Below are 57,671 nucleotides of genomic sequence, written 5' to 3' on the forward strand. Positions count from 1 at the left end.
TTTATGGTAAGATGTGTATAGAGATTCATTGCCTCATTCCTTTCAATAGTTGTCTTCGTAAACACTATTTTACAAGGTTTGAAGTGATGAGTCTCTTTTTGTGTTGCACTTAAAGTGTAAATCTAAGATATATAAAAACCATTCGTTGCTAAAGTTACAGTAGAGAGAGAATAATGGGGGTAGATGAAATGACAACTGAAAACAAGCGTTCAACGTTAAGTGGAAAAGGTGTAGAGGTGTATTTAGAAGGAGCTTATACAAGGGTAAAAGCGAATGGTACGTTAGGTGTGAATGTGATTCCACGTAAGCGTAGAGATATTAACCCAGACGCTCCATATGCGGGTTCTTACATTCGGACAGTCGCATTTGAACTTCTCCTGACTAAAGTTAGGAGATTCTTAGGAACAGAGCATACTTATGAGCGTATGTCTTTACTCACAGCGGTTTCTCTTATTAACTAAGCTAACTCCGTAGTCCCTACGGTTAAAAGTCGTAAACCTTCGGTTAAAATGTTTCTGCTTGCATTTATATCTCTATCGAGATTTGCATGGCAATGAGGGCATGTCCACGTCCGAATATGCAGTCCTTTTTTACCGTCACGCTTGCCACATTCAGAACAGATTTGACTAGATGGAAACCATCTATCGACTTTGACGATTTCTTTGCCATACCAATTCGCTTTATATGTTAATTTAGCGACAAATTCAGACCAAGAAACATCGGAAATGTTTTTCGCTAATGTATGATTTTTCAACAGACCTTTTACGTTCAAGTTTTCAATACAGATCACATCGTGGTTTTTGATGATTTCTGTACTTAGTTTATTTAAGAAATCAGTCCGTTGGTTCATTACTTTTTCGTGAAGTCTTGTGACTTTACGCTTTTGTTTTTGGTAGTTGTTCGCCTCAAACAGACGTACATTATTCTTTTTAGCGTTTAATGCACGTTTGGATAACTTACGCTGTTCACGTTTCAACTTCTTCTCCATTTTAGAGGTAAAGCGGTTATTACTTATTTTCTGTCCATTAGAAAGAATCGCAAAATCAGTAATACCTAAGTCAATACCGATGGAAACATTCGTTTTAGCGTGTTCATAGATTTCTTCTTCACACAATAATGAAACAAAGTATTTGCCACTTGGTCTAAATAAAATCGTTGCATTGATAATGCGTCCTTTCAACACTCTACTTTGTGCGAACGAAACAAGTCCCAATTTAGGTAACTTTAATTTTTTATCAACAATCGCAATATTATTGTTTGTGAATTGTGTTGTATAACTTTGAACAGGACTCTTTTTACTTTTGAATGTTGGTTTCGCATTTTGTTTCTTAAAGAAACGAGTATAAGCATCAGCTAAATGTTTTAAAGAAGATTGAATCGCAATGCTATCCACTTCTTTTAGCCATATTGTCGATTCTTCTTTTTTCATTTTCGGTAGCATAGCAGAGCAACTGTTATAGGATAATCCTTTACCTGTTTGAGCGTAGGTTTCGTTCCATAACCCTAGAAAATGATTATAGATGAAACGAGAACAACCAATGGTTTTCGCAATTAATACCTGTTGTTCTTTATTTGGGTAAATTCTAAATTTATAGGCTTTGTGGCGTAGCATTGTATTCACCTCACTTTTCAATTAATTATTTTAATATAATTATATCATATTTTCTTACAAAATATCAATTATTTGTTATTAAAACAGCAAAACAAAAGAAAATGCCGATTCATCTACACGACTAAAGTCGCGAGTGTTCTCGGTACAAAGAATAAATAAGGTTTATTTTAAAAAACATAGAATTATTCTATGTTTTTTATTTTTTATGTTAAAATATCTAGTGTTGGGGAATAGATAGTGTGACTAATAATATAAAAGGAAGTGTTTTCGTGATAGGAAGTCGTTTATATGCAGGGCATAGTTCAAATAAAGTATTTGCGAATCAAATTGAATCAATTCATGTGAAAGATGAACCGATTGAAGAATACCTAAATGTAAGTGAAGGAATTTATAGTGTGCGTGATGTGAAGTTCGCAACAATGAATAATACGAATTTTTTAAGAGGGCTACCAAAGGTTTATATGACCGTAGACGTATCTTTATTAGCATACAACGACAATCGAACTGATTCGGAATTTAAAATCGTCACAATGGATTCAGCTGGCGAAATAGTCGTAGACGTAAATCGAGAAACAACAAGCCAATTTCGATACGAATTAAATGATAATGATTTAAAGGAAGTCATAAGTGGTGGCTTTTATCGTGATGGTGCGAACTATGAGCGCAAGTTAAACGAAGAATTACGTTCAAGTGTATTTTCGGATGAAACCAGTCCAATCAATGTATCTGTTTATAAGTTAGATGATGTAAATTCGATTCGTGTTGTAAATGAACAATCTTTTTCAACGCCAATAAGTAATGTTCGAGAAAGTGAATTGAAAAACTTACTTCAAAATGGGTTCCTGTCGGTAAAAGATAAATCATTAGATGAAACACACATGAAAGCTCCAGAGCCGATAGTTGCAACGAACCCTATCGAACGTGAAGCAAATCAAGAAATTGAAATCAACGAACATGATTTATTACAAACAGATAAATCGCAACAAATAGAAACAGTTGAATTGGAACCGATTAGTGAATTAGCTGTTTTTGAAATTGAAGCAGATGAACAGTTGGAACTTGCTAATCAATCAGCTGAAGAAGAAATGATGGCGATTGAGCGTGAACGAGCACGATTAGAAAGAGAAGCCGAGCAAGAGTTGGAACGAGAAAGTAAATTAGCTGCTGAACGTAAGCAAGCGTATCGAGAAGAACGTGAGCGTGAACGTAGAAGGAAAGAAACGTTCCAGTCGATTGAACAAGCCGTTAATCCAGTCCAATTCGTGCCACCTAACGAGATGAATACGGTACATGAACAAGTGGATGATGGTGGATTAGATAGATAATATGCGAGCTACTGTTGAATCTCAACTGTAGCTTTTTTTATAGGAGTGATATAGATGGGGTTATCGAGTCAAATCGTGATAAGAAATGAATTTACAAATACACAAAATGCGAGTCGCGGTGCTTCACCAGGTAATTACATCGTGAATTATACGGCTCGTGATGACGCTGCTGAAAAATTAGCTCCTGTTGGAGTAAATAATGCGTCACTTGATCAATATATAGCGTTCTATTCAACACGCCACAAATTAACGAATCAAGCAAAGTCTGAATTTACTGGTAAAAATGAATTGAAAAAGGCACTGTTTTTGCTAGACGGTCGTGATGGTCGAGGGTTCGGTTCACTGGGTTTATCGTACCGATATGAAGAATTAGAAGAAGAAGCCGAGCAAATTCAAGATTGTTTCGATAAGGGGCATACGATTCAAAAAACGATAATTTCGTTTACTACCGATTATTTAATCAAGCTGAAAGTATTACCAGCTGATTTTAAGCATAAAGAAAAAGGTGATTTTGCAGGAAAGTTAGATCAATTGAAACTAAGACGAGCCATTATAAAGGGTGTAAACAAATTTACCGAGCTTGCGAAGTTCGCAAAGCCAATATGGGTAGGTACGATTCAAACAGACACACATCATGTTCATGCACATTTAACGATAGCTGACAAAGTGTTTAGTAAGGCGAGAAAGTTCATAGATGGTACAGAAAAAGGGAAAATCACAAAACATGAGCGTGAAGGGATGCGGAGAGGAATTCATCGAAGTTTACAAAGTGATAAAGGGTTCGCACATTACCATTCAGGTATAGAAAATGCGAAACAAGAATCGGTAGCGAATGTACGAAGTTTAACGGTTCAGCAGATGAATACGAGTGTACAGTTACAACAATTAATCGCTGCTTTACCTGTCGATGAAGAAGAATGGGTATATAATTCCGACTCAAAATCTATGACAAGGGCAAATCATTTAATGAACACGTACTTAACATCATTAGATACCGAGCATGGGGATATTACAGGGGTGAAGAAATTAGAAGCAGAACTTGAAAAGTTTGCAGAAGATTCACTTGGAGCAGAAGAAGGAACGGAAACCACCAAAGTACAATTCGTTGAATTTGGACGACAAATAGCGATGGAGCGAATGGGGAACGGTGTATATACAGAGATTAAAGAGCATTTTATGAAAGAAAGGCGAAAAAAACGCAATCCAACACCAGTTAAAACACCGTTACTTGAAATCGGAGCAAAAGATACCAGCGAGTTAATCGGATTGGCTAAAAAGAATCCAGACGATCTAACGTTGGTGCAATTGCGATTTCAAATGTTTTCGGAGCGAAAGATGAAGCATTTAAGTGAAGGATTAAAGTTTCATGGAGCTTATCGAGAGTTCGGTGAAGCCTTGTTAAATAAGCAAGTAGCAGAAGAATCGTTACCAATCGGGCGATTTTACAAGAATGAAATGGTGACGCATTTTGAATTAGTTGATAAATATAGAGCCTATTTACCCGTAAGAACGGAATCGAGTGGAGAAGAAACACATGAATTAAGTGGATTACGCGAGCATTTGGAGATTCAACAAAAGAATCTAAATGAAATCTTAATGAAAAAGTCGGAAACGCCTCAATTATCGTTAAATAAAGCAATTGAAGAATTCCAAAACGATGCAAACGTTCAGACCTTATTGATGGCTGCTGGAGAAACGAAAGATAGTGAAGGGCATTGCCGAACAGTGAGCGAAGTTTTAGATGATTTGAAGAAAGATGGGACAATGCCGATACCACTTAACACGCAACTGGTTCTAAATAAACTGAAGCAGACAAAATATGCTGATTTGGGGGCGAATATAGAGATTTGGCAAAACAATCTGAATGGCGATAAAGAGCTACCTCCAAAATTTCAAAAAGATTTGAATTCGCACATGAAAGAAGTCGATACCTATACGTTGAAAGGCTTTTTATTGGGTAAATTTCATGCTACGGATATACAACCGATTCAAAAGCAGTTCGTACATCAGCAAAATACTGGTGAACTGCTTCCGTTACCAGAAGAAAAACCGGTCGATAATTTAATGAAAAGTAATACGGCATATCAAAAACGGATTAACGCATTGGATATAGATGAAGTTGTAAATGATTTTAACCCACTAACGGTTCGTTCAGTAGGTTCAAAAGCGAGAGGTGTGTACAAGGAACGGTTGAATGAGCGTGAAGAATCATTAATAGACGCATTGGAATATATCCAAAAAACGAATCAACCAGTAGCCCCTTTGTTACAAATTCAACAACAAATTCAGCAAAAGCAACGGTTCGCAAGGAAGTTGGAAGAAGATAAAAAATTACCTATATCTATAGATGAAGCAGTAATTGAAGATAAATTGAACGCTTCAATTCATTTGGATTATAGTCGTGAACTGACTGAAAAGAATTTGATGGATATTCGCAAAATTCGTGAAGAAACGCTAATTGAAATTAAGACGAATATAGCCCCTGTTACTGTTGAAAATGAAGTAGAAAAAGATGAATCAAATTCACAATTATATAGATGATTAAATAAAAACATAGAATTATTCTATGTTTTTTCTTTTTAATTTCATTGATATAAGGGTTTAAATGGTGCATACTGTTATTATTAAAACAGAAATCAGTAATTGGGTGAAAAGCTGTTTAAAAAAGGAGATAAAACAATGACATTAATAAATTCGCGTGATTTATTTGAAAACATGAATAAGGTTATTGCACAAATCGAGATTTTAACGGAAGTACAACGTTACGGAGGTCATTCAGAAAGCCAAACAAAAGGCTTGGAAATCTGTATCGCAAACTTAAAAAAAGAAGTAAGTACAATCACTGAAAAACTTGACTTGGTGAATGGTTTCTCGAAACCAGAGGAAAAAATCGTGGGTTACTTAGCACCGAAAAAATCACCATTTCCAATGAGTCCAGCACGACAAATGCTTGAAACAACAAAAGAAATAAAAACTTCAGCGAATGAGGAATTAAAAGTTAATTTTTTAAAGGAATTCGATCCATCTAAGATTAACGTGGAAACACTAACGACTGAAGAAGTGATAAAAGCTGAACAAATTGAAGCTGAACATCGTGAGCCTAATTTAGAGGAAGCAGCTGAAGTAATCGTTGAAAACCATGAAGATACATTTGAAACGGGTGAATTTGAAGGTACAGAAGAATTTATTAATGTTGTCACAGATGAAGAAGTAGCAGACGAACCATTAGAAGAAGTAGAAAATGAGCTAGAAGAATTTGAAGATGAAAAAGAATTTGAAACAGAAGAATTTACAGATGATGTGAATGATATGGCGAATAAGAAAATTGACTTTTCAAGTAATTCACTTGCGATGAACCCATTTACAACAGAGGTAATGGAAGGAATACAAGAAAACGAAGAAGTAGCAGACGAAACAGAAAGAGAATCGCACGAAACTTTTGATGAAAATTCGGTTGATGCAGATAACGATGACGAATATGTGCATCCAGATACAGAAGGTATGGTCGGCGCACCAGAGCCGAAAATTCAATTTTAAATCGTATGATAAATACGTGGCGACGTTTGTCGCCTTTTCTGTTCCGAAAAGGAGCACCAACAATAATAACGATTCGCATATATGCGTATATACATATATGCGTATATGCGAAAAGACCAGTAACGAAAGGGCGATTAGAGATGGATAAAATAGTTTTTGATGAAAGTGAATATCCGAATTTAGCGAATTATGCGGTTCAAATGTTCCCTTCAAAACGTCCGATTTTAAATAGAGAACGAGAGATACGTTCAATAAAAGCAAATTTAATGCGACCAGAAATATCTAATGTCATTTTATTAGGTCCAGCAGGGATTGGTAAAACGTCAATCGTAGCTGAAATGTCACGAGATGATAATAAAAATATTTATTTAGAAATCGACTTAGCACGAATGGGGTCTGATGGAGCTAATAAAATGGCTGCAAGATTAAAAGGATTAGCCGATGAAGTCGCAACGTATCAAATGATTGCAAGTGAAAGTTCGGATCAATCGAAAGGACTCGTATTATTTATGGACGAGTTTCACCAGTTGATTCAACTATCGGCTCCAGCAGTCGAATCCATTAAGCCATTACTAGCTATGTCGGGTGCGAGAAATATTCGAATCATAACAGCAACTACGTTTGAAGAATATCAACAGTTTGTACAGTCGAATGAAGCGTTGAATCAACGTCTGCAACGAATTAATATCGCTCCACCCAACCGAGATACGATTCTAAGTATATTAAATTCACTATTGGAACGGTCTATACCGAATAGCTTTATGTTCGATAAAACGATTTTTGAACACATTATCGACTATTCAGAGCGTTATATCCCCTCACAAAGTCAACCACGAAAATCTATTTTTATGTTGGACGCAATGATTGGGTGGCACTTAGCGTTTGGTGACACAATAGACCGTAAATTGCTAAATAAAGTCGTGTACGAAAGTACGGGGATTAACGCCAATTTTGAAGCGAATGTGCATCAAATTACAACCAATTTAAACAAGCGTGTCATTAATCAAAAACTTGCCGTAGATAGCGTTGTGAATCGTTTAAATATCTCTTTAGCAGATATGACAGATGATTCAAAACCACAAGGTTCATTCTTATTTATGGGGCCTACTGGGGTAGGTAAAACGGAACTAGCAAAGGCGATGGCAATGAATTTGTTTGGTTCGGAACGTTCATTAATCCGTTTTGATATGTCTGAATATGCTTTAGAGGAAAGTTTGGACTTATTTAGAAATCAATTAACTGACAGAGTGTGGGAAAACCCGTATTCGATTATTTTACTAGATGAAATCGAGAAAGCCGACAGAACGATTACAAGACTACTCTTACAAGTCTTAGATGACGCTCGCTTATCAAGTCGTCATGGGCGAGAAGTCGTCTTTAATAACGCTTATATAATCGCTACAACGAATGTCGGTGAAGCTGCTTATGCAAATGCGGCTAACTACAATGAAAAAGAAGATTTAAGTGACTACATGGATTTGCTATTAAACGCATTAATCGCTTCGGATAATTTTCCATCGGAGCTGGTGAACCGTTTTGACGCTCTTGTACCGTTCAACTCGTTAAAAGAGGATGCAATTCGTGAAATCGCCAAAATTCAGTTGCAACGGGTAGTGAAGATGGCGAAAAAGAAACATAACGTTGATTTGTTTTATCACAAAAACGTCATTCAGCATTTGGTCGATGAGAAATACGATGAAAATACGCGTGGCGGTGGTGGTCGTGGAATGAAACGTAATGTGGAAAATGACATCATCACAAAAGTGGCACGATTCATCAATGAATATCCTGAAATTAAAAAAATCGCGATTAAATCAGAGGGCGAAAAACGTTCTGAAGATAAATTCCGACTAGAAAGTAAATCGGTGATTGTGGTCGGTGCGTATGAAACGAAGAAAACAATCGGTTCAGAAAAGGGTGGTGGCACATATGCGTAGCCGTTTTAAATTACCGTTTAGTTTGAATGTAAGTACCTTTGATTTACCCGTAACATTCGTTACGCAAGGCGGAAATACACTTTTCAAACGACAAATTACTGTTCGTACATTGGTTTTAGTTATGGTTGGTGTCCTCTTGTACTTCTTATTAGTGACACAAACACCTCTCGCAGGTGGTGGGTTCATCGGTATTATCACTTGGTCGATAGGTTACTTCTGGTTAATTTACTTATTAGCTGCTCCAACGAAAACAAAATTGATAGGAGCGTCCAATTTAAAAGCGATGTACAACTATGTCGCTAAAAGTAACCGAGAATTTAATACAACAGATGATGGCTTTTATGAGCCAATTGAAAAGATGATTGATATTCACGAAATTTCCGAAGCGGATAGCATGGTGATATTTAGTAACGGTGATGTGGGGTACATTTACGAGCTAATCGGTAATGCGTCTATTCTAATGTTTGAAGAAGATCAAGCTCATGTATTAGGAGCTTCACGAAACTTCCACCGTAAATTAACGCCAAACGTGAGTATTTATTATGATTCAGCAACCGAGCCACAAAAAACAGAAACGCAAGTAGTGAATTTATTAGATAAGCAAGAGAATCTAATCAATAAACACCCTGGTCTAATGCAATTGATGGACACGCAAATAGACGTATTGATGAATTATGTGGGGAGCGAATTTAAGTCACTACATCAGTACATGATTGTAAGAGCAAAAAATCCAGTTGCTTTACGAGATTTCGAAAATTGGTTGAACCTACAAATGGATAAGAGCAGTGGGTTCTTAACGGATTTCAGAGTATTAGATTATGAAGAAACGTGTCAATACTATAAAGAATTGCTATCTGCTGAACGAGTGGAAGCCTTAAAAACAAAAGAAGATAAAGCGGAATAGATGATATTCCCCCGCGTGGCCAACGAAACGTTAGGCTGCGTGGCTAATTATGATACATCGGTATCGCCAACATTTTAAATAAAGGATTGTGATATAGATGGCAAACGTAAGTATGAACACAAGACGGTCAATGAAGAAGAAAAAAGATACAAAAACAAAGAAGGACAAATTAAAAGATATTTTAATGAGTAATCATTTCTTAAAGAAAATCACACCCGAAGTCGGTTATCATTTTTCGAGTGATTATTTTATGATTGATGACAATTACGCAACGATTTTAACCGTTTTTAACACAGAAGGTTCGGACGATAATCTAGGAGCAATGTGGGGAATTAATATGATTCCTCGTAATCTTGGTGAAGGTGTTGTGACACGCCAATTAACGTATGTGAATCAAGCGGAACAAAAATGGGTGGAGAAATATCAAGGTAAGGCTGACGATAATGTGAAATCAGAAGTAGGCGATTCACAAAGCTCAAATCAATCGAAAACAAAACTGCTAACCGAGAAGAAATCAAGAGATTTAACAATAATTGCAGAAGATTTAGCGAGTGGCGATTCGTATTTATATGTGTCTTTCAAGCTATTAATCAAAGCAACTAAACTGAAAAATTTAGAGGAAGCCGTTGACCGAATCACGCGTGAATTTGATACAAATTTCGGTGGTGTTTATTTAGCACCATTCGAGGGACGACAACAGGAAGATTTTAAGAATCTAACAAAACGTGCTGAAGATCAAATCGGACGAAACTATATGTTTACGGCTACGGAATTTGCGGGCTTTTATAATATTGTGACACATGGTATCGAGGATGTACGAGGTGAATATGTGGGGCAAATGCGAGCTGACGTAAATAATGCTGCAGTGCTGTGGGATATGAATGATTATGATTCACACGTAATTGTAGCTGCTGATAACAAAGCTGTTACGCTAGGTCATAATGAATCGTATTTTGGTTCATCAACAAAGGCTTCGACTTTATGGGGCGTGAAATTGTCGCAAAGTGCCTTGTTAAATAATAAACGAGTCGTACACTTTGTACTGAATGGTGCGGACGTAACCAAAATCGGTGTAAACCTAAGCTCACTTACTTCGATGGTTTCGATGTCGAATGGTGATATTAACCCGTTTGAAATGTTTGGTGATTCAAAAGACGAGTTAGGTATATACGCGGCACATTTAGAGAAGATTCGACTAATGACACAACAAATGAGCCGAGATATTGATGATATAGCATTGAACATTCTAGTCGAGCAATTAAATTTGTTTTATATCGGGCATAAAATGTGGGTGCGTAATGCGATGGAGAACCGAGAAAAAATTCGTATCGTTGGAATTCCACATAATAATGTTCCGAGGTTACGTAAGTTTTCTGGTTACTTAGATAATGCGTATTCTTCATATTTAAGTATGAAAAATGTCGACCCCAACGTAACAAGGTCATTAGCTGGTTTGTCAGGATTATTCAAATCAATGCTAGAGTCGAATGGTGATTTATTCGATACAATTACTTCAAATAACGTTGATTCAGCTTCGATTAAACCGCGTGTCATTTATGATTTTTCATCGTTAATGATGCGTGGGACAGGTGTTGTAATGGCTCAATTTATCAATGCACTTGGTTTCGCTACATCGAGTTTAAAAGAAGGGGATGTCGTTATTATTCATGGAGCAGATAGAATTGACGAGGGCATTTTACAATACACGAAACGAGCGATGGACGATTTAAGAGCCAAGAAGGTGCGTGTAGCATACTTATATGACGATACAGATAAAATGTTGGAGAACACGAAATTAAACAGTATGGCGAAAGCGGACTGGATTTTAACAGGCTATATGTCAGTGCCAGCTGTTCAATCGTATCAAGAAGCCTTATCAGCTCGAATTCCAGAAACATTACGCTCGGCAATTCTATCTAAAAATGATACACAATATTACCTTCGTCGAGGGTTAGATAACATCATTTTCGATTCAGATTTATTATTCGATTAATATGAATTAAATATAAAAACCTACATTTATTCTATGTTTTTAAAAATAAACATAATCTATTTTTGGGTTTCTTTTTATTTAAAGTTAATTTATTTTTGTTTTTTCTCTTTAGGTTATGAATCGTATGTGTTATCATTTATTCATTGATAGCGTTGAGTTTTTTCGGCAATCAAGCGTTCTTTGATAATAAAATAACAAGAAAGGTGGTATCATTTTTGACTAACTTTTTTCAAGAAAGAAGTGAGCTAAATTTACGAGTTCACTCTAAGTTTCTCCTTCTCTTTTTAGTGTTTATTATCGTGTTTACATTGTCATTTTTATTCACGCCAAAAGCGACTGAATATTTACCAGGCGATTTTACTTCGATTGCAAATGCAAAAGACAGTGAAGATGAAAATAAACTTGATTCCATGCAAGATATATCGAAAGAAGTTTCGAAAGATGGATTAAGTGAAGATACAGAAGATGGAAAAATTGCGGGGAATCAATGGTCTGCGTTAGGTTCAGATTCATCATTCTTTGCAGAGTTTACAAAAGCCACTAAAAAAGTGAGTTATAGTGATTTGAAATCAGAAGGAAAAGATAGTGCATTATCAACTGCGGGTGCATATGGATTCGTTTTACACTCGTCTGGATTAGACCATTCGTTTGTAGAAGGCGATCCCTCTGCCGTATTTGCCAAATTAGGGCGAATCGTTGCGGGTGCTATAATGTTCGTTGCTTTTTTTACACAATCAGCAGTGAATTATTTATTTTCATTCTTAATTACAGTGGCAGATTATATAAATGTGTTCAGATGGTTCAGTAGTGAAGCAATAGATCCAACTTCACCGTTTTCTTCTGTACAAGAGATTGTAGGGGGCGTTTTAAACCCGATTAAAGATTTAGGGATTATTGTACTTAGTATCATCTTTGTATTTTCTTTAGGTTTAGCGTTTCTTGGTTGGAAAGCGAGTGGGAAGAACCCTCGAACGAGCGCTGCTTCTGGAATGACGCAAGCGTTGATGAAATTCTTTTTACGCGTATTTATTATCTTAGTCGGTCCATTATTCATTAGTGTGATTTTTTCATTCATTTTGACCGAAACAAAAGAAGCCTATAAAGGGACATCAGCTTCAGATTATGCGATTTATTCTAACTTAATTGATTTCGATAAATGGGCGAAACATTCACGTCTAGCATTACCTGGTGGTGAATCAAATAATTTAGAGAAAACATTAAGTAGTGGCGAAGTATCGTATGTATCACATAAAGAAATTTTAGATATTAACGCGGACGGTGCTGGTCTTAAAAACGCAAGAGATACACGAACTGCTTATGAAAATCATAAAGAAACAACAATAAGTGGTACGCAAGACGTAGATTTAGACGAAGCAAAAAATGGGTTAATTAATAACTACGCAATGGCGATTTTATCGAAATGGATGACATTAGATGAAGTTACCTCTGCTTCTTATGAATCTTTTGCGAAAAATAATTATATAAACTCTGGTGGCAAGTTAGACAATAAAACCTATTCGGAGTTAATTTCGACAGATGGTAGTTTGTCGGTGAAGCCAAACGGCAAATTCACGACAATGAAGCCACAACCAGCTGAAGGGAATACGAGTAATAACGCACAAACAGGAGCTAAAAACTCTGGTGGATTAAGTTCATTAGGTATGTATAACTTCTTATCAACAACATTCGGTTCGGATGCTTTCACTTTTACACGAACTGATTTGATGATTGGTAAAGCATTTACACCGTATCATGCGTCAGTAGGGTTAGCGGGACGAGGGTTTATCGCTTTCGGGAACTTCTTACTTATGCTATCTACCGTAGCTTCGATTGCGATTTTAGGGTTCATTTTCGCATATAGAGCTGTGGTATGTGTATTTACATCAATTCCACAAGCAATCGCTTCAATGGGAGCTGCTTCATTCGGTTCAATTAAATACTTCGTCAAAATGCTAGTGATTGTGTTTACAGTTGGGCTTGAATTAATTGGTGGAGCCGTATTTTATATGATTTTCCAAAAGTTAATCGTGGGTGTAACACAATTAGGTGATAAATTAGCTGGAAAGGAACAAACTATCTTTTCACTGGTTACAGATAATGTTGCTTTAGCGGGTTCTTTAGGAAATACGGCTTACGGAACAATTAATATCGTGATCGCGGTATTATTACTGTTTTTATCAATCCGTTTAATTTCAATTCGAGCTTCGATTTTCAAAGGAATGGGTTCAGCATTTGAAGGTGTATTATCAAATTTATTTGGAATTTTAGATAGTAGCAAACAACCTGCAATGGCAGGGGGCATGGGGAATAAATCATCGAACTTATTAGGAAATTCACCAAATGGGGGTACAGGATTGGCTCGTACATCAAATGATAACGGTCCAACTTCTGATTTTTCTAAACAGAAAGCTCAATTAGGTGAAGGTGAGGGTGAAGATGGTACAAGAGGTGCGATTGGGTCACGAAACCCGTCACCAAATGGACCTCGTTCCAACGGACGAGCGAAAAAATCGAAAGCTGATTTGCAAAATGCAATAAGGGCAAAAGAAGCTGAACTTGGTCGTCCATTAACCAATGCAGAAAAGCGTAAAGAATTAGCCAAACAACAAGCTGCTAAACAAGGAGCGAAAGCACTTGGTATGGTTGGAGCATTAGCTGATTCAGAAACACTTAGAAATGCGGGCAAAGGTATCGAAAGTAAGCGACAAGATAAAATCAATGAAGGATTAGACCTTGAAGCGAAACACAATGCCGATGCAAATGATTTATCAAAAGGTGCGATTAACGGTGACTCTGGTAAAACAAAAGAGCTACAAGACCTTGAAGATTACTCAAATGCAGAATCGAATCTACATGGAAATGGTTCGGAAGTTGAAAGTGATTCAATAAACCATGTAGGTGCTGCTGAAAATAACGAGAACGCGTCAGTCGTTGATTCAAGTGGAATGAATACTGAATCTAGTGATGTGACAGGTATTGAAGCAGAGAACGGAGAACATACATCAGCAATTGATTCAGCTCAACGTGACGGTGATGTAAATGATACGTCTACAGGTAACGTTCAAAGTAGTAATAACGCTGTAATTCCAGCATTTAAACCAACAGGTGATAAAAACCATGACAATGAAGGTGCGAGTGTTGTAAGTAAAGCGAAAGAGCATGAACAAGCGAAGAAATCACTCGCTACTGCTGAAAAAGATTTAGCGAAAGCGAAACAAAGTGGTGATCCACAAGCTATCGAGTCGGCTCAACAAAGAGTTGATAGTGCGAAACAACGTGTGGCTCAAACAGGGAAAGCGAGTGCGAGCGCAAGTAAGGAATTTGCAAATAAAGCAAAAGAAAAATATGCAACTGCAAAAGCAGATGAAAAAACGGCTACAGATAAGCTACAACACGCTTTAGCCAATCCGAATACAACAACACCTGAACAGTTAGACGCGTTGAAACAAGACGTTACAAACAAGCAACAAGCAACGAAATCAGCAAAAGCGAACTTACAACAAGCGAATGGATTGATTGCTCGTTCTAAATCAGTACCAAAAGCGAGTGGAACAAGTTCAACAAGTAAGTCTGGAACAACTTCAAGCTCAACTGGTAAGGGGAATGTTCAAAGCAAGCAACAAGCGAAGAATTCGATACCGAAATTTGCAAGTGTTGGCTACTCAAATAATGCAGTCAAACAATCTTCCGCTAGATTAAATCAACTGAAACAACTTGCAAGTGTCGCTCCAGTCGGTGAAAAAGCTCAATACGATAAAAAAATTCAACAAGCGAGCAGACAATTGAAACAAGTTCAAGCGGGTGCGAGTAACTTATACAATTCGCAACCAGCTAAACAAATGGCTCGTTCGTCAAATGCTCGTGCAAATGTTAGTAAAGTGGCGAAGCAGTATAATGTCGCATACGACAAAAACAATCCGAATCAAAACTTAAACAATCCGAGCAACCTTACAAACGGTGCTGCTCGTAAACATTTAGTAGCGATTCGTGACGCAGAAGTGAATTATCGTAATGTCGCACAAATGAAGAACCCTTCTCCAAACGCTTTATTAAAAGCGAAAAAAGAATTAGGTTCAGTAAAATTTGAAGCATATCGTGATGGATTAGACGAACGTACTTATGAAAATCCGAGTGCAATCAAACAAAGTTTAGAAACATTAAATCGTTCACAAACAGAATATGTTAGAGGAACAGGTAAGGAAAGTTAGTATTAAGCTGATTTAATAACCTATAATAAAATAAATGTAGAACTATTCTACATTTATTTTTTATTTTACTTCTAAATATAGCGTTAAGCTATTGAATAGGTTGTTTTTATATGTTATCGTTTAGATACGTTATCGGTTCTGATATTTGAGTCATGCCGAAATCTAAAAAGGGAAGGAGTTTTTCATGTGATTGATTTATTACACCAGACACTTCCACATATGAACTTCGATGTCATGTGGTCTGTAGACGATTTCTTAGAAAATGGTAAGAACAAGTTCCAGCAATGGGTGTCAGTTGCGATTCTTTTCATTGGTATCGCTATGATGTTCTTCGGAGTATTCCAATTATTTAAAGCTGTAACAGCTCAACAAGGTTCTGGGGGGCATTGGGTTAAAGCAATTATTGGTATCTTCTTAGGCGGAGCAATTACATTCGGTGGTTGGGCGTTAATCGAAAAAATCGCTAAAGGCGGTCAAGAAACAATTAACGACTTAGGTACTGGTTCAGCTTTAATCGACCATAGTACGATTAAACATATTCACGATTATCAGCTTGATCCTTATAAAGTTGATTTGAAAGATAAATAGTTAAGTAAAAGGCACTGACAAATGTCAGTGCCTTTTACTTGTTGTTAATCATATTCAATTAAAGGCATTGAGTATATTTTTATTTCTAGCATTTTTTGAAAGCTCTACATACATAAAAGAATCAACAAAGTTTTCGGTATTTATTAACTCCTCTAGCGATATTTTGGACATCTGATATGCTTTTAGTTTCAGTTCAATATTCTTTGAAATTTTAGTGGGGTATCTTACATATTTTAGGCGTTTTTTAATAGTGTGACTTTGGAAAAGAGATTATTTATTAGCCGTTTTAAAGTGATAGTAATTTCCCAAATGAAAGTTTGGTAAAGTATCTGAATAAATCTGATTTAAGGGTTAATTAAATCTTCTTTTAATGGGTAAATTAGTGATATGTGTTATTAAAAGGGGGAAGGGAACGGATGAAGAAAGTAATAATCCTATTCGTCTTTATGATGAGTTTTGGAGGCATAGTAACTTTAGAATCTCAAGCAGCTTCAACGAATACTTATGCGATAAAGGAACTGAAGAAAATTAAAGCATTAGCAAAGGAAGGAAAAACATTAAATAGTGGCTCACTAAAATTAAATGATCCTTATGAAAAGTTCTTTAAGAAATTTGGAAAGCCCATTTATACATTTACACCACAGGGAGCTGCTTTTAGAGATCATTTTACGAATGGAATACAGATTTATACAAATGGAAAGTATAAAAATTGGGATGTAACCCGTATTAAAAAAGATCCTGTCTATAGTATTACGATGAACTATCTTATTGACTATAAACATATCAAAAAGGTATTCGGCACGAAAAAATCCCTTTCGTATGCTTCAGGGGAATATTTCATTACTTATAAAGTGGGTAAAAACACAGTTAGTTTTAGTATTGGAAGTCCGCATGCGTATGATTTGCCGAATTTGAAATTATATAATAATACATTATTTTATGAATATGGAGTAAGTAAAGGTTGGTAGCGTTTAAAATAGGCATTTTTATGGAGAAGTTAGGTATGAAGAAATGGGTGTTACTAATACTATTAATTTTTATAGGAAGTTACTTTTCAGCAATAATTAGTCCTCAAATGAATGTACAAGCTTCATCAGCGTTTACTAAATCAGAAGTAAAGGCTATTAAAAAGGGGACCTTTGTTCATGCGAAAGCTAAAGGGGTTACTTTGTTCATCTAATGTTGTGCGCCATGAACGTTTCATTTTTGGACCGTATTTCAGTGATTTGGAATTGGATCGACGCTGTAAACTTTGAAGAAAGTTAAGCGGTTATTCATCATTATTTTTATATTTGATATGTTTTCTTGGTCTGGGTTAACTTATTTTTCGGATTTATAAATTGTTGGTCTAGCGTGATGGGTTCTATTAAATTCAACTATTATACATTTACTTTGAATGAAAGTATTATCTAACTCCATTCTATTATGCGATATTTCATTTACCAATTTATTTTTTTGGATATTACTTGCATTTTGAAACAAAATTTAAATTGATAAGATATAAGTTATAAAAAAGATTAATTCACAAAAAAATGATATAATTTACAAGAACGTAAGTTCTGTGTTATTTAATGTTTTTAGCATATTAATATAAAGTTAGTATGGTATGATGGATGAGGTGATATTAAATGAGATTAAGAGAAAACGCTACCGAACAAAAATTAGCAGGTAGGTATTATACCCCAATAGATTTGGCGAATTTTATTGTTAGATGGGGGATGGATGGGACAGTAAATACAATCCTTGAGCCAAGTTGTGGAGATGGTGTATTTTTAGAAGCTTTACGACAGTACGATGGTGATTTTGAATGTTTAGGCATTGAAATTTCTTCCGAAGAGGCTGCACTTGCTTCTGAACGATTATTACTTGATGAACGCTTTAATATTTTGGTGTCCGACTTCTATAAATATTATAATGGTAATCATAATCGTGAAAAAAAATACGATTTCGTTGTAGGAAATCCTCCTTATATAAGGTATCAGTATTTAACAGAAGAGCAACGAGATATACAGAGTAATTTATTGATAGAAAATCAAATGAAATCAAATAAATTAATTAATGCTTGGGTTGCCTTTACTACTGCAGCTGTTAGTTTATTAAAAAATAATTCTAAAATAGCTTTTGTAATTCCAGCAGAATTATTTCAAGTAAAATATGCTGAACAATTACGCAGTTATTTAATGCAAAACTTAAATGAAATTACTATTCTAACTTTTGATGAATTAATATTTGAAGGTATTGACCAAGAAGTTGTTGTATTATTAGGACGTAAAAATACGGATTTTGTTGGAACCCATCAAATGAAAATATTAGAGTTTGTAAATATAAATGATTTAAATCAAAACTTTGATGAACGTAATGATCAGCAGGGTTTTCAGGATATAGATACAACGAACGTGAAATGGACAAAATATTTTTTAAACCCTCATGAGAATAATGTTATTAGTCTACTTAGAGAATCAGAGAGTTGTATTAGCTTTGGGGATATAGCGCAAGTAGATGTAGGTATTACAACTGGGAATAACAGCTATTTTTGTGTGGACAAGGAAACGGCTACGAGCTATGATTTATTAACTATTTCAAGACCGTTAATTGCTAGAAGTGTAAATATTCCGGGTGTTACATTTGAAGAAACAGATTGGCAATGGAATGTTGAACAAGGAGCAAAAACATTTTTATTAGACTTTAATCAATTAACAGATACACAATTAACTGAAAGACAAAGATCTTATATAGAAATTGGCGAACAAAATGAAGAAAATACGGGTTATAAATGTCGTATTAGAGAAAGATGGTATGCAATTCCATCAATTTGGGAACCGGATGCGTTCTTTTTAAGAAGAAATTATCAATATCCTAAGTTTGTTTTAAATAATTATCATGCAGTAAGTACAGATACTATGCATAGAGTGTCATTTCTAGTGGGAACAGACAGAAAAAAAGCTATAATTTCTTATTATAATAGTATTGCTTTTGCATTTACAGAATTAGAAGCTAGAAGTTATGGTGGAGGCGTATTAGAAATCTTGCCTAGGGAGTTAGAAAATGTAACTATCCCAAATATAAATGATTTAGTAATAGAAGAAGAAATCGTGGATGAGTTGTTTGACAGTTTGAATACAGCAATTCGAGAAAATAATGACATAGAAGAAGTATTAGATTTGATTGACAGAACACTACTTGTAGGAAGACTAAATATGTCAGCTGATGTTGTTAGTCAGTGTAGAAAAATTTGGCATAAATTAAAAAATAGAAGAATAAATCGTGGTATTACAGGTAATTAGTATTTTATCTCTTTCATTTGTTTTATACATTTGAAAGGGGTTTTTTGTTTTAAATTAACAATTCTTCCCCATTTAGATGTAAAATTAGTGAAAAATGTATTTAGGAGAGAGATAAAATGGAATTAGAGCAGTTGGTAAGGAATTTCAAAAAAAATTATCTTTTTATGAAAGATAATAAAAAAAAATATAATGAACATTCTACACGAGTTGAATATATAGATCCTTTTTTTCAATTACTAGGTTGGGATGTATCTAATACAAACGGAAAACAACCTTCATTAAGAGATGTAATTCCAGAAAGTTATACAACTGCGACGCTTAGACCTGATTATAAATTTTCAGTTAATGGAATTTCTAAATTTTTCTTAGAGGCTAAGAAACCATCAGTGAACATTACAACCGATTTAAATGCAATTTTCCAAACAAGAAGTTATGGTTGGTCCAAAAAACATTATATATCAGTTTTAACAAATTTCGAATATTTATTGATTTTTGATGCTACTGTAGCGCCTACGGTTTCTGATAATGAAAAGACAGGTTTGTTGAAAGTCTATCATTATGAAGAATATATTTCAAAGTGGGATGAAATTAAAGAGTTACTATCTTATGAAAATGTAAGGAATGGAAATATTGAAAATGAGTTTTCACATTTAATTGAACAGGCATCGGCTTCTCCGATTGATGAACATTTTTTACACTTAATTAATAGTTGGCGAATCAGTATTGCTAATGATATTTATGCTAAAGATAAAAGTTTAAGCGAAACATATCTTAACGAAATTATTCAACGCTTTATAAATCAAATGATTTTCTTAAGAATTTGTGAGGATAAAAACCTACCATTATATCATAGTTTAGAGGGCAGTTTGGATAAGAATGTTAAAAGTAAATTGATGGATATTATTAAAGATGCGGATAAAAAATACAATTCAGGTATTTTTGAAGATAGTGAAATATTGGAGTTAATAGAAGGTGATACTTTAACAGAGATTATCAAAAGTTTGTATTACCCTGTTAGTCCATATGCTTTTTCAATATTGGAACCAAATATCTTAGGAGAAATTTATGAGTTATTTTTAACAGAAAAAATAACAATTAAAGAAAATAGTATTTGTTTGACTAAAAAACATTCAAGTATAAATCGTGATATAGTTACTACACCGTATGAAATTGTAAAATTAATGGTTGATAAAGCGCTGTCACCTTATTGTGAAAATAAAAGTGCAGAGGAAATATTAAACTTAAAAATTGCAGATATTTCTTGTGGGTCGGGAATATTTTTGATTGAAGTATTTGATTATCTATTAATCAAAGTACAACAATGGTATATAGAACATAATCCCAATCAGTTAGTAGAGGCAGCAAATGGAGAAAAGGTCTTAAGTATAGACTTAAAGATTAATGTATTAAATGAGTGTATTTATGGAATAGATATAGATGCTTATGCAGTAGAAGTTTCTAAATTCAGTTTAATGTTAAAATTATTGGATGGTGAAGATGTACATTCTTTAGAAAATCGTAATTATATATTGCCAGTTTTAGATGAAAATATTAAAGTAGGAAATGCTTTAATTGATTCAGATATGTATGGAACTGACGAAGAAATGGAAAAACGCTTGAATATTTACCCTTTTGATTGGAATTTTAGTAATAGTGATGTGGAAGAATTTGATCTAATTATAGGAAATCCACCTTATGTAACAACAGAAGATATGAAAGGACAATTATTAAAAGAAGAATACGAGCTTTATAAGTCTTATTATAGTTCTGCATACAAACAATTTGATAAATATTTCATTTTTATTGAACGTGCGATTGAGCATCTAAAAGAAGACGGTTCATTAGTTTATATTATTCCAAATAAATTTACGAAGATTGAATCTGGGAAGAAATTACGTGAACTTATAACAAATAAAAAGTTATTAAAAGAGTATATTGACTTCGGTTCATTACAGTTATTTAGAGGAACTAGTAAAAATACAAAGCATCTTACTACGTATAGCTCTATTATCCATTTAAAAAAAGACAGTGAAAGTCATTTTAACTATGAGAAAGTAAGTAATAAACAAAACTGGCTTAATGAATATTTTGAAAAAGTAATAGATAATTCCTATAAAATTGCATTAGATAGTTTAGGAGAAAAGCCATGGGTTCTCCCCACAAGTGAATCAGAACAAGTTTTACTTGAAAAAATCTTAAAAAAATCCCTAGCATTAAATGAAGTAGCTGATATATTTAACGGTATCCAAACAAGTGCAGAAAGACCACCAGTATATTGGTTTGCTGATAATGAGATAGTTAAAGAGACTCCAACACACTATTCAATAAGTAAAATGGATAAAATATTTGAAATTGAGAAAAATATAGTACGTCCTTTTTATAAACCTACAAAGAAAAGTGAAAAAAATTTAGGGTCATATGATGTAGTTGAAACCAATAAACATATGATCTTTCCTTACGATATAAGTGGAAAAATTTATTCTCAAGAGAAGATGCAGTCCGATTTTAATGGGACATGGGAATATCTTGAATCTAATTATGAAAAGCTAGTTCCTAAGCAAGTATCTCCAAACGGTAAAAGAGATGTACCTCATGCTACTAGCGAAAGCTGGTATCATTATGGGCGTATTCAAGCTCTTACAAGATTTATTGATAGACCTAAACTGATAGTAGGGGTACTATCAAGCAAGCCTTTTTACTATTTAGACAATGAAGATATGTTAATTGCCTCTGGAGGTACAGCAGGTTACTGTGCCATTTCTCAAAAGGAAAATTCTGATTATGCAATTGAATTTTTACAAGCAGTTCTTAGTCATCCTTTAATAGAATGGGTTATTTCTATGACAGCAAGTGAGTTTGATAACGGTTTTTACGCTAGAGGTACAGCGTTGTTGAGGAATTTACCAATAGTGAAGATTGATTTTGAGAATAAAGATGATTTAGAAAAGTATACTAATATAGTGAATTTAAGTAGAGAAATTTATACTTTAAATAATAAATTATCAAATAAATTAGATAGTAAAACTAAAAAGATTTTGGAAGGTGATAAATTCTCAAAAATAAAAAAAATCCAAGCAATAGTCTGGAAACTTTATGAAGTAACTGAAGATGAAATTTAATAGATGAAAAGGTAACGGTAAATGCTTAAACATTTACTGTTACCTTTTCAGTTTGCTAAATAGCTTTCATCAAGTGCTGCGTCAATAATCATATCTTTGAAAGTTTCCATTAGTGTGAGTATATCATCATATAATATTAAAAAATTAGATTTAGTTTGTTTTTCCATATCTAAATTATAGTTAGTTGTATCTAAATAGCTATAATATTCACCATGAGCTATTTTATTTCGAATATTAAGTAAGTTTGCATCTATAAGATTATCTTTTGTTTGAAACTGTGTAATATCAAGACTAAGACTTAATAATATTTCTTCTAATACTTCATAGTTCAAATTACTTTGAGTATTAATAAGGTGATTACCTTTAGTGTTTACAAGGAAAATTTCTTCATTTTCTTTTGAAAAAGTTTCATAAAGCTCTAAGAATTTACTTTTTTTTGTAGAATGCTTTATTTCTAATATGTTTTTAGTAAAATGTAAAATCTTAAAACAATTTTTAAAATCGGACAAAATATATTTTTTTTTGTTTAAATAATCCAAATAACTGATAGAAGAAGTTTTGATAAAACCCTCCCAATGTGAATATAAAGTAGTAGTTGCTACCTTTAAATTAAAGTTTAATGTTTCTCCAGTAGAACCATCAATATTTGACCTAGCAATCGTTAATTCTTTCTTACGCCAAGTAAAATCTTTATCTAATCTTTTTTGTAATTTTTCAAGGGGATTTTTAGTATTTTCAGAGCTCATCTAGAAAATACTCCTGACTAAGTTGGGCAAATATTTTAAGGCGGGAAAGAGAACGAATTCCTAATTGACTAGTAGTGTCTTTATACACGTCTAGATTATAAATGTTTTTTATGAATTTAATTAGTTCTTCTTTATCTAATGCATTATATGCGTTTAAATTTTCACTTAAACCTATTGTTAATAATTCAAATGAAGAAACAGAAAATCCGCCAGTAAATTTATCTTTAGAGGTATCAAATTTTTTAAAGCTATTTTCGTCTAAAGTAGTATTAAGTAAATTAAAGGTTTCTCTGAAAATTCTTCCTTCTTCCTCATAATTAAAATTTTCTAATTTCATCAACTCAATCATTGAATCTGTAAGGAATTCCCTCATATCGTCAGAACCCTTAACTGTACTAAGATTAATATTTCTATATACAAAGAATCTTAGGGCTATTTCCATGTCATCACGTTCATTTAGTTGTCTAGTTGTTAAAGGTAAAGTTGCTAGGAAGTTAGGATCAGTACTTAACTCAGATATCCAAGTATAAAAATCTTTATTTGTCATAATCATTAGACAATTTCGAATTTCTTGATCAGAAAGTGCAGAACCACCAGTATTTAATCTTTGAAACAATTCATATTTGGCATCTTCATCGCTACCTTTTTTAATAATTTTAACATCCATTTTCGAACGTTTAAAATCTATTCTTTGTTCGGAAGTGAATGAATTTTCTAAATCAGTTTCATCATCCCATTTCTTCCCTTGTAGTGAGGGTAAAAATTTAGTTCCTTGTAATGATGAAGGAGTTTTTATTTCATCATTTGAATCTTCTAATATTCCAATGAATTCAAAGATAGTTGATAGACGTTGTAAACCATCGATGACATCCCATATTCCCTTATCACTTCGTGCAACGAAAATAGAAGGAACTGGTATGCCTAATAAAATGGATTCAATAAAACTAGATTTTTGAGCATCAGTCCATCTAAAAAAACGTTGGAAATCAGGTTGGAGGTGTAGTTCCTTATCTTTGTACATATTAATCAATTCCCCTAAAGACATTGGATAACCATCGGTATGTATCTCTTTGGATTTTTCATCAATTTCAGTTTGTAGAGTCATGTTAAAACCTCGTTTTCTTTGTTATTTTGAATATGAATATACACTTATAATCATACGTCTAATTTTACAGAAAATCACCAAAAATATGATTAACTTTAGGTGGCTTGATAAGTGTAAGAACTTTCTGTTTCTAAACCTATACTTTAAGGACACCTGATTTTAGGTGTCCTTTTTGGTTTTAAAATTCAATTGACTAACAATATAAACGTTTATTAATATAAAGCGGTTTTAAAACCATACATATATACATATACGCATATATGCACTAATCTAAGTGTTCACCTAATGTTGAACTGCTCCATGAATTAATTGCATTGTTGGTTCTTGCCTGTACCTTCTCTAAATAAATCATGGTCGTATCAATTTTTTCGTGACCGAGTGAGCGCATAATATCGTAAATATCGACTTTATTCATGTGCGAAATGATAGCGAACGCATGACGAAAACTGTGAGCCGTTACTTGCACATCAGATTCCAATGTGACGTTTTCGGTGATGATTTTCTTTAAAGCCTGTGACAAATACGAAGGTGAAAAAGCTCGGTTATTACGTGTAACAAAAAGTGGTTCTAACTTATTATCTGGATGAATCGGTGAAAGTTTATATGATTTTCGATAATGACGTATCTTATTTAAGACACCTTCTTTAATCGGTATATCGCGTCTTTTATTCCCTTTACCGACAACTTCTAAATAGTAGCCACCATTAATCCAATCTTCTTTTACAGAGTTGACAGTGAGCTTACAAAGTTCTTCATTTCGTAACCCTGTTGTTACGAGGGTTAATACGATGGTGTAATAGCGTAAATCTACTTTTCTAAGTGTATCTAAGATACGAGTTGTTTCAATACTGCCTAAATCTCGATTCGGGCGATCATCGGAACGAACGCTGGCTACACGCAATCCAGTGGACGCATTATAGGGACTATAACCCGATTCAAATAAGAAGGTGAAGAAAGATTTAATAATTGTCGTCTTTCGTGATAGCGTAGCAGGGGAATACTGCTTACCTGTTTGTACATACGGACTTTTCGTAACGAGCCAATCTTGGTAACGTCTAAGGTGACGCGGTTCGATTAATTTCAGTAGCGAATTATCGGGTGCTGCTTGAATATCAAATTGAATGTCATCTGCATAGGTTAATAAATTCGAGATGAACTGCTTTAGTTCCCGTTCGTATTCGTATTTAGTTCGGTCATTCTTTTCTTTTGTTGTATCAACATTTTTACGCTGATGAATGTACCAGTAAATCATATCTAAATCGGTGAATCCATCGAACTTAGACTGATTCAAACGTTCATTTTCGTCTTGGATTTCTTGTAGCTTATCGTAATTTTCTTGGTTAAAGAGTGCTACTTCATAAGTAGTTTCATTTGATACGATTTCTTTCATTCTATTCACTCCTATTTTATATATATATATTGGTGAAGTTGTTATATTTAGTATACGACATTCTCAAAAATTAAGGCGGTCAAATGACCGCCTTAATTTTTAAGCTAATAGCTTTTCGATGAATTTTTCTTCGCTTGTATTTTTTGTTGGATAGTGTGGAGAAACAAAGAATTCACCGTTTGAATCGACTTCGAAAGCGACTTTTCGCAAGCCTTTAACAAAGAAGAAAATCGGCTTTTTGTCCCACTGTTGGACTAAACCGTCCTTTAGAAGTTCTTCCGATTTAGCCGATAAAACTTGGTCCTTCGATTGTTCCTCAATCTTTTCTAAATAAGCGATTTTCTTTCTTAATTTGGTGATATCAGCTCCGTATGTGCGTAACTTCACCTCTTTGTTTCGCTTATTTTCTTGCTTATTAAACTCATTTTTTTCGATAAGTTTTTCTAATTTATCTTTAAAATAAGCGAGATTATTAACAGACGTTTTTGCTCCGATATTCGCATATTCACTCTTGCCAATAACGTGCATATCTTTTAGTAGCGAGTTATTTTCCTTCACTTTTTCGACTTTTTCTAATTTAGCAATTGCACCTTTTTGTTCTTCAATTTGTTCATGCAATTTTCGTGCTTTTTCATGTTTACGCATAACACCAGAGTAAATATTTCTACGTCTGATAATATTCGGTTGACCGAAAGGAATCGCTTTAGATTCTTTAGTTGCTTCGTCCATTGTGCGAGTATATTCTTCTTCTAATGTTTCTAATTTTACCTGTGCATAGTCTAATTTTGTTAGCATTCGAGTTCCAACTTTCTGTTTTTTATTTATTTTCAAATGAAGAACTGTTGCGTAAGCAAAAAAAGAGCAACCTTTACGGTTACTCTTTAAATAGTTTGGTTATTGTAGCTTCATTTTGATCAAACTTTATTTCAAACCAACAGTTATTGAATTTTATACAAATCGAATAGTCGTTTATTTTCACTTTCGCTTAACAAAACAGCACCATTTTTATAGACGAATTCCTTTTCTAATTTGGGATTTTCAATTTTAGACATAATCATTTTGGCTTTTAAACGTAAGATACCATTTTCTACTTTTGCTCCTTTTAAAGCAACATGAGGAAGTATTATATAGACGTTTGTTTGACCGCTTTTCGCAATCGCAATAAAACGATACGTAATTAATCGACTAGTGATTTTAGCGATTGTTTGTCTAGTTAAATTTAATTCATTGGCTAAACAACTTTGACTAATAATAATTGAATTTAGTTTAGAATCGTGTTCAGTGACAACTTTATCTCCTTTTGTTGTCTTACTTAGTGATTCTACCAAATAGGTAAGTAGGTCTTTTTCATTTTGATTTAGTAAATTGTTATATTCATTCATATATTATAAATACCTCCTTCTATTTTTAAGCAGTTAAATATTGTTGGAATTCTGCAAGTACGTCCTGTTTTTCTTCTTTTAAATAATAATAGAAACTATATGGATCTTCCTCGAAGTCCATATATCGAGCGTCAACAGGTTCTAAAAGAATTGTTTTCTCTAGTTCTGATATAGTCGAGCGAAGGGTGACAGGGACGTTACCAAGTTCATCTGTGCGACAAGGTGTGAAAGTGATTCGGTTATCAGCTTCAAATTCAGAAGCTAAATCACTAGAATACTCTCTTTCTAATTCACAAATTTCATACTTTAAATTATCTGCAAGAAATTCGATATATCCGAGCGTTGTATTCCCTTCATAGGTAGTTTCATCAGTAATATCACCACCTATACCTTCTAAACACCCCGCTAATCTTAAACCAGGTTCTTCATATTCATATTCAAATGTTAGGTGCGAGAAATCTTTCACTAAATCAGTGAACCATTCAATAGCTGGTTCCCGTTTCGTATAGAACACGTAACTCATTTGATTCATTCCGATAAGACGCGATGAATCATATGTTATTGAATCATCGAAATTAAATCGTGAAGCGTGTTCAGTTTTTAATGTGTGGTGGAACTTTTTAAGTGATTCATTATCATTTTCAGCATAGACCGTTAAGTAGTTTGTACAGATATTTGCCATTGTTTGTTTGCTCCATTCTATTTGAGGTTTATCGTTGCCATAATAAGTTATCTTTTGTATCGAAATTATGATGCGCTGCTGCTTCATAAATTTCATCATTATCCATAGTGTCGATTGGATAACCGTAATGATTTAGTGTATTTTTAATCCCTCGTAACGTGTGAATTTCAAAATTGGGACTAATAACAAATACGTTATTTTCAAATTCATAACCATAAGTTGAAGCGACTTCAATCATTTTGGATCGTTCCATGTCATATACATAGATACCAATATCTTTTAATGCTTGTTCCATTTCTTCATTTGAAAGCATTGGACTCACTCCTGTTTTTTATTTTTTTCCAAAAAAAAAACTACTGAGTAATCAGTAGGAGTTTTTCAAAATCAAAACAGTATATATTTAGGTCGATAAATTTCTGCTGTTTATGCTATATTTTTATTATAAATTTTATAAATTTTTTCATTTTTGGGAGGAATTATCTTGAAACTAAATAAATTAATTATAGGTAGCGTTGTGGCAATGAGCTTGTTAGCAGGGTGCGGAAATAGTAGTTCGCTATCGAGTAAAGAGCCGATTGGTTTTTATGAAGATTCACAAAAAAATGACCGCGTTTGGCTTGAAACTACCGCAACTGATGGGATTGTCGGAAAAGACGAACACGTTAATCGAATTATAGTTGTAAAAGATGGGGAACTAACGGCTTATAATACCCACTTTAATTCGGAGAATTTAGATTCAATTAAATTAGGTTCAATTGGCGATAAATCACCTGAAGAATTAGAAAAATTAGGGGTACAACGTGATAAAGAATATTTTGAAGATAGAATAAAAAGTTCAATCGGAATTATTGAAGATAATATAAAGTATAACAAGAAAAAAATTGAGGAAAATGAAGGGTATAAACAAAAACAAATTGAAAATAGTCAAAAGAAGGGAATCTATGAGTTTGAAAAACAAGGTTATCTACAAAGAGAAAAAGAATTCACTGAAGAAATTGCTAGTTTAGATAAAGAAAATGGTGATTTTAAAGAACAAATCGAAATTCTGAAAAATATGAAGTATCAATCACCGAAACCACAAAAGATAAATGTGAGTATAGATACAGATGGCACAGGAAATGTAACTGAAAGTGAAATGCTAACTTTTAAAAATCACGTTCTTTTTGCTGAAACGAATGTAGGTAGTTCTAAATCAGAATTAAAAATAACTGAAGGTAAATACAAAGAATTCACACCGATGGTTGTTTCACAAATTCACGATAAATATTATGCGGGTTATCTTATTGGTGGTTCACAAACAGACGCACTTATTACACTTTCGGATGAAAAAGAAGTCGGTAAATATGTAACTAAATTAGATCAACCAGATACTAAAGGGATTAAAGTGGATTAATCTAACTAGATAAAAAAGGAGTGGCCATGAAATAGGCTACTCCTTTTTTGTTTATAATATTCGTTTGAAATGGATACCATCTTTTGTGACGAACCCATACTTTTCACCGTAATAGCGAAAATCGTTATCACACATACAATCGTAAAAGTAAGGGGAAGCTCGAACGCGATCCTTAACATCATCGAGCGTGTAAGGATAAGATTCATCTGCGTTCATGCGTTCAATAGCACTTTGCCTTCTTTGGAATAGAGGTTTCTTTTGAACGAAACCATTTCGAGTCATTTTAAAATCATTCGCTGCTGCTATATCGAAAATCGTTTCAAGCGAAATTGATTCGTTATAGTCACCAGGGAAACCTTGAATGATACCTCGTTTCATTTCTTCAATGGATGCTCGTTGTCGTCTTGTATAGTATTTACCTTTATAGTGATTATTCTGTTGTGCCATTTGAAAAACTCCTTTCATTTTGTAACGTAGTATATTCAAATTCTTCAAGCAAAAAACTGCCGACTGAACGGCAAGCTTGTTAAACAGAACGATAAACTACAAAGGAATGTTTCTAGTGAATAATTGGAGTTTCTTCTATTTAAAATAGAGGTTTAAAAAAACTCTCAAAAAGTGGTTGTTTATCATATTTATAATAGTTTGAAAAAACATTCCTTTTGTTCGGGGGGGGGAAGTGAATTAAATAGAACATTTAACGTATAAAGTGACGATGAATTATTTTCTACGTAACTTCATTTGAATATTCTGATAAATGAAGTCGCTTTTGAAATGCTTGTAGTTTTTCGTAAACGATTAAATTACTTACTCTTATATCTTTTAATTCGTTTTATTTAAAATGATAAGCTAAACATAAAAAAATACTATATTTGTTTATGTTTTAAAAAAATGAGATTTCACTCAAAAATAGATACTTATTTTTATATAGTTTGTTTCGTATAATATAAAATAGTATAATGTGAATAGGTCATTAAATCGGGAAATTGGAGAAAGTGAAGTGATTTTTAATGGAAACGAGCGACGAGCAATTTTACACGCAAAAAGAAGTAATGAATTATTTAGGTGTGGCTAGATCCACTGTTTATAATTTGGTTGGCAAAGGCATATTAGCATATGAATATTTACCAGCTGATTTAAAACGAGCAAAAATGTACACGAAGGAATCTGTTGAAGCCTATAAAGAAAAATATCAACCGACAATTCCAGATGGCTATATTCGTATAAGTGATTTTGCGAAAAGGGAGAATTTATCGTTACAACGTGTTTATAAATTAGTTGAACAGTTGCAATTGGAATTAGATGCGATACGAATTGGGGAACGTGATATTTACCATGTGAATCAAGACCAGCAACAAGCGATTATACAAGAGGTAGCTCGCTTAAAAGGGAACTCGGTGAAAACTGATTTTTATAATAGTCGCTATGACGTTGCTTTATTCCAGTTATTTATTGATGAAGGAACGAAAGAGGAATTTCGTGTGGTTTTAAATGCCGAAAACGAATGGGGCATAACAGATAAGCGTGATACATTTTATTCAATTGATGAAGCGATGGAGAAGTATAATTTGAAATCGGCTTATACGATTCATCGGGAAACGGAACGTGATAAGCACTATATTGATTTCGCTTTATATAAAGGTTCATTCGAGTTAAATGTGGCACTTGATTTCTTTTATGAATATCGAGGAATCGAAAATATGCACGTAGATTATGATGATGAAAAAGGCTACTACAAAGTTTCGGTGAAGGCTGCTGCTATTGAAGTGATGAACGAACATGATTTTACACGCAAAAAGTGGATAGCTGAAACGATTAATAAGCGTGGGGTTACAGGTGAAATGCGAATCTCTGAACATGAGTTGAAGCTCGTACCGTCTACTTCTTATGTGAGTTGCCGTTTAGATAATTCTATACATGAGCGATTGGTCCAATTTGCAGATGAGCGCAATATGTCGATTAAAAAAGCGACTGAATTATTACTAACTGAAGCGATTCTAAAAACAACATTATAATAGAAGAAAGTCATATTTTAGAGAGAGATTTGGGGTAAAACCTGAATCTCTTTCTACGTTTAAGTAAGGGGAATTAATTTTTGAAACACTCTACCGAAAGTCCATTTTTGTAGACTTTTATTTTGAAATTCGTTTATTTTCCAATTAATATTAGTTACGAAATCATTTATATACATTTAAAGTATAGGAATCTGTTCTCCTAACTTTACTTAGAGTGAATATCTAGTTATAATTAGAATTGTACTAAAGGAGGTTTCCACATGAGTGATTTAAAAAATGTTAATTCAGAACATGACTCACAACCTAACGAAATTAATGATTTAGTGGCGAAAAATGTGAATAATTACATTAACGCTCTTAATAAGTCCAAGAAATGGACGTATGAAAGGAGTGGCATACCTAAAGCTACATTCTTTAACTTGTTGCAGGGAAAAGGGGATATTAATAAAAGTATTCCTAAGTTAAACAAGTTATTTAGAATTAATGATCCATTCTATTTTTATAGAGAAGATATTAAATTACCAAGAAATTTAGTGGATATAGAAAACGATTCTATAAAAAACTTTTCAGCTGCAAGTTTCAACGGTACTGACAATGAAAATTTCAAAGAAACAATGTCTATCTTAGATGATGCAATTAACATGATTCATATATTAAAATCAGCTAAGGAATTAGGGTGATTTTAGCAAATAGTTATTTAAAAAGGATGTGAGTGTAATTGATAAATAGAACAAATTTAAGAGATATAATAGAAAGAAATAAGTCTTTAATATTGAGCGTTTCTAAAAAGGTTGAAGAAGTTGAATCGTTGGGATTGAGTTTTAAATTAACACCAATTGAAGCGATTAAAAGATATTTAGAAAATAAAGCGAATTTAATTATGTTTCCGAGTGATGATTTAGAATATGGTGGGCTAGTTACTTATAAACATGGTCGTTTTTATATCCATATAAACACAAATCAACCGAAAACTTATGAGAATTTTATATGGGCACATGAGTTTTATCACTTTTATTTTGAATCTAAAGAAATAATGAATTCAGAAGTTAAAACGTTTGCAGATGGTAGTTTTCCGAGTGAGGAAGAAAGGTGTGCTAACCTGTTTTCTGCGGAATTACTTATAAATAAGCACGTATTACAAGAAACATTTAATGATATTAGTAATACATTTAAAGAAGATACACTTAGTAACAGGGTTGTACGTTTAATAGAAAGTTTTAAGTTACCCTATAAATGTATCGTCATCAAATTGGTGCAAGATGGGCTTATTTCTTTAGATGAAGCAGAAGAAATAATTGATTATGATTACCGTAATAATTTACCTGGCGACTTCGATCATTCGTTATTAACTTCAAGTAGAAGTGTTTCATTTGATAGTGTGGCTAGGTTATTAAACGATGATGTGGTAAAAGAGAATTTAAGTTCGAGTGATTTGGAAAAAATAGAGTCCAATTACACCACACGAATGAAACAACTAGGGGGAACCGACAGATAAGGGGAGATATTAATTTATGGATTTAGCTATTTTCGAGGCTTCGATATTAAGGGATTATGTCACAACTGGAATTGATACACTACCTTACGATAAAAAAATCAATATAATGGATGCGAATAGTTTTACCTTATTAAGAAAAGGTATTGAAAGTAAGGAAGAATCATATTCTGATTTATTGAAACAAATGTTTGATGAAAATTCTGTTGTTGTTATACCAGAGATGATTTTAGTAGAGTGTGAACGGAATTTTTTAAGGTATGAAGATGGTGTGGAGAAATATGAAGGAATCTATAAATCTGTTTTCCAACTCTTGAGTGAACATACAGAAATGTATGTAGTTAGTTTCAGAGATATGGAAAAAATCCTACTTGGAAACAATGGGAATAACAAAGCTTTATCATTAAGCCTTGCAAAAGTTATCCTCGAAGAACTATTCCCCCTAATTCAATCGAAACTAAAAGATACCACTTCATTTGATGATATTGAAGCCGTTTTAACTGAAGAATCAAAAAATGCTGGTGAAAGAGTAATTGTATTTTTCGCAATGTTATTCTTATCAGATTTTAGAAAAGTCGATGTACTTACAGATGAAGCTGCTGTATATACACAACGTTATACTATAGGTCGTCAAGATAGGCTTATAGAGGTTATCGGTGCAACTGATGACAGTGTATTTTTCGATTGCTATAACTTAAAGTCATTTGATTCTTATGTTTATAACGTTTTGCTTCAAAAACATTTAGAGTGGAGTACAGATAAAATTCATTCGTTCATTACAAATGTTAGAAGAAATAGAAATAGAAAAGTTAGCGTGTATTTGCCAAATCCGATAAACTATTCTTTTCATGCCCCAGTTAATAATAATCAAGATTTTGAAGAAAAAAGTATGGAGTGGATTGAAAAATCAGCTCAATTTTTATTTTAATTTAAACCTAAAAGAGAGTGTTGAACTAATTCAACACTCTCTTTTATTATGTCTTTATATAAAAACTTAGAATTATTCTATGATTCTTTTATTATTAATTGCTATTTCTATTGTTCAAAGGTATTTTTTGTGCAATAATTGTACACATGATTAACGAAACAATAGTTGTTCAAAGGAGTGTATGAAACTGGTATTAAAAATTTTTAATAAAAGCAAAAAGAAGCCAATAGATAAAAAAGAAAAGCAGATAAAACGAATTAAAAAGAAGAAACGCCATGAGGAATTTCCATTGTTCGAGGACTTAAAAATTGCGAGTACCGTACCTACCAGCGTTCAAAATGAATTGAAAAAGTTCGCAAGTGATGGAAATGGAGCAGTTGTTGAAGTTACAGATGGTTATACGGTATTGGTTTTGAACCATGCTGAATTAGAAAAAATTCAGATGCACGAAAATGGAACAGATGATTTCGGACAGTTCAGTTCGGATCTTCGAGGTGACGGCATACGTTCAGCTACACGATTTGAAGATTTGAACGAAGGGCGAGTTATTCTAGTACCGACAAATGAAACAATCGAGAAATTAATGGAGTACAACAGTTTCAATGAAGCCGTCTTTAATTGGGGGATATACCCCTCTGAATCAGAAAATCTTGAAGAACTTCACACTGAAATTAAAGGGCAGACGATTAAATTAGGTGTCTTGTTTAATTCATTAAAAAACGATGATTTTAGAGATAAGATTACAGATGACTACTTAAACGGAAACGCTGAAATGACTCGTCATCATAGTGCGGTAGACACGCAAAATGTCGCTACTGAAAATGAAGTGGTAGACGATGAATCAGATGAGCTACATGAATTTGATGAAGAAGAAACAGATGATACAGATTCAATGCCAAGTTGGGCGATGGTTGATAGCGTGATACCTAACGATTCATCAGCTGATGATGATGATGAAATTTCAGCTGAATTAGAAAAAGAAGAAGATATTTCGTACCTTGATGAATCGCCATTAAATTTCGATGATGATGATGAAACACTTTTTGACGGAAATAACGATGATGATGAAACCTATGATGAATCACCATTAAGTTTCGATGATAACGAATTAGAAATAATTGATGAAGATGAAGAAACAGAAGGTTTTAAAGGACAAGAGAAAGCGTTACGAGAAGTCGTACCAGCAGAAGATTTTAAACAAGAAATTTTCGAGTTGACCGAACGTAAAGTGGAAGATCCAGAAATCGCATATGTCGTTGAAACAGAAGATTTTAACCGTTCATTCGCTCGAAGAAACCCGTTTTACTTTGAACTAACGGATAACGAAAATGGTAGCCTTTTAAATAGCGTATTGAACGAGAAACGAAAGCAATATAATAACGAATTGGCTCGATTGCATGAAGAACATATACAGAATATCACACACGTTTTTACAATGCGTATGGATGGTGCCGTTGGCTCGGTTCGAGAAATATTGAACATTGACGATACAGTTGAAGGTGCTGTTAATAACATCACGCTTGAATATCAGCGAATAATTGAGGATTATACGAATAAACTCAATAGCATTGATGATTTGAACAAAGAAAAAACAAAGGAAATGACATTAGCGTATAACCAAAAACGTGAAGAATTTGCAGAACAAATGAAGCAAAAAGCGTATTTAGATTATAACCAAATGCACCAGCAATCCTTTGAAAAAGAAAAAGGAATGATTCGTGATTCTTATGTAAGTCAATTCATTCGAGAACGAGCTGAAAAGCTAAAAGAATTCAATATGAATCGCCAGTTAATAGCGAATCGTTTCTTATCTGAAGCGAACCGAGAAGTGCTATCTGAATTACAAGGGTTATACCAAAAAATGATGCGACAAGAGTCTGAAACTCGAAATAAGATGGAAAAAGAATTGTCGAATTATATGAAAAAACACTTCACTGATGATGTATTGCGAACTGAAGCGATTGCTGAAAAGGCACGACAAGATGATGAAGCAGCTCGTGTGCGTAAAGAGATGGAAGCACAAATCATCGCTAATCAAAATTACGTGAAAGATATGCAAGTAAAAGCAGACGCGAATGTAGAAGTTTTACAACGTGATCACCGTCTATTAATCGAAAAATTACAAAGTGACTTTACGCGTGAATTAGACGCTAAAAATAAATTGATTAATGAACGTGAAACGGCTCTACGTGACAAAGAAGAAGAAGTGAAACGTCGCTATAACGAGCAACGAGAAGATAACCAATCATTACTAGATGAAGCGAAATTCCAATATGAAGATAAGTTGAAAGTATTACGTGATAGCTTAGAATCACAAAAACAGGTTATCGACACATACAAATCAAAAAGTGATAAACGCCTAACGAATGTATTGATTGGTTCAGCAGCACTTGTTACAACATTGATTATCGTTTTCTTGGTCTTATTTACAAATCAATATTCAAAAGATAATTCAAATGCTAATGCAGTTACAAAATCAGAGGTTACGTTGAAATCAGATAGTCCGCTATTAAATAGTGAAGCGGCTGCTTCAAAGGATAGTGATGAAAATGGAAATATTGATGCTTATATCGCTACTGCAAAAGATAAAAATAATGCTTCACTAATTATCGAATATAAAGAGAGCTACAAAACAGGAGATAAAGTGAAAGCGATTGGTTCAATTGATGGTGGAACAGTGAATGAAACGTTGAAAGTGAAATCAGTTGAGGACGATGTTGTTACAGTCGCGTCATCCGATGGCGATACTTACACATTTACTGTAACTGAATAATAAAAACTACAAAGGCGCTCAAATGGAGTGCCTTTTCTTTTTAAACATTTGATGAAAGAAGGGGTTTTATGACGAAAAAAGATAAGCGATTCAATATATTTAATCGTTCAAAAAAGCGATTACCTGGTATGACAACTGGAGAACAAACTGTTTATAAAGAGGGCGAAACACGTACACAGGATAGTATCTATCGTGACATATACGAAAATATGCGTAAGGTTCGAGGGAACAAACAGGAAGTAACTTCGAGAATTTACGTTCCAGTTGGTGCGGGTGTAGCTGGTGGATTAAGTGCGGGACTCTTATTTTTAGGTTTGCCAGCACTTTATACGAAAGGCTATTCATTATTATTGAATTTCGACTTAGTTAGTGGAAAACAACCTGAATATTGGGGTGCATTTAAAACGTTATTATATGGTTCAATCGGTAGTCCGTTTTTATATGCTCTTTCATTTGGTGTCGGTGCTTTAGCGTATGCGAAACTTTTACGTTACTGGAAACAACAAAACTTGAACATCATTCATACGGATATTGATACATATGAAAGTGATTCATATATTCAATTGCCCGAACAATTACCGTACAGTTACGATATTTTTCCCGATGCAGGAGCACATTCAAGCGTTTCACCGACTGCGATATTGTCGCATATGATGTTTTCTGAAAAAGGACTACCGAAAATTAGTGTACCTAAGCGTTATGAAGAAGATACGGAAGTTGTTTTTATTGATGAAAACAGTGAAACAGAAGAAATTGTGGTAATGAAAAAAGGCGATTATGTGTTAGATGAAAATGAAGATTTAGAGTATGAAAATAAACCCTTAATTGATGAAGAATTCGGTCATAAATTATTCAAGTCCTCGCTAATTCCCGAAAGTGTGCGTCACTTTTTCGATACAACCAAGCTCTTATATAACCCTAAAAAGGTACGGGATAAAAATGAGGTAGATACAATAGCCGAGCATATTAAAGACGATTGGGAGTTTCCCGAATACGAAACACAACGACCAGCTGGTGCGTATGTTGTTGATACAGAGCCGAATAATACGATGGTATTAGCCATGACGAGGGCGGGTAAAGGTCAGACGATTATTGAGCCTACTTTGGATATGTGGACGCGTGAAAAGGAACTGAATAATTTCGCGGCAAACGATCCAAAAGGGGAACTCTACGTTAAATTTTATTACCCCGCTACGAAACGAGGATATGATGTTGTTGCATTTAACTTAATTAATCCGAGTAGTACCAATATTTATAATCCACTTGGCTATGCAGTTGATGCAGCAAGACAGGGGGATAACCAAAAAGTTGAGGAATTTGTATCGTCAATTGGTGATGTATTCTTTCCAACCGAAAATGCCGATGATCCAATGTGGCCGAATGCTGCAAATGCAGCGTTTAAACGGTCTGCATTGGGCTTAATTGATTATTACCAAGAAGAAGATAGACAGTACCGAATTATCGCTACAGAAAATAAGACTCCCGTTGGTGTTGTAGACCAATATTTAGATGAAATGTGGGGACGAGTGACGTTATACAATGTGTATCAGATGATGACTGAATTAGCGTCTAAAAAATCGAGTGATCCAAATAAAATTCATGTAGGAGCAGATGATATAAGCAAAGAAAAGGATTTTTTAACACTCTTTTTCGATGCAACTGCAAAACTGCCACGTAACGCCCTTAGAACATCTACAATGAACCAAGATAATTCACTTAGAGCAATGGCGGGAAGTGATAAAACAATCGCTTCAGTGTACGGTATATCGCTTACTGCCATGTTATTCTTTGCGGGTGAAAAAATTTCGAGATTAACTTCGGGTAGACCGAGCCAAAATTTTGATATGGTCGGCTTAGGTTTCCCAAGACGAATCGGTGTACGTTTCGATAAAAGCTACATGGATAAAAATAATTTGTTAGGTCAACGCACGAAATGGACGGCTTATAGAAATGCAGATTTTACTGACCAATACAAAGGTTCCGATTTTGCACATGAAAGTAAAATCGATTCAAACGGTTGGAGCTTTTATTACTTCAAAGGTATTTTTGAAGAAAATAAAACGTATTTAAAATTAGAAGTATTCGATGTGGTTTCAAATTTACGAGCAAAACAATATTATTTTGTATTTGAAAAAGATTATCAAAAATCGTTAAATGGACGTACTTATGTGTACGATCCAGTTCATAAAAAGATGATTATTCATAACGGAACGTTACAAGAGCTGATTAAAACGAAAGTTTCGATTCGAGATGATGAAGGAAATCAGACGATTAAATACGAGTACAAAAAAGGGAAAACGATGGTGGCGAAAAAACGTATTCCACTAACGAAAAAATCAGTAGAAGAAAAAAATCGTGATGTGAAACCGAAAAAATCACCAGTATTTATTCAAAATGAAGTACGTTACAAAGAGAAGCCGAAAGCGATTTTCTTTATTACACCACCTCACTTGATGGAGTACGCAAAAATCATTTTAATCCTAATGAATCAAATGTTTAATATGCAAGTAGACAAAGCGTATTTAACAAAAGCGAATCAAAAACCGTTGTATAAAACGCGTTATATGTTGGATGAAGTCGGTAATTTACAGTCCGAAGGGAACGGTATTCCCTACCTAAATACGAAAGCGTCAATCGGTTTAGGACAAGAGCAACAATATACGCTGATTCTACAAACGTTACAACAATTAAAGGACGTATATGGCGATTCAGTCGATAAAATTCTTCAGGGGAATACTGGGAACATTCTGTATTTGAAATCGACAGATGATAGTATGTTGGAAACATTAGAGAGTATGGCTGGTACATTACATGAAGCCTTTAAAGATTCAAAAGCCGTTACAAATGATGTGGCTGCTATGGTCGGTAGCGTTGACGGAAAAGTAACCTATACAACGACTATGCAAGAAAAACCAACCATTTCTAAAAAGGATATGTTAAATATCCCGAAAGCAAATGCGATGGTATTCGGTAAAGGACATCCGATATGGGCGAGAAATGAAATGGCGTTGCCGATGTCGTACCAATTACATGAAAACCAACTGGTTGATCCCGAAACAGGGAAATATGCGTTAGCGAATGTGCCAACGACCTCTAACACCGATGATTTCGATATTCTAGCGAATAAACCCGACTTTTTCCGAATGGTTGAAAAGCGTGTAGACCAAGCGAGAAGGGCTGAAGAAATCAAAGAACGCTACATGAAGGTTCATAATTTAAGTGAGTATGAGCTTAGTAAAATCAATCCAGAAATGCTATCAGAAGAACTAATGCGTGGTATCAATGAGGTTATTTTAGAAGAACTTAACTTGAAAAAAGAAGTAGCTGATGAACAGGAAGAACCAGGAGCAGGTGACGGTGACTATGAAGCCGTTGAAAATGAAATTTATGGTGGTAGTGGATTTAATCAAAATTTAGAAGTGAATACCGATTTCGTTCAAGCTATAGAGTCTGGCAAAGTAGCGAAAGAGAAAGCAACGAAGAAAATATATGCGAATTATTCACTAGGGAAGGAAGATATATTCAAAGGCAAAGCGAACGAATCGTTAAGTGCTAAGATCTCGGAAGTATATCGACAACTAATCGGTCAGTTTGACGGACAAGAATTTGCTAATGGTACATTTTCGGTCAATGCAGATACGGAGTTGTATCATAATAACCGATTAATGATTAAAAACATTTCCAAAGAAGCAGAAAAATTAAGAGAAACAGATAATACAGGTGATGTACGCATGACACCCGATTCAGATAAAGACGCAGATTTAACGAGTGTTTTAATTTATGAAGCGACACCCGAATTTTACAAGTTATTAGTAAGTGTCGATGATTGGAACGATTTACTTAACGGAGAATTTGATAGATTAATGGGGATTGAATTCAATAAGTGAAGAATAAAGGCCGCGTTTCCGAAAGGGAACGCAGCCTTTTTTATATTTCTAATTCAAATGATGAAACGTCATAGTCTACTAGACTAAAACAGGCTCTAAACCCCACATATAAAAAACTATAGGTGTTAAAATCACTGTATAAATCATAGTTTTTTAATATGAATGTCGTTTTATTAGTATTTTCGAGTTTAAAATATGAGGGGGAAATCAATTGTCTAAAGGTAAATTATTTGTTAATAATTCAGATGAAATTAGAATAAAATTAGGTAAAGGTCATTTCTATTTTGACCGATTTGTAGATTCGATGGTGAATGAAAATAATCATTTAACGAGAGAAGAAAAAATCGAAGTGGCTGAAGAATTATTCGGAAAAACAGGATTAAATAATACGTTCGCTATTTCAAAAAAAGATGCGAGTCGTATTGCTACTGTATTAAATCGAGATTATTCAGATAAAGTTTCGAGTGAATTTAAAAACGGAATAAGCGATCAATCGTATCAAGCGATTTCAACAAAAACGAGCAAAAATTTTGATATGTGGCTTAACGCGGGGTATCAAACGTTGTCACCAACAGATAGTCGATTTGAAAGTCTATTTGAAATGACGAAATCAGATAGCTCATTCGTTTATCTAATGCACATTGAAGCGGGTGGTTATACAAAGCCTGTAAATAACGTACCGTTCCTTGTAGGTGACGCTCGTTCTTTATATGATGGTTCAAAAATTGTAAAAGATATTAAAGGTGCACAAAAACAATTAGTTGTAGCAGACCTTAAAGAAATTAATAAACATTATTCAGCTTTAAGAAAAGCGACAAGTGAGAAAAAGACGAATTTCGTTATTGCTCCTTATAAAGAAAACCCTAATATGGTGAAAGTAAATAATAAGGGTGTAGTCGTTGAAACGAATGAAATTCTTACAAATTGTATCGACTACATGGAGAATTTGAGGAAACAGAAATCGGAAAAAGCAAAAGGGAAGTTAAGTAACGCTACAACAAATGAAAAAACAAAAGCCCTAGCTTTTTCTCGTAAATTACCTAAAGTAAATCCTCCGATAATTGAATTCAAAAACAAATATGAAAAATCAAATGTAGCACAAGAACAAAAAGAAAAAGGAAATAAATTTAGAGCAACTGATCAAGTGACAGGCTTCTTAGGTCCATTTATCAGTAAAAGTGATTTAAAAACAATCTTACCGATTATGAAAGAGAATCGAAGTGTCTATAAAGATAGTATTTTAACGAAAGGTCGAGGAATTTTAGAGCATTTAATGAACGAAGGTATTGAATATAAATTAACGATGAACCCAGAATATCCAGAACAATTAATTGCTGAATTACAAGATGGCAGTGGAGCGAAAGTTCGATTACTTGATTCAGATGAAAATGAAAATTTAGTAGGTCGTGTACACACAAACGAAGGTTCATTTTACTTTTCAAATAAGGGTGGTTCGCTTAATAAACAACCCGAAAATCCTTTTGCAATCATTGATTATGTAACTGGTTCATCTAAGGATAATGTATTTTATTCAGAGCCAACAAAATCAAAACGAAAATCATCATTTATTCACTTAAAAGATTCATCGGTTCCGATTTTATTCATTCCAATCGCAAATAAAATGGATGCGACATCGTTTAAATCTGTAGCTGCTGCTGAAATGGCGATGAAAGAAGATATTGATATGGCTCGTGCTTTATTCAGAGAGCAGTTACTCAATGAAGATGAAGATTTGTACGATGAAGATATTGCGAAACTTCAAAACGAATATAAAACAGTTCTCGCTAAATTAGATGAATCATTACTTGAAGAAGTGAAAAAGAACCCATCAATTGATTACGAGATGAAATTAGAAGAAACAAGAGAGAATTTAATTGGTCGCTTGTTAGACGCTGAAATCGGCAACTATGAGGACGGTTTCCACTTAGGACGAGTGAATGAGTTAAATCGTAAAATAAACTCTTATAGTCAAACAGAACGCTTATTATCAGCAATGAAAATTGTACGTTATGACGTTGAAAATAAAGTGCGTGGAACAGATTTCGCAACACAAACATTAGTAGATCGTATGATTCGATTTAATCCAGCTACTTCATTAGCAAAAGATGATGAAAAATTAAGTCCATACTATAAAGAGATTGTGAAAGAAGTAGAAGCAGAATTAAAAGCACAAGGAATTTTAGGTTATGACAGTAAAACGCGTGAAGTGAAGGGGAATGAAGCTCCATCTGTACGAATTGACGCAAACGGAATCGTTCGTTGGGGCGGTTATCGTGTGAAAGGTAGCAGTACAAATGAGCCAGAATTAGAATTTGTTTCATCAGACATCGGGCAATTTTTTGAACCTGATTCAAACGGTATTATTCAAACAAAATACAATTCGGGTGAAAATTACGGAATCATACCAGGTTATCGAGGACATTTCCAATTTGCAGATATTGATAAAAGCCGAATGGAACGTAATCGATTGTATGGATTAGACACATTAGTAAAACGTAAAATTCGTACAACGGTGCGAGAGCAAGCAGTACGTCCAGTGAGTGAAATCTCAAATGCGATTTTATTAAGTAAAGACGCAACAAGCGTCAATCGTTTATATCAAACAGATTTAGCTGGTGAACGTGTAAATGATAAATGGTTTGAAAATGCACAATTAAGTTTAGAGGAAAAGAAAGTAATCATTGAAACAGCTAAAAGACGCGTTCGTTTTAGCTCACTTTATTCAGACCACGCTTCAACAATTGCTGTAAGTAAACTTGAAAATAGTCCAAATACGTTAAGTAATATGGAACGAACGGTTTTACAGTTAAATGGTGATAAAAACATTCGTCAAATTACAGAAGATGCCTACGGATATTACGATCCAGTTATGACAGGAACGAATACAATTCAAGGGTTAGCTCTTTATTTAGCAAAAGATGCGAAAATTGATGCCGAAACAGGTAAAATCACACCTGCACCTTATGACGCAACTCAAAAAGACGCATTTAAAAACGCTCCAGCTACTTCTTTACGAGAATTAGACTACTTTAAATACTCGAAACATAATCCCTGGGATAGAAACCAAATGGCAGCGAATCAGCTGACAACTGCGTTCTCGGTTGATAATGCCCGAACTGCTTTAATGACATTCGGTGGTTGGAACATGGAAGATGGGTTCGTTGTTAGTAAAGAATTTGCAGACCGTAATTTAGTTCCAGATGCCGAAACAGGTGAAATGCGTCCGTTAAAACGTGGCGATAAGCTATCCGATTTCGGAGGAAATAAAGGGACGATTGCTTTAATCGTTGACCGTAATATGAGTCCAGAAGAAGCGAAGAAACAAGATTTAGTTCGTGAAGTCGGCATTATGAAAGCAAACCCCGATTTAGACGTTGTAGGCTCACCGTATGCGATGATTAGCCGACATAACGCGGGGGTTATTAAAGAAATGCAAGATGGCGAAGTGAAGCCAGTCTATGACGAAAATGGAGAAATCATTGCCGAAAGTGGCACGTTAAATATGATTGTTACGGATATGCAAGCTGATAAGAAATCACAAACGTATTCAGCTGATGATTTAGCCGAAGGTAAAGGTCGTAAATTCTCGTCACAATTGATTTGGACGATGAATGAACATGGAGCCGACAATATTGTGAAAGAAGTATTCAGTCACAATGATAATTCATGGGAAATATTACGTGAGTATTTAATTGCTACGGGCTTTGATATGGAGGCAAACGGTACATTAAGAAAAGGTTATAAACCACATGGAGCAGAAGTACGAAATGAATTTGAAGTCAAACAAGAGGTACAAAGAGAAGATTTCTTAAAAGAAATCAATGTAAAAGGTGGAATGTTGAATCTACCGTTTAAATTGAAAATGGCTTCGGGTGAAAAAACGAATCAATTACCGATTTTAGATGCGTCAACTCGTTCAACAACATTATTGATTGATGAACAAAAGAAAGACCACCGTTACACGCTTATGTATGCGGATGTTTATGAAGAAGCGTTGCTCTATAAAGAAGCGCAAGCGTCTAATAATCAAAAAGATATGAAAAAGCACTTTTTAAAAGCTCAAAACAAATTAAATGTTTTACAAAACTCAATAGCAACAGATAAATTAGGTGGAATGTCTGGAGAAACCTCAAAAAATTCATTCTTCAAAAACAATTTGATGTCGAAACGTTTACCAAATACTGCGACAGCAGTTATTACGTCTGATCCTCGCTTATCAATTGATACGATTTGCGTTTCACCAGAGATTTATAAAACGTTGAATATTCGTGGTGATGAAAAAGTAATGATTCATCGTGATCCTTGCTTACGTGAAGGTGCTGCTCGTGCATTTAAAGTAATTGTCGATAAAGATATTTCGGGTATTTCTATGAATCCAGTTGTTACAAAGTCATTCGATGCCGATTTTGACGGTGACACAATGGGGATAATGAAGCCACAAACAAAAGGTGCGATTGAAGATTTAGAGTTCAAGTTAGCAATTAAACATAACTTGATTGATAAAAATTCAGAGGTCGAAACGTCGTATTTAAACGTTAGTATGGATGTCATTTCAGGAGTAGTTAAATCGGGTATCGTTCAACCGTATAAACCGCGTCAAAAGAAAGAAAATTCACCGAAAGCACAAGTAAACGACTTATTCTTGAAGGCTGCTAAATTACCACCAGAACAAGCCGTTGAAGAAACGGATAAATTAGTGAACATGTGTTTACGTGAAGGTGGGTTTGGTTCAGCAAAAGTAATGATTTCGACTAAAAAAGAAATGAAATCATCACTAATGGCGATGGTGAATGACGGTGCGAAAGGTTCTAAAAAGGGTGTTGAAGCGTTTATGCGATACTACGATGATAAAGCGACACTACAAGACATTCTCGATGTACAAGGAGCGACAGGTGCTAAATCAGACCTTACAGGAGTTGCGGGGAATTTCAGTCAGAAATTAATGAAAACATTGCGTGATACGAACCCGACAATCGCTTTAGAGTCAACTTACGTGATTACACAAGGTACGTTACAGATTAAACATGATGCCGAGCTTGGTCGTGAATTACCGCAAATTTTATTAGTTGAATTAAAAGATTTATTAAATGGTGTGAACAGACACGATGAAGAATCACCACTGACAAAAGAAGATTTTAAAGAGGGTATGCGTCACGTTTATAACAACCGACTAAATGTAGATATTAAAGAGGAATCATTAGAAGAATTATCTAACCTATTAAGTGAAGATGGCTTAACGATTGCTGGTGTCGATAAAATCGCGACAAAACTAGCTTCACCAATGGATCAAATCACATACAATGGTGGTCTTAAAGCGATTAGTTCATTAGCAGAACAAGGGCGTTCATTAGCTGAAGGTGAAAAATCAGCATTAATCGTACCGAAGAAAATTTTAGAAGCAGATGAATATACGATTATTGCTAAAAAAGGCACATTGAACAAAGAAGCGACTGCTGAAAAACAAAAAACATTCAAACCAGCTAAGACGGTTGAAGCTGAAAAACTAGAAGAACGTATTTTAGAAGTGAAGCAAAGTAAAGAACAAGATTTATCAGCTGAAGCACAAAATGAATTAAAAGAAAATGAAGGTTTCACAACATTAGAAGATGATGTCCTTCTGTTTTAAAAAATAAATTATTGTACAAGGGTATGACTTTAATTAGTTAATATCCTTGTTTTTTATTTAAAAACATAGAATTATTCTGAATTTATTTATGTTATAATTTACCCAAAAGGGAGGGGCTGTTTAAAATTGTCGGAAGAAAATGAAAGACGTACATCGTTTGGAGAAAGAAAAACTACGAATAATGGTAGTTCAGCTAACCGAAATTCTACAAATGATGACACTAAAAAAGATACAGAGCAACAAGGAAAAACAGGGGGAGCAAACGGAGCTTCAAATGAAAATGCTAAAAATGAACGTCCGAGTTCTGAAAATATCAATCAAATGAACCAAAGTAAAAATCAAAATGCAACTAAATCAGAAACCCCTAAAGCTATAAGTAATACGGATGAATCGACTTCAAATAATCCAGATTCAAAGAGTAATAGCGAATCTAAAAAAACAGATAGTGGTGGAGCAACTGATTCGAAATCAAAAAAAGATTCTACAGAAAAAAGTGGTGGTTTGAAGGATAAAGCGAGTTCTTTTTTAGGGGATAAAAACAATCAAGATTCGATTAAAAAAGTAGCGAGTTCTGAAAATAAAGGGCAAGCGATTAAAGATGAAGTGAAGAATCAAGCGAAGAAAAAAATAAAATCACAAGCCATGAAGGGTGTCGCACAAGCTAGTAAAGCTGCGGCCGTACCGTCTGCGAAAGTGGGCGGTGTTGCTGCGGCTGGATTAGGTGTTTACCTTGCAGTTGTAAAAGGGATTAAAGCAATTGGTTCAAGTGCTCCAGCAGTGATGATTCAACAATTAGCAAATATGGCGACAAGTGCAATCTCTACGGTAATAAATGTGGTGAATGGTGCAGTAAACGGTGTATTAGGTGCGCTGAATATTGCTACAACAGTTAGTGGTTCGTTACCTACGATTATTTCTTCAGTCTTAGTAACAGTCGTTGGTGGAACTACGATAATTGCGACAACAGGTTCAGCAGTAGTTGTTGTAGAAGAAGGTGAATCGTGTGATAAGCCAGATGACATAAAAGATGATGATGATACTGAAAATGGTTCAACTGGTGGTGGCGTAGTCGGTGGCGATTACAAAGATCCAAACAGTGAAAAATATAAAATTGCTGAACAACTATTTAATAATTTCGTGAAAAAGAATGGTTGGAGTGGTGCGGGTGCATCGGGTGGTGTCGGAAATGCGATACGAGAATCGGGATTAAACCCGAAAGCTGACAATCCGAGTGGTGGCGTACATGGACTGTTTCAATGGAGTGGTTGGTCGAGTCAAATTAACGGAAATCGTTGGGGAGAAGCACCAAACGGTAAGGACGATTCGGTAATTAATCAAATTGGATTGATTAACAAAGAGCTTCGTATGGCATATTACAAGCCCGTAAACGAAAATGCGGGAAAGGCAATGGATTTTCGTGAAGCGGCGGGACATTTCGCTCAATACTATGAAGGATTAGCAGGGGGTTCGGGTGATCCTCAATTTAATCCAACTGTAACGTATGCTGGAGCAGAATGGGCTTATGAAGAATTTGGTGGAGCTGACATACCGAGTGATGATACAAATTTTGAAGATACAGATGGCGATAATGATGATGAGAAACATAAAGAAGATCAAGAAAATGACAACTGCGATACATCATCAAGTGGTGGAAGTGGAGAAGTAGATGGAACAGGAGTACACGATTCGACTGTTTTAACTGCATGGCGACCAGCTGATGTTCCAGCTGATGTTCAAAAATTTGCTTACAGTCCAGAATCAATTGGAATGATGTTTGAAAGTCCTGTCGGTTGGTGGAATCCCGGAAATCAATGTGTCAATTTAGCTTCGAGTTACTTCCAAAAGATTTGGGGAATGACGGAACAAGCTCGTGGAAACGGGCATGAATTGGCACAAAATTGGAGCAAAGTAATTGACGGAGAAATTTCAAATACACCGAAAAAAGGAGCACTTGTGAGTATTACAGGTAACGTACCAGGCGTGGCGACTGCTCCATACGGTCACACAAATATTGTTCAACACGTTTATAAAAATGGCGACATTTTAGTAATTGAACAAAATTACCCTGGCAAATCGGGTGAAGGTGCGGGAATGACAAACAGTTGGCATTATCAAATACTTGAAAAGTCGATGTATCAGGAGTATAAATTCGAGTTTTTAAATCCTAATCCGAAAAAATATGACTTAGATATGGGGAAAACAATAAAATAATTTAGTGTTTTATTATAAAAAAAATAAATAGATTAAAAGGTTGTAGGAACTCTATATAACAACGTTTGTTCTTTTATTTAAAAGGTTAAATAACAAGAAACTTAGAATTATTCTAGGTTTCTTGTTTTTAAATGCTTTAAAACAGCTTGTATATAGTGATTTCGTTTTATATAATAGTTTCGTGGTGTAAGACTATTTTAGAAACGGAGTGTTAAAATGATTAAACAAAACGAAAAGACAAAAAAAGGTTTTAATAAATTCCCTCTCTACTCAAAACAATCCCTATTATCAGTTGGTTTTCTTGGTGCAATGGCATTAGGATTAACAACTACCCCTAATACACAAGCTGAAGCGAAAACCAAAACAGACGAACCTTCAATTTTAGAATCAGACAGAGTGGAAGTGGCTGAAGATGATTCTGTAATCGATCCTAAATTTGAATTCATCGCAAAATTCACGAAAAACACGAAAATAAAACCATTCGGTGAAGGTAGCGAAGTCATTAATTACAGTACGGTTTGGGTTAATCCTCCCGATTCAGATAAAGGGAAAATCGGTGTGATTTACGAAAATGTAGGTTACTTTAAAGGTAGACAAATTGACTTAAAAATTACGGTAAATGATTGGGAACCATATTTAACAACACCCGAAGAATTGAAATTTTCATATACAAATCGTTCTATCGGACATAAAACAGGTGGGTATAGCAGCTTGAATCAAACGTGGGAGCTAGTTGACCATGAAACAGGAAAGGCTGCTCCAATGAAGGGTATTTATTATACGATTACAGATATTGACTCATATCAATCGGTTCGTATGTCTGAAAATATGATGAAAAAAGTTGATTCGATTTGGGTAACTAAAAGTACATCTGTTCAATTTTATGAAACGAAAGGTAAATTCTATGAATTAGGTTATTTCGCGAGTGATAATTTTGAAACAGATGATCCTGACGCTTGGGCTACGTTATTAATTAATTCAAATAAATTTACGTTCGATTGGAAACGTGATTATGAATCATCTGGTATTCCAGTAACGCAACTATATCCACAAAAGCTTACAGGTACACAATACTTTGGTTATACGGATGTGAAGCCAGCACGTACAGGTATTCCGACACCGACTAAAGCTGTTGAAGATGATGATGAAACACCATCGCTTGATAATAAGCTCGACACATGGGACCAAGAGTACAAATATATAATTTCTCAATCTGTGCCAAATGAAAAAAATAAATTTTATTACGATTCATTTTCTATCGAAGATGATGTCATTCCAGAACTTCAATTTGATGAAAAAACTATTCGCGTATTGAATGATGAAAATGATGATGTAACTGATATGTTCACAAATAAATCAAGCGGTCAGAAAGTTTCAATGATTGCACGTCCTACGTCTTTAAAAAAGGCAGATTTTTATGGTACGGTTTATCGAGTAGTGTTTGAAGCGAGTATTAAAGAAGGTAAGACACCAGCTGATTTAAAGGAAGCTGGCTATGAAATCGGTACTGGTTTTGAGTTACCGAATACAGCTAAAGCGATTGTGAATGACAAAGAACTGCAAACAAATAACACGCTAACATTTGTCCCTAAATTAGTAGATACCAAAATTGAGAAATTCAATATTGATGAAGATAATAAAAAAACAAAAGATGAGGTATTAGTTCAAGAGAAAGGCTTACATACCTATGAATTAGATGTTTCTATTGGTAATGATAAAGCTCTTGATAAATTAGTTATTTCAGATGACCTAGAGGACGTATTAGATTTAAAATCAATCAAAGTGATGGACGGAAAAACAGACGTTACTAAAAGTGGCAAGCTTGTTATTGACGAGGAAAAAGAATCATTTACATGGACGGCTAATAAACCGAGTGACTTTATTGGTAAAACATTAAAAGTAATGGTAGAAGCTCAAATGAAATCTGAACAAAACCTTGCCCCTTATGTAGTAGATGATAAGCCGACTCTAAAAGACGAAAATGGTTCAACTGAAGAACCATCGGAAACACCGAAAAAGGTTTCGATTCCAAATACGGCAAATTTAGCGATAAATAACGATAAAAAAATAGTGTCGAATAAGGTAACAATTACAACTCCACCAACAGAAGATGCAGCTGAAAAATATAATGTCCGTAAAAAAGATAATGTACTGACAAAAGCCATGCAATTAGTTGAACAAGGTACGTCACATGAATATGAATTAATTTATACAGTTCGTAATACGGCTGAATTAACTTCACTGGTTTTACAAGATGATTTAGAAAACGTCTATAACCTAAAAGAAGTAACGATTAAAAATGGTGACAAAGACGTTACGGATCAAGGGACGTTAAAACTCGATGAAAAAACTCAAAAATTCACTTGGGAAGCGAACGAGCCGATGGATTGGGTTGGTAAAAAATTAAATGCACATATTAAAGCAGATATGCAAAAAAACGTGTCATTTGATGGCTACTTACAAGACGGGAAAATCATTGTACCGAATAAAGGTGAAATGATTACGAAAACAGCAGGAAAAGAAAAAAGCGAAACCGATACAGTGACAACCGTAACGAATAACGTCAATGTAAATGTGCCGCTTTTAGATTCATCTATCGAGAAATTTAACTTGGTGAATGATGAGCTGACAAAAGAATCAGTTGAAGTAAAACCGAAGGAACACCATGATTATGAATTGAAATTTAATATCGCCAATTCAAAAAAATTAGAAAAAATCATTTTAAAAGATGATTTAGAAAATGTCTTAGATTTAGAGAGCGTTAAAATCTTCAATGGTGATAAAGATATTACAAAAGAAGGTAAGTTAGTATTAGATAAAAAAGAAGAATCATTCACTTGGACGGCTACAAACCCTAGCAAATATGCGGGTGAAGAATTAACTGCGATTATCGGTGCGACATTGAAAGAAAACGTGGACTTCACAGGTTACTTAAATGATGGTGGTGATATTGCTATCCCGAACGTAGGGGAAATGATTCTAAATGAAGGTACTGGTAAGAATGAGTTACTAAAATCAAATCGAGTAGATATTAATACACCGATTACTGATTCAAAAGCTGATAAATTCAATGTTATTGATGGTAAACCAACGCATGAAGAAGGAAACGTTGAAGATGGTGGAAGTCACGCATATCAATTAGATTTCGAGATTACTAATGCCAAAGAATTAACGAAATTAGTATTAGATGATGATTTAGAGGACGTTCTGACACCAACAAAAGCGACAGTGATGATGGACGGCAAAGATATTACCGAAGATGGTAAGTTAAGCATTGACGAAGAAACATCACACGTTACATGGGAAGCGAATGAGCCACAAAAATACGCTGCTAAAAAATTATCACTAATGATTGAAGCAGATTTGAAGCATAATGCAGATTTAACACCGTACCTTCAAGAAGATGGTTCGATTAAAATTCCAAATACAGGTCATTTAATCATTAATGATGGTGAAGAAGATATTCCAACACCACCAGTTGATATTACGACTCCCGGTTTAGAAACAACGGTTGAAAAATTCAACATTGCTGGTGAAAATGAAGTAACCGATTTATTATCAAAAGATTTATTCACTGAACCAACTGACGGTGATGAAGAAGTAACCGATCCAAACGAAGGTGACGGTGAAGTGACTGAACCAACTGAACCAAATGAAGGTGATGGGGAAGTTGAAAAAAATCCTCGTCAAACAAAAGCTGATGAAGAAGTGACTGAACCAACTGAACCGAGTGATGGCGATGGCGATAAAGAATTTGAAGGTATTAACAATGTCGTAAAAGTACCAAACGGTGGGAAACATGAATATGAAGTCGTTTATAAAGTTACGAATAAAGAGAATATCGATTCACTTTCTGTAGCAGATGATTTAGAGGACGTTCTGAATTTAGAGGATGTGAAAATCTTTGTAGATGATAAGGACGTTACCGAAGAAGGTACACTTGAAATGGACGATGCAACAGAAGCCTTTACATGGACTCCTAAGAAACCAAAAGAGTATGTGGGTAAAGAGATTCATGTACGCGTTCAATCGTCTTTAAAAACGAATAAGAGCCTTCAATCGTACACGAATGAAGATGGGCTTGTGTTGATTCCGAATACGGCTAATATCACTGTAAATGATAAGCAAACTGACTCAAATACAGTTGGTATTACAACTACGCCACTTGAAACAAGTGTTCAAAAATTCAATAACATTGATGAAGGCGAAAATAAAGATGAATTAACGGAATCGACAATGCAAGTAAAACGTGGTGATAAACATAAATACACGTTGATTTATAGCGTTTCAAATGCAGATGATTTAGATAGCTTAGAGCTTTCGGATGATTTAGAGGACGTTTTAGATATTAATGATGTGAAAGTATTCGTGAAAAATGGTGATAAAGAAAGAGAAATCACTAAAGCGGGTGAATTAACAATTGATAAAGAAGCAGAGTCATTTGTTTGGAAAGCGAAAGAGCCAAATAAATATGTAGGACAGGTATTGAAAGTAGAAGTCGGTTCTACAGTTAAAAAAGACGCTGATTTAAGCAATTACAAAGACAATATCATTCCGAATACGGCTTATATTTCAGTGAATGATAACGAGCCGATTGCTTCAAATACGGTTGAAATTACAACAGATGAAGCACCAGAGCCGATTCCAACAGAAGTAACGCCACCAGCTGAAGTCATTCCTCCTAAAAATACAGAAAAAGAGAAAGATCCAGTTGAAGTGACAATTGAGAAAATTGAAAAAGAGAAACAGGAGCAAAAAGAAGGAACGCTCGCTCAAACAGGGCGTGATTCGAAAAAATGGTTATTCCAAATGCTCGGAATGGTCGCAGGTGCATCGACACTTGTCTTAGGTGGCTTATATGCTTACCTACGCAAGAAACGTAAAGATGAAGAACAAGAAGATGAATTTTTATAAGATAGTTTAAAAAGAGCTTGGGACAGAATAGCTTCCTCTTCTTTTTAAAAGTTCTAAACAAGAGGCATGAATCGCATTAAATAGCGATTCATGCCTTTCTTATTCTCAGTGGATTGATTAATTTCTATACTTCTGTCCCAGGTTCTTTTTCATTTGTATCTAATGTGAACCGAAATGGTCTAGCGTCAGAAAAATGTGGATTTACAACATTGAACCCATTGTTAACAAAAGTATATATATTAACCTTTACTCTTTACAGAATCACTTCCATTTGTTCAGCTTTTGCAAATATCTCGTCAAATGTAAGTTTCTCATCTTCTAACATAATACAATAACGTAAACCGTTTTCATCCTATTGAATGGATTTGGAAAATTGCACCGTATCCGTTGGGCTGAAAATAGATAATGTAAAGGTAGGTGCACCGTCTTTTAGAGCAGGGAAAGTTGATGCAACAGTGGATTTATGAGGAGATTACATCGTTGAAAGAAGAACGCGGACGATAAGGAAAAGGATTTAATACAACGTCCTGTAATATATTAATTTAAACAATATTTCAAAGAAGGAAACAAAAATATTTGTTATAATAAGATAAAAAGGAGGGACTGGAATGCCAGCAGATAAAGAATTTCAAAGTGTCTATGACCAACTGCGTTTATTGAAAGCAAGGGGATTACAATTCTCTTCTTATAAAGAATCAAAGCAGCAACTCCTGTCTAAAGGTTATTTTGATTTGATTAATGGTTTCGAAACATTATTATTAGACAAGCCTAAAAATCCTCCAAAAACTTATACAGATCAACATTTTAATGATTTTGTAGAGTTATATGAATTTGATTCACAACTCTCCACAATGATTTTTTCGAAAATTTCAGAGTTTGAAACGAAATTAAAAACAGCAATTGCTTATTATTTTACTAAAAGTCATTGTGCTACGTTGAAAGATAACAATAACTATATTGATATAGAAAATTATAGAATTCCTAATGAAACCGATGGCCCAGCTGAATATGTTTCTTATTTTAAAAAGCATAAATTGTTCAGAAAAGATAATTACTTTGATGGGAAATTTAGAGGGACATTTGATGGAATCGTTATTTTTAATACGTCTAAAAACAAAACAATTTTGAAAGGCCGTTTTACTGGGCGATTTGGTTCAACCTCAATTCGAGAAGTAAAAGATGGGACGTTAACGTTTTTTAATAATCGACAAGCGCGTCTTTTATCAAACATTCATGCATCGACAACAGTTTCAAATACGACTATTTCAATAAAACTGGATATTTCAAAAGAGCGTATATATGGACTGAATTTTATCGACGATTGTAAGATTCGTTTTAATTATGTGAATGAATATAATAATCCGCCTTTTTGGGTAACGATAAAGACATTAATGTTGAATGATATTTTAGTGTTAATGTATGGCTTGGATAAAAGAATATTTAACGAAATCTTAAAAAGCTTTGATATGAAGCCGAATGATAAAGAAAAATTCTTAAATTCAATCGCTATTTTAAAGGAACTTCGAAATACATGTGCTCATTTTGAGTTGGTTAATCGATTTAGAACATCTAGTAAGACGGCCATTAATGCTCGCTTGACAGCAGAATTAAATTTAAAGCCTATGAGAAGCCAATATGAGATTCGATTATTTGACACATTAAAGCTTTTAAAACAATTCGTTGATATGGATGACATTCAAAAATATGTTTCGGATTATTATGATTTCCTTAGTAAGAGTGATCGATTGCCATTAGCAACAAAATTATTCAATCGAATGGGGAATCCTAATATATATGAATGGACTTGATTTTGTTGGGTATCTATGCTATGATTAGTACATAAAATAACATGTAGCCAAGACGGCGTGTCAAGCTATTGCAGCTTGCTAAATGTCCCTAACGACCTTTCCTCAATGGAAAGGTCGTTTTGTATTTCCAAAAGTAAATATATTGTCCACGTGTGCTTTTCCGTCTTTTCCATGCTTAATGTTGTAAATTCACGTTTTTCTGATGAAAATCCCAAATACCGTACATACAACCGATTAGATAACCAGTGCCATGAACAAATATCGAACCATTTCCAGCAGTTGCTACGTCCATTTTTATTTGGTCGCTCAAATAGATAATGAAGATAGCGATGAAAAGCACGTATTTAAGTTGTAAGAAGGTTTTTAACGATAATAGAACTCGTGTTAAGGCGAAACTTACAAGAGCATATACGCCCCCAGAAGCCCCTATTAGATAAACGGTCTGTTCATGGAAACCAAGTGTGTACGTTATTTTGAAAATAATCGCTCCAATAATTGCAGATATGCCAATTACTCGTACTTGTATTTCAGATGATACATACGTTTTGAAAGGGGCTAGATTCAGCATAAGTGAAGCAGCGCTCAATAAGATTAGATTATTAATCAAATGCAAGGTGTTCGCATGAAACAAAAAGTAAAACAAACTTAGAAATACATGAAAATAACCAAGTTCGGTGAAATGCACATTAAATGATACGAAAGATAGGGCATTAAAATAATTTGCTAATGTGTAGGCGAGTATTAGGAGCAGAACGAATAGATAGGGGAAATTCCGTACTGCTTGATTTTGTTTAAGTTTCATCGGTTCTTCCTTTCGAAAAAAAGAGTGCTGCCGACTTTAGATCGGCCACACTCTTTTTAGTTAGGATTCAAAATAGACTTTCCGTTGAAGTAACCTTCAATGGGAATTTGCATATAGACCATAGCGTTTACTATTCTTTTTCTACGTGTTGCATTTTGTCTAATTAGACCAGGGTTTTTCGTGCGAATCGTTACATAGGATGTTTTTTCATCATTTTCAATCAATTGCTGATAAAGTTTATTGGAAATATTCGTTTCAATTGAACCGTATGACGATACTAAAAATCGAACAAATGTAGCTCGCTCAATATCAACATAATTTATACCTTTTTTTTTATAATCACTCTTATTACGGTGGAGTATGTTCATACCATTTCCGTTCTGAATAAAATTATCAATGGACTGTAATACAACGTCATGGACTGGGTAGTTTAATTGTTCTTTTTTTAACGGGTTCATTCCTCTAAATCCTTTCGGTACTGATTAGTTATAAGGCTTGTAATCTTTGATTCGTTCCATTTTTTCAATCGTTTTACCATCGTTGGAAACAGTGATATAGAAGGAATCAGTACGTTTTCTTAATCGGTCTTTATCTTTAATTTCAATCGTGTCATCTTTTGTATAAGGTATGACTTTTACAGTTGTTAAGTAGCGACGCTTTTCTTTCATTTGATAAATACTAATGGAATCAAATAAACTTTTCTTGCTAGATCCATCAATGAAACTGTTACCTGTTACGTCTTTATCTTCAGGCATATAAGTATTGAAGAAATATTTCGCTTTTACGATAGATTCCATTTCTTTTCGTGTTGCTTGATATTCAGAACCATTTTTAAATGTAGTTGCTTTTACAAATACACTTTCGATTAGCTTGTTGTCACCTTGTACGATAAGGCTAGGAGCACCGCTATTGTCGATAGCGAGTTCTTTGTTTTGTAGCTTTTTATCTAAACTCGCAACATTCTCTTTGTTTTCGGTATATTCTTTGACTGCTTGATTGTATCGTTCATTTGATTGCACTTTATGATTCACTGCAAACCCAACAACAATGATACAAACTGCTAATAGAATGACTTTAATTTTCATCAGTGAAACCTCATCTCTTGTTATTGGTCTTGGTCGTGGTGATTAGCTGAATTTTTAAAGAAATCTTCATTTTCAGTTTCAGAACCAATTTTCGTTACATTCTTACGCTCGATTGAAAATTTCTTTATATCTGTGTAGTAAATCAATTCAAAAGTTCGAGTTAAATCACCGTTTTTATTGTAATAAGCAATCATTACGGGAAGCTCACCTACGGATGTTGCTGAATTTTTAAAGATTTCTGCGGTCCATCGAGGGTTATTAACGAATGGTCCATCTAAAAATGATTCATTTTCGGGGTTCTTGAAAAAATTAGCGATAGATTCATTTAGTTCTGCATAAGCAACCGATTGAACCTTTTCAGTTTGATATACGCCATCTACAAACGTCATATCCAGTAATTCTTTCTCTTTCTTGATTAGGCTTTTTAATCGTTTTTCCATTTCATTGTATTGATCAGGAATCTTACTGATGTCACCTTTATGATTTTCTTCAATTTGTTTCATTTCAATTTGTTGTGCGACTGCTTTTTTACTCATCGTTTCAATGGCTGCTTCATCTGCTTTTGCTGATTGAAACATGGAAAAGGACGCTATGACTGATACTAAAACAGTTGCACCGATAATTTTGTTACTTTTACTCAATTCGTCCACCTCTTTCTTATTTAGCGACACCTTGAACAAGGTATCGATTTTGACCGTCTAATGTACAAGTGATAAGCGATAACATTTTTTCGTTTTTCTGAATTGCGTCATCATCTTGAATGGATTGAATATTGGTCGGTTTGATAATTTTAATACTGTTAATCGTGTATGTTTGTTTCTTACCTTTGTACTGAACCGTTACATCATGCCCCTTTAATTGTGTGATTCGAGAAAAGAGAACAGGATTTTTCGTATTCATGTTATGTCCTGCAAGTGCAAAGTTA

38 protein-coding genes (1 of these 38 running past the window's edge) are annotated in these 57,671 nt (G+C 34.2%); 24 read left to right on the plus strand and 14 right to left on the minus strand.

Translation table 11 applies throughout. The annotated features are described in order from the left end of the window. The first annotated feature begins 188 nt into the window (after positions 1 to 188). Entirely contained in the window at positions 189 to 461 is a 273-nt protein-coding gene (locus DEX24_RS10335; RefSeq protein WP_109306359.1) for a hypothetical protein, read from the plus strand. Here the strand turns inward: DEX24_RS10335 and tnpB are convergent. Beyond that, positions 458 to 1,612 carry an IS200/IS605 family element RNA-guided endonuclease TnpB gene (gene tnpB, locus DEX24_RS10340; RefSeq protein WP_109306360.1) on the minus strand — a complete coding sequence of 385 codons (1,155 nt, stop codon included), beginning with the start codon at positions 1,610 to 1,612 and terminating at the stop codon, positions 458 to 460. The genes DEX24_RS10335 and tnpB overlap by 4 nt on opposite strands. Before the next feature lie 269 nt (positions 1,613 to 1,881). Between tnpB and DEX24_RS10345 the strand changes: the two genes are divergently transcribed. The 12 genes from DEX24_RS10345 (at position 1,882) to DEX24_RS10400 (ending at position 22,507) form a co-directional block, all read left to right on the plus strand. Next, positions 1,882 to 2,937: a hypothetical protein gene (locus DEX24_RS10345; protein ID WP_109306361.1), complete on the plus strand. Its 1,056-nt coding sequence runs from the start codon at positions 1,882 to 1,884 to the stop codon at positions 2,935 to 2,937. A gap of 54 nt (positions 2,938 to 2,991) precedes the next feature. Next, entirely contained in the window at positions 2,992 to 5,478 is a 2,487-nt protein-coding gene (gene mobL / locus DEX24_RS10350) for a relaxase MobL (RefSeq protein ID WP_109306362.1), read from the plus strand. 138 nt (positions 5,479 to 5,616) lie between these two features. Continuing rightward, complete coding sequence (locus tag DEX24_RS10355) at positions 5,617 to 6,474, plus strand: hypothetical protein (protein ID WP_109306363.1); 858 nt, start codon at positions 5,617 to 5,619, stop codon at positions 6,472 to 6,474. 140 nt (positions 6,475 to 6,614) lie between these two features. Then, positions 6,615 to 8,411, plus strand: a complete 1,797-nt coding sequence (locus DEX24_RS10360) for an AAA family ATPase (RefSeq protein WP_170112912.1) — start codon at positions 6,615 to 6,617, stop codon at positions 8,409 to 8,411. After that, entirely contained in the window at positions 8,404 to 9,315 is a 912-nt protein-coding gene (locus tag DEX24_RS10365) for a hypothetical protein (protein ID WP_109306365.1), read from the plus strand. Before DEX24_RS10360 ends, DEX24_RS10365 begins: the two co-directional genes overlap by 8 nt. 97 nt (positions 9,316 to 9,412) lie before the next feature. Beyond that, the gene (locus tag DEX24_RS10370) at positions 9,413 to 11,308 is read left to right on the plus strand and encodes a hypothetical protein (RefSeq protein ID WP_109306366.1); all 1,896 of its coding nucleotides are present in this window, start codon (positions 9,413 to 9,415) and stop codon (positions 11,306 to 11,308) included. Between the two features lie 215 nt (positions 11,309 to 11,523). Continuing rightward, positions 11,524 to 15,516 carry a hypothetical protein gene (locus DEX24_RS10375; RefSeq protein WP_109306367.1) on the plus strand — a complete coding sequence of 1,331 codons (3,993 nt, stop codon included), beginning with the start codon at positions 11,524 to 11,526 and terminating at the stop codon, positions 15,514 to 15,516. A gap of 186 nt (positions 15,517 to 15,702) precedes the next feature. After that, on the plus strand, positions 15,703 to 16,104 hold the full coding sequence (locus DEX24_RS10380) for a hypothetical protein (RefSeq protein WP_109306368.1): 402 nt from the start codon (positions 15,703 to 15,705) through the stop codon (positions 16,102 to 16,104). A 416-nt stretch (positions 16,105 to 16,520) separates the two neighbouring features. Then, positions 16,521 to 17,072 carry a DUF4309 domain-containing protein gene (locus DEX24_RS10385; RefSeq protein WP_109306369.1) on the plus strand — a complete coding sequence of 184 codons (552 nt, stop codon included), beginning with the start codon at positions 16,521 to 16,523 and terminating at the stop codon, positions 17,070 to 17,072. Positions 17,073 to 17,107: 35 nt separating this feature from the next. Next, positions 17,108 to 17,284 (plus strand): hypothetical protein, encoded by a 177-nt coding sequence (locus DEX24_RS17205; RefSeq protein ID WP_170112913.1) that lies wholly within the window; start codon positions 17,108 to 17,110, stop codon positions 17,282 to 17,284. A 448-nt stretch (positions 17,285 to 17,732) separates the two neighbouring features. Next, positions 17,733 to 19,388: an N-6 DNA methylase gene (locus DEX24_RS10395; RefSeq protein WP_109306371.1), complete on the plus strand. Its 1,656-nt coding sequence runs from the start codon at positions 17,733 to 17,735 to the stop codon at positions 19,386 to 19,388. Positions 19,389 to 19,504: 116 nt separating this feature from the next. After that, positions 19,505 to 22,507: an Eco57I restriction-modification methylase domain-containing protein gene (locus DEX24_RS10400; RefSeq protein ID WP_109306372.1), complete on the plus strand. Its 3,003-nt coding sequence runs from the start codon at positions 19,505 to 19,507 to the stop codon at positions 22,505 to 22,507. A gap of 47 nt (positions 22,508 to 22,554) precedes the next feature. Here the strand turns inward: DEX24_RS10400 and DEX24_RS10405 are convergent, their stop codons facing one another. The 7 genes from DEX24_RS10405 to DEX24_RS10435 form a co-directional block, all read right to left on the minus strand. Continuing rightward, a complete protein-coding gene (locus DEX24_RS10405) occupies positions 22,555 to 23,253 on the minus strand; it encodes an MAE_28990/MAE_18760 family HEPN-like nuclease (RefSeq protein ID WP_109306373.1) in 699 nt (232 codons plus the stop codon). Beyond that, positions 23,243 to 24,358: a DUF262 domain-containing protein gene (locus DEX24_RS10410; protein ID WP_109306374.1), complete on the minus strand. Its 1,116-nt coding sequence runs from the start codon at positions 24,356 to 24,358 to the stop codon at positions 23,243 to 23,245. Before DEX24_RS10410 ends, DEX24_RS10405 begins: the two co-directional genes overlap by 11 nt. A gap of 265 nt (positions 24,359 to 24,623) precedes the next feature. Then, positions 24,624 to 25,748 (minus strand): tyrosine-type recombinase/integrase, encoded by a 1,125-nt coding sequence (locus DEX24_RS10415; RefSeq protein ID WP_109306375.1) that lies wholly within the window; start codon positions 25,746 to 25,748, stop codon positions 24,624 to 24,626. A 99-nt stretch (positions 25,749 to 25,847) separates the two neighbouring features. Next, a complete protein-coding gene (locus DEX24_RS10420; RefSeq protein WP_109306376.1) occupies positions 25,848 to 26,543 on the minus strand; it encodes a hypothetical protein in 696 nt (231 codons plus the stop codon). Positions 26,544 to 26,686: 143 nt separating this feature from the next. Next, a complete protein-coding gene (locus tag DEX24_RS10425) occupies positions 26,687 to 27,130 on the minus strand; it encodes a hypothetical protein (RefSeq protein WP_109306377.1) in 444 nt (147 codons plus the stop codon). Positions 27,131 to 27,155: 25 nt separating this feature from the next. Continuing rightward, a complete protein-coding gene (locus DEX24_RS10430; RefSeq protein WP_109306378.1) occupies positions 27,156 to 27,812 on the minus strand; it encodes a hypothetical protein in 657 nt (218 codons plus the stop codon). A 28-nt stretch (positions 27,813 to 27,840) separates the two neighbouring features. Further along, positions 27,841 to 28,125, minus strand: coding sequence for a hypothetical protein (locus DEX24_RS10435; protein WP_109306379.1), 285 nt, complete (start codon positions 28,123 to 28,125; stop codon positions 27,841 to 27,843). Positions 28,126 to 28,293: 168 nt separating this feature from the next. On the opposite strand from DEX24_RS10435, the gene DEX24_RS10440 reads away from it, so the two are divergent. Next, entirely contained in the window at positions 28,294 to 29,205 is a 912-nt protein-coding gene (locus DEX24_RS10440; RefSeq protein ID WP_109306380.1) for a hypothetical protein, read from the plus strand. A gap of 51 nt (positions 29,206 to 29,256) precedes the next feature. Here the strand turns inward: DEX24_RS10440 and DEX24_RS10445 are convergent, their stop codons facing one another. Next, positions 29,257 to 29,652, minus strand: coding sequence for a hypothetical protein (locus DEX24_RS10445; RefSeq protein ID WP_109306381.1), 396 nt, complete (start codon positions 29,650 to 29,652; stop codon positions 29,257 to 29,259). A gap of 563 nt (positions 29,653 to 30,215) precedes the next feature. Between DEX24_RS10445 and DEX24_RS10450 the strand changes: the two genes are divergently transcribed. The 10 genes from DEX24_RS10450 to DEX24_RS10495 all read left to right on the plus strand — a co-directional run bounded on the left by DEX24_RS10450 (position 30,216) and on the right by DEX24_RS10495 (position 54,859). After that, on the plus strand, positions 30,216 to 31,220 hold the full coding sequence (locus tag DEX24_RS10450; RefSeq protein ID WP_109306382.1) for a helix-turn-helix transcriptional regulator: 1,005 nt from the start codon (positions 30,216 to 30,218) through the stop codon (positions 31,218 to 31,220). 260 nt (positions 31,221 to 31,480) lie between these two features. Beyond that, positions 31,481 to 31,900 (plus strand): hypothetical protein, encoded by a 420-nt coding sequence (locus DEX24_RS10455; RefSeq protein WP_109306383.1) that lies wholly within the window; start codon positions 31,481 to 31,483, stop codon positions 31,898 to 31,900. A gap of 38 nt (positions 31,901 to 31,938) precedes the next feature. Beyond that, complete coding sequence (locus tag DEX24_RS10460) at positions 31,939 to 32,715, plus strand: ImmA/IrrE family metallo-endopeptidase (protein WP_109306384.1); 777 nt, start codon at positions 31,939 to 31,941, stop codon at positions 32,713 to 32,715. A gap of 16 nt (positions 32,716 to 32,731) precedes the next feature. After that, positions 32,732 to 33,640, plus strand: a complete 909-nt coding sequence (locus DEX24_RS10465; protein ID WP_109306385.1) for a hypothetical protein — start codon at positions 32,732 to 32,734, stop codon at positions 33,638 to 33,640. 289 nt (positions 33,641 to 33,929) lie between these two features. Next, on the plus strand, positions 33,930 to 36,413 hold the full coding sequence (locus tag DEX24_RS10470) for a hypothetical protein (RefSeq protein WP_146192984.1): 2,484 nt from the start codon (positions 33,930 to 33,932) through the stop codon (positions 36,411 to 36,413). 68 nt (positions 36,414 to 36,481) lie between these two features. Next, a complete protein-coding gene (locus DEX24_RS10475; RefSeq protein WP_146192985.1) occupies positions 36,482 to 40,300 on the plus strand; it encodes a type IV secretory system conjugative DNA transfer family protein in 3,819 nt (1,272 codons plus the stop codon). 211 nt (positions 40,301 to 40,511) lie between these two features. After that, positions 40,512 to 45,926, plus strand: a complete 5,415-nt coding sequence (locus DEX24_RS10480) for a hypothetical protein (RefSeq protein WP_109306387.1) — start codon at positions 40,512 to 40,514, stop codon at positions 45,924 to 45,926. A gap of 126 nt (positions 45,927 to 46,052) precedes the next feature. After that, entirely contained in the window at positions 46,053 to 48,137 is a 2,085-nt protein-coding gene (locus DEX24_RS10485; protein ID WP_109306388.1) for a phage tail tip lysozyme, read from the plus strand. A gap of 216 nt (positions 48,138 to 48,353) precedes the next feature. Further along, positions 48,354 to 53,051, plus strand: a complete 4,698-nt coding sequence (locus tag DEX24_RS10490; RefSeq protein ID WP_109306389.1) for an isopeptide-forming domain-containing fimbrial protein — start codon at positions 48,354 to 48,356, stop codon at positions 53,049 to 53,051. Between the two features lie 608 nt (positions 53,052 to 53,659). Next, positions 53,660 to 54,859: an Abi family protein gene (locus DEX24_RS10495; RefSeq protein ID WP_109306390.1), complete on the plus strand. Its 1,200-nt coding sequence runs from the start codon at positions 53,660 to 53,662 to the stop codon at positions 54,857 to 54,859. A gap of 175 nt (positions 54,860 to 55,034) precedes the next feature. Here the strand turns inward: DEX24_RS10495 and DEX24_RS10500 are convergent, their stop codons facing one another. The 5 genes in view from DEX24_RS10500 to DEX24_RS10520 are tightly spaced (at most 56 nt apart) and all read right to left on the minus strand, a layout consistent with a single transcriptional unit that may run on beyond the window. Then, positions 55,035 to 55,661, minus strand: a complete 627-nt coding sequence (locus DEX24_RS10500) for a rhomboid family intramembrane serine protease (RefSeq protein ID WP_109306391.1) — start codon at positions 55,659 to 55,661, stop codon at positions 55,035 to 55,037. Between the two features lie 56 nt (positions 55,662 to 55,717). Then, the gene (locus tag DEX24_RS10505; protein ID WP_109306392.1) at positions 55,718 to 56,119 is read right to left on the minus strand and encodes a hypothetical protein; all 402 of its coding nucleotides are present in this window, start codon (positions 56,117 to 56,119) and stop codon (positions 55,718 to 55,720) included. Positions 56,120 to 56,143: 24 nt separating this feature from the next. Beyond that, positions 56,144 to 56,746: a hypothetical protein gene (locus DEX24_RS10510; RefSeq protein ID WP_109306393.1), complete on the minus strand. Its 603-nt coding sequence runs from the start codon at positions 56,744 to 56,746 to the stop codon at positions 56,144 to 56,146. Positions 56,747 to 56,766: 20 nt separating this feature from the next. Beyond that, positions 56,767 to 57,387 (minus strand): hypothetical protein, encoded by a 621-nt coding sequence (locus tag DEX24_RS10515; RefSeq protein WP_109306394.1) that lies wholly within the window; start codon positions 57,385 to 57,387, stop codon positions 56,767 to 56,769. A gap of 16 nt (positions 57,388 to 57,403) precedes the next feature. After that, a protein-coding gene (locus tag DEX24_RS10520; RefSeq protein ID WP_109306395.1) for a class A sortase crosses the window boundary here: on the minus strand, positions 57,404 to 57,671 show its 3' end. 416 nt of this gene lie beyond the right edge of the window; the window shows 268 of its 684 coding nt (coding positions 417-684); its start codon lies off the right edge, out of view; the stop codon is at positions 57,404 to 57,406.

The sequence above is a fragment of the Kurthia sibirica genome (assembly GCF_003143975.1).
Taxonomy (GTDB): domain Bacteria; phylum Bacillota; class Bacilli; order Bacillales_A; family Planococcaceae; genus Kurthia; species Kurthia sibirica.

What these genes read in the sequence shown, in the direction of transcription:
- DEX24_RS10335 (WP_109306359.1), top strand. Translation starts at nt 189, where the DNA reads ATGACAACTGAAAACAAGCGTTCAACGTTAAGTGGAAAAGGTGTAGAG.
- tnpB (WP_109306360.1), bottom strand. Translation starts at nt 1,612, where the DNA reads ATGCTACGCCACAAAGCCTATAAATTTAGAATTTACCCAAATAAAGAA.
- mobL (WP_109306362.1), top strand. Translation starts at nt 2,992, where the DNA reads ATGGGGTTATCGAGTCAAATCGTGATAAGAAATGAATTTACAAATACA.
- DEX24_RS10355 (WP_109306363.1), top strand. Translation starts at nt 5,617, where the DNA reads ATGACATTAATAAATTCGCGTGATTTATTTGAAAACATGAATAAGGTT.
- DEX24_RS10360 (WP_170112912.1), top strand. Translation starts at nt 6,615, where the DNA reads ATGGATAAAATAGTTTTTGATGAAAGTGAATATCCGAATTTAGCGAAT.
- DEX24_RS10365 (WP_109306365.1), top strand. Translation starts at nt 8,404, where the DNA reads ATGCGTAGCCGTTTTAAATTACCGTTTAGTTTGAATGTAAGTACCTTT.
- DEX24_RS10370 (WP_109306366.1), top strand. Translation starts at nt 9,413, where the DNA reads ATGGCAAACGTAAGTATGAACACAAGACGGTCAATGAAGAAGAAAAAA.
- DEX24_RS10385 (WP_109306369.1), top strand. Translation starts at nt 16,521, where the DNA reads ATGAAGAAAGTAATAATCCTATTCGTCTTTATGATGAGTTTTGGAGGC.
- DEX24_RS17205 (WP_170112913.1), top strand. Translation starts at nt 17,108, where the DNA reads ATGAAGAAATGGGTGTTACTAATACTATTAATTTTTATAGGAAGTTAC.
- DEX24_RS10395 (WP_109306371.1), top strand. Translation starts at nt 17,733, where the DNA reads ATGAGATTAAGAGAAAACGCTACCGAACAAAAATTAGCAGGTAGGTAT.
- DEX24_RS10400 (WP_109306372.1), top strand. Translation starts at nt 19,505, where the DNA reads ATGGAATTAGAGCAGTTGGTAAGGAATTTCAAAAAAAATTATCTTTTT.
- DEX24_RS10405 (WP_109306373.1), bottom strand. Translation starts at nt 23,253, where the DNA reads ATGAGCTCTGAAAATACTAAAAATCCCCTTGAAAAATTACAAAAAAGA.
- DEX24_RS10410 (WP_109306374.1), bottom strand. Translation starts at nt 24,358, where the DNA reads ATGACTCTACAAACTGAAATTGATGAAAAATCCAAAGAGATACATACC.
- DEX24_RS10415 (WP_109306375.1), bottom strand. Translation starts at nt 25,748, where the DNA reads ATGAAAGAAATCGTATCAAATGAAACTACTTATGAAGTAGCACTCTTT.
- DEX24_RS10420 (WP_109306376.1), bottom strand. Translation starts at nt 26,543, where the DNA reads ATGCTAACAAAATTAGACTATGCACAGGTAAAATTAGAAACATTAGAA.
- DEX24_RS10425 (WP_109306377.1), bottom strand. Translation starts at nt 27,130, where the DNA reads ATGAATGAATATAACAATTTACTAAATCAAAATGAAAAAGACCTACTT.
- DEX24_RS10430 (WP_109306378.1), bottom strand. Translation starts at nt 27,812, where the DNA reads ATGGCAAATATCTGTACAAACTACTTAACGGTCTATGCTGAAAATGAT.
- DEX24_RS10435 (WP_109306379.1), bottom strand. Translation starts at nt 28,125, where the DNA reads ATGCTTTCAAATGAAGAAATGGAACAAGCATTAAAAGATATTGGTATC.
- DEX24_RS10445 (WP_109306381.1), bottom strand. Translation starts at nt 29,652, where the DNA reads ATGGCACAACAGAATAATCACTATAAAGGTAAATACTATACAAGACGA.
- DEX24_RS10450 (WP_109306382.1), top strand. Translation starts at nt 30,216, where the DNA reads ATGGAAACGAGCGACGAGCAATTTTACACGCAAAAAGAAGTAATGAAT.
- DEX24_RS10455 (WP_109306383.1), top strand. Translation starts at nt 31,481, where the DNA reads ATGAGTGATTTAAAAAATGTTAATTCAGAACATGACTCACAACCTAAC.
- DEX24_RS10465 (WP_109306385.1), top strand. Translation starts at nt 32,732, where the DNA reads ATGGATTTAGCTATTTTCGAGGCTTCGATATTAAGGGATTATGTCACA.
- DEX24_RS10475 (WP_146192985.1), top strand. Translation starts at nt 36,482, where the DNA reads ATGACGAAAAAAGATAAGCGATTCAATATATTTAATCGTTCAAAAAAG.
- DEX24_RS10490 (WP_109306389.1), top strand. Translation starts at nt 48,354, where the DNA reads ATGATTAAACAAAACGAAAAGACAAAAAAAGGTTTTAATAAATTCCCT.
- DEX24_RS10495 (WP_109306390.1), top strand. Translation starts at nt 53,660, where the DNA reads ATGCCAGCAGATAAAGAATTTCAAAGTGTCTATGACCAACTGCGTTTA.
- DEX24_RS10500 (WP_109306391.1), bottom strand. Translation starts at nt 55,661, where the DNA reads ATGAAACTTAAACAAAATCAAGCAGTACGGAATTTCCCCTATCTATTC.
- DEX24_RS10505 (WP_109306392.1), bottom strand. Translation starts at nt 56,119, where the DNA reads ATGAACCCGTTAAAAAAAGAACAATTAAACTACCCAGTCCATGACGTT.
- DEX24_RS10510 (WP_109306393.1), bottom strand. Translation starts at nt 56,746, where the DNA reads ATGAAAATTAAAGTCATTCTATTAGCAGTTTGTATCATTGTTGTTGGG.